The organism is Symmachiella dynata (assembly GCF_007747995.1).
Taxonomy (GTDB): Bacteria; Planctomycetota; Planctomycetia; order Planctomycetales; family Planctomycetaceae; genus Symmachiella; species Symmachiella dynata.
Genome location: NZ_CP036276.1, coordinates 5721372 through 5779042 on the forward strand (window position 1 = coordinate 5721372; position 57671 = coordinate 5779042).

The following is a 57671-nucleotide window of genomic DNA, read 5'->3' on the forward strand; positions in this document are numbered from 1 at the left end:
TACACGCACATTTATGCCGGCCGCAATGACCTGTATCGCGGAACCGAACCGGTCAAGGTCGAAGGATACAGCACCGATCTGTTCGCCGATGCGGCTTGCGATTTTATCGGGCGTCATGCGGAGTCTCCATTTTTCCTGTACCTCCCCTTCAACGCACCACACTTCCCCAGCGCGCGGAACAAAGGGCCGGGCGAGCCGAATATCTGGCAAGCTCCAGCAACCGCTTTGGCTGCGTATGGATATGCGGAGGACGAAACCGATCCGCAAAAGCGATATCACGCCGTCGTCACGGCGCTGGATACGGGGATTGATCGTGTCTTGAAGAAACTGGACGCACTACAACTCACCAACGACACGCTGGTGATTTTCTACTCCGACAACGGTGCGTTCATGTTGCCGGGCCGCGGATTGGAGGTCGCGTCGAATCGACCGCTCCGCGATGGAGGAATCACGTTGTGGGAAGGGGGGATTCGCGTCCCCTGCATCGTCCGTTGGCCGGGGCGACTCAAACCCGGTTCGCTCAGCGACCAACCCTGGATCAGTCTCGACATCCTGCCCTTCATTCTTGCCGTCGCCGGCGGTGAACGCCCCGAGACGCCGGTGCTGGACGGAGTCGACCCGCTGCCGGAGTTACGAGATGAAACACGACCGTCGCCACGGCGTTTCTATTGGGGATTTCGCGGCATGCAAGCTGTGCGAGAGGGGCGGTACAAATGGATTCTCCCCAAACGGGCCAAAGTTGCCCAACTGTTTGATCTGAGCAGCGATCTGTCGGAAACCGTTGACCTGGCCGCTACGCAGCCGAAAGTCGCCGACTCTTTGCGCCAGGCATTCGCCGAGTGGCGCTCGCAATTTCCTTGAAGCCAATTTGTAAACATTGCAATTTTTACAATCAAGACTCGGCAAGGCTGCACGGTGCTGGTTTCGAGATAAAAACCTTCTCAACCTGCAACTTCCAGCCATGTAAGCTTTTACCGCGCGGTGCGTGCGATGCTGCCGCTGTGAAAAGCGCCTTTTCACAGATTTGGCCTCAAGTTTGCTTCTTTGATCTGACCGCACGACGCGGCTGACATTTACAAACAGGTCCCCTGGTCAGCCGTCACTCAATTCAAACACCCCGGTCCTTGCAGGAAGCAAAGACCGCACTCCATTCTGGAGGATACAACGAGCATGGATGCTCTCCTGATTCGACTCGCGCTTGCCGCCGCTGCCATCACATCGATAGGCGCAAAATATCAATCACCCAACTTTACCGTCACCGCTCCCACTGAACAAATGGCACAACAAGTGGCCCAACATGCTGAGCATCATCGCCGCGAATTGGCGCTGGCTTGGTTAGGCCACGAATTGCCCAACTGGTATTCCCCCTGCCCCGTCAAAGTCAAAGTCGGCCAATTGGGAGCCGGCGGATATACGTCGTTTTCCTTCGATCGTGGCCGGTCGGGCGACATGGAAGTTTTTGGCTGGAACATGGTTGTCCAAGGCTCGCTGGAACGCGTGTTGGATTCGGTCATTCCCCACGAAGTCAGCCACACCATCTTCGCCTGTCACTTTCGCCGACCGTTGCCGCGTTGGGCCGATGAAGGAGCCGCCACATTGGCTGAACACGAATCAGAAAAAAGACGCCAACTGATGACCGTCAAACAAATCCTACATACCAGCCAGCGAATTCCATTGCGGACGTTATTGAGCATGAAAGAATATCCCAAGGACCCGCAAGCCGTTTTAAGCCTGTATGCCCAGGGATATACGTTGGCCGAGTTATTGGTGCAGACCGAAGGCAAGGCGTGCTACCTGAAATTTCTTGCTGAATCAGAAAAACTAGGCTGGGATCGTGCCATCAAAAAGCACTACGGTTACCACAGTTTGGAATCCTTGGAAAAACGTTGGGAGAATTGGATTGAAGAGGGATGCCCGCGTCTCGACAGACAGGAGGCACCGCTGTTAGCTGCTGGAAACTCGAACAATCGTAACAATGAAAATCTGGTCGTCCGCTCGCAAACGCCTGATGAGCCGGAAGCAGAAGTTCAATCCGGTGTGGCCGCCCAAAACGGGCCGCAGAGTCGCTTAGTTGCTCCGCGGCCCAAAGTTGCAGCCCGCCCCCGTCGCACAACACAGCCAACCGCCTTGGCGGCAGCGGCACGACAAACGCGTCCCAGCACGAACAACAATTCGCGTAGCGGCAACGAAGGTTGGATTGCCATTCGCACCTCCGGCCGCGCCCTACCAGCCATGGCCACCTCGCAAACGATCGCTGCTGCGAATCGCAGAGAACAATCAAACGCTCGCTCACGACGGCGGCCTAATTCCAATGCCTTAGACGCGCCGGAAACAAGCGAGACCCCCAGAAGCTGGCCCGGCAGCAAGACCTCAAAACAACAACAGATCTCCGCAGACCGTCGCACGAAGAAACGTTCGGAATTCCCCAACCGAACATCGCGACAATGACCCAGTGCCACCGGCAATAGCCGGTACGAATGAGCGTTCGGGATTCCCCAACCGAGCGTTGACCCACGCCCAGCGGATTGTTGATGACCACAGGTGAATGCCCCGCATTGTCCCCCACCCTGGTTCTCGCCTTCCCCCAATGGGCAAAACGAAACCGACAAGCCTTCCGCCCCCACGGAAGGCTTGTCGGCATTTCCAGGCAGCAGGCAGCAGGCGGCGGGCGGTGACGACCGCCGGCGGGTTCGAGCTTCCGCTCGGTGGGGCATGGTTCGCTCCCGTTGGTCGCTGGTGTGGGTGGTGGGTCGTGCTGTTGGGATCTTTGGGCAGGGGTAACGCTGAGGCGTGGACACGAATTCGCATGATTCGAGCGAATGATTTTGCAATTCACGCCTAGAGTACCGTTGCGGCTCAGAAGGAGCTTCGCCCCGGATTGTGAACGGCCGGCAAAATGCATCTTAACGGTTGCGCTGCCGACATCCCTGCGAGCGGGCCGCGATTTTGTGTTCCGGGGCGTTTTTCCGGAACTTTCGCCGCGCCGCTGCCGTCTCAAGCGGTGTAGTTGGGGCTAATACGGCGATGCGATATGCTATCGCTGTACGCTCGCATGCCCGTTTTTATTCAAAATTTATCTCCATCATATATCGGGTTGATTCATGTGCCAGAAATTCTACGTGAAGTCACTTTTAATCGTGCTGGTCGGCGCCGCTTGCGCGTATGCTGCTCAAGCCTCCGTCGTCCCCAAACAAGTCGAGGTCCAAAAATTGTTCAACGAAGGCAACTACAAAGAGGCCTACGACGATTTCCGCCGCCGCGCTTTGCTCAAAGATGCAAATCCTCGTGAGGTTGGAACCGATCTGTTGATGGCCTTGAATTGTTTGCAGCGATTAAATCGTGTCAATGAGATCGATGCATTTCGTGATGAAGTGATCGCTCAACATGCCGACAATTGGCGGTTGCTCAAAGCAGCGGCTCAGTCGCTGCAAAATGGTCCGCACTACGGTTTCATGATTGCCGGAGAATTCGAGCGGGGGCAACATCGCGGCGGCGGGCAACATGCCAGTTCTCAACAGCGCGACCGCGTGCGAGCGTTGCAATTGATGCAGCAAGCCATGCCGCTGCTGGATGAAGAAATATCAAAGCCCGAGGTCGCACAGTTTTACCGTGATTTCGCCAATATGATCTTGCAGAATCGCCGCGGCGGACAGGCGTGGCGGTTGCAGTACCTGACCGACTTGACGACGCTACCTGACTATGAAGTCGGCGGGAATCGGTATGGTTACGGCCATGGTGGCGGAAGCAGCACACAGGGGGCGGCGGTCGATGCTGAGGGCAAACCGGTCTTTTATCACGTGCCGGAAAGCTACGCGGCTTCGCAATCCGACGGCGAGCGCTGGCGGTGGTTGCTCTCCCAAGTCATCGAGCTCGCGCCGCAGCGACGAGCGGAAATCAATACGTTTTTCGCGCAGTTTCTACGTGAACAATTTGGAGTGACGACGTTGGCCCGTTATTCCGGATTCTTTGGGCAAACCGATGACGAGGGGGATGAAAGCGGTACGTATGCGCTGCACACGCTCAAAGAAACGGAAACGATCGCCCGGCTGGCTACCGGCATCAAACGCTTTTCGCTCCCCGATGAATTCAACTTCATCAAAATCTACCAATCGGTCGCTGCGATGCCGGAGGAGCATTACGCCGATCAGGCGCTCGTGACATTGGCCCAGTTGTTTTCCGACCGCCGTCAGTATGACCGGTCGGCGGAGTATTGGCAGGAAAGTTTGGAGCGTTTCCCCAACCGCAACGGCCTCAATAAAAAACAGAAGCTGGCGCAGATCGTCGACAACTGGGGGATGTTCGATACATCCGGCGTACAACCCGCGCGGACCGGTGCGACGATCGACTATCGTTTTCGCAACGGCAAACGCCTGCAGCTGACCGCGTATGAACTCCGCATCCCCGAATTGTTGGCCGATGTAAAAAAGTACATCACTGACAATCCGCAACGGCTCGATTACAACAAGATGAACATCGATAACATTGGGTATCGGATTGTTCAGCAAAACGAACGCAAATATCTCGGCAAGCAGGTCGCCAATTGGTCACTCGATTTAGAACCTCGCGAGAACCATTTCGACAAACGGATCACCATCACTACGCCGCTACAAAAAGCCGGCGCGTATTTGCTGACGGCAAAACTAGAAGACGGCAACGTCAGCCGCATCATCGTTTGGTTGGACGATACGGTGATTGCCAAAAAGCAGTTGAATGGCGAGGTGATGTATTACGTCGCCGACGCCGTCACCGGCAAGCCGATCCCTAAGGCCAATTTAGAGTTTTTCGGTTTTCGCCAGGAAGCGGTGAAGAATCGCCGCAACCAATTCCGCGTGCTCACCAAGAATTTCGCGGAGTTCACCAATGAAAACGGTATCGTTACGACCGACGCCAAACGTCAGCCGCGGGATTACACTTGGCTAGTCACTGCCCGCACTAAAGACGGCCGCTTCGCTTATTACGGCTTTAACTCCGTGTGGTACGGTCAATACTACGACCAGCAATACAACCAGACCAAGGTCTTTACGATCACAGACCGTCCGGTCTATCGCCCCGATCAAAAGGTCGAGTTTAAGTTCTGGGTGCGGCACGCGCAGTATGACCAAGCTGACCGTTCGGACTTCGCGAATCAAGAATTCACGGTTCAAATCACCGATGGCCGGGGGCAAAAAGTCTTCGAAGAAAAACTGAAAAGCGATGCTTACGGCGGAATCGTCGGGGAGTATTCACTGCCCAAAGATGCCACGCTCGGTGCGTATCAATTGCAGATCGTTGGACACGGAGGCGGCTCGTTCCGCGTCGAGGAATATAAAAAGCCCGAATTCGAAGTCACCGTCGAAGCGCCCGACGAACCGGTCATGCTGGGTGAAAAAATCACCGCCAAGATCGTCGCTAAATATTACTTCGGAGCACCGGTCACCAACGGAATGGTGAAATACAAGGTGCTGCGTTCGAAGTATTCACAACAATGGTACCCGCCCGGGATATGGGACTGGTTCTACGGTCCAGGCTACTGGTGGTTTGGGTATGACTACACGTGGTTCCCCGGTTGGAACGACTGGGGTTGCCGGCGCCCGGTTGGCTGGTGGTGGCCCGCGCGTCACGATCCGCCCGAGGTGGTGCTGGGGAACGAAGTCGAAATCGGCGAAGACGGCACCGTCTCCTTGGAAATCGATACGGCGCTGGCCAAAGAAATTCACGGTAACAGCGACCACCGTTACGAAATCACCGCTGAAGTCGTTGACGAGTCGCGGCGAACCATCGTCGGCAAAGGCAAAGTGCTCGTCGCCCGCAAACCGTTCAAGGTCTTCACCTGGCTCGACCGTGGTTATTACCGCGTGGGCGACGACATCAACGCCAGTTTCTCGGCCCACACGTTGGATAACAAACCGGTGCAAGGGACCGGAAAGCTAACGTTGTACCGTGTCACGTATGATGACAAGAATGAACCGGTCGAAACGGTTGAAGAGACTTGGGACGTCAATACAAATGACGAGGGCAAGGCGTCACAAAAAATCGCCGCCTCCCGCGCCGGGCAGTTCCGACTCTCCTATAAACTGACCGATGCCGCCGGACACGAGATCGAAGGCGCCTACGTCTTCATCGTCCGCGGCGATGGCTTTGACGGTCGGCAGTTCCGCTTTAATGACATTGAAATCATCACCGACAAACGGGAATACAAACCGGGCGAAACAGTGCGGATGGCGCTCAACACTAATCGCAGCGACGCCACCGTCTTGTTGTTCCTGCGTCCTACGAACGGCGTCTATTTGCCGCCGCAAGTGATCCGCATGGACGGAAAGAGCACGGTCGTTGATGTAACAGTCGTCCAAAAGGACATGCCCAACTTCTTCGTCGAAGCGATGACCATCTCTGATGCCAAGATTCATACCGGGATGCGCGAAGTCATCGTTCCGCCCGAAAAACGAGTGTTGAACGTCGACGTCACCCCCTCGGCCGAATCGTACAAACCGGGAGAACCGGCCAAGGTCAGCATCAAATTGACCGACACCGATGGCGAACCGTTCATGGGATCAACGGTCCTCTCGATCTACGACAAGAGCGTGGAATACATTTCCGGCGGATCAAACGTGCCGGAGATCAAAGCCTTCTTCTGGAAATGGCGGCGGCGGCATACGCCACAGACCGAATCGAATCTCACGCGGTATTTCGGCAATATGCTGAAACCCAAAGAGGTCGCCATGCAGTTTCTGGGCGCGTTCGGGGCGACAGTTGTTGATGAACTTGCCGACAGTGCCATGACAAAAAGAGGCGGTGACGTTAGAGCTAGGGTCGGCCTAAGGCAAGGCCGCTCAATGGCTAAATCCATGGCGGCACCGGCTGCCGCGCGGATGGAAGCGTCCGAAGGGCTAGCCATGGCCGACGCCATCCCCAACGAATCCGGCAGCGGTGAAACAGGCGACGTCGTCGAACCGACGGTCCGCAGCAACTTCGCCGATACCGCCCTGTGGGTGGGAACATTGGAAACGGACAAGAACGGCATGGCGGAAGTCACCTTGGATATGCCGGAAAATCTCACCGCATGGAAAATCCGTAGCTGGGCGATGGGACAGGGGACGAAAGTCGGACAAGGCGAATCGGAAGTCGTGACCGCCAAGAATCTGCTCGTCCGCTTGCAGGCTCCGCGGTTCTTCATGCAAAACGATGAAGTGGTCCTGTCAGCCAACGTGCATAATTATCTGGAGCAGGACAAATCAGTGCGCGTCGAACTCGAACTGGATGGTGACACGTTACGAGCACAATCCGGCACCACACAAACCATCACCGTGCCGGCCGGCGGCGACGTCCGCGTCGATTGGCGGGTGAGAGTTATCAATCCCGGCGAAGCGACTGTTCGCGTCAAAGCACTGACCGATGAAGAATCAGACGCGATGCAGATGAAGTTCCCGGTGTATGTCCATGGCATGCTCAAAATGGAATCGTTCTCCGGCGCGTTGCGGCCCGACGAAACGAGCGGAAAGTTCACGATCGACGTTCCCGAAGCGCGACGCATCAATGAGTCGATCTTAGAGATCCGCTATTCCCCCAGTTTGGCCGGCGCGATGGTCGATGCGCTGCCCTATCTCATCAACTACCCTTACAAGACGACCGAAAGCACGCTCAATCGGTTCTTGCCGGCGGTCATCACGCAAAACATCCTGTTGCGGATGAAACTGAACCTCAAAGACATCCGCGAAAAACGGACGAATCTCAATGCCCAGGAAATTGGCGACGATGCCCAACGGGCGGAGCAATGGAAACGGTTCGACGTGGATCCGGTCTTCGACGAAGACCTCCTGCGTGAGATCGTTGCCGAGAATCTGCAGGCTTTGACCGAGATGCAACTGTCCGACGGCGGTTGGGGTTGGTTCTCCGGTTGGGGCGAGCATTCCTATCCGCACACAACAGCCAGCGTCGTGCGCGGCCTGCAACTGGCGAAGGCCAACGACGTGGCCCTGGTGCCGGGAATGTACGAACGGGGCGTCGAGTGGCTGAAACGTTATCAAGATCAGCAAATCGAATTGCTCAAAAACGCAGCCGCTGAAAAGAAACCGTATAAAACGAGGGCCGATAATCTCGACGCACTGGTCTACATGGTGCTCGTCGATGCCGACATTGCCAGCGCCGACATGCGAGAGTTCTTGTATCGCGATCGTACCAAGTTGTCGGTGTACGGCATGGCGCTGTTTGGTTTGGCACTGGAAAAACAACAGCAAGCCGAACAGTTGGCGATGATCATGCGGAACATCGAGCAATACCTCGTCGAGGATGACGAAAACCAAACCGCATACCTCAACCTCCCCAACGGCGGGTATTGGTGGTCTTGGTACGGCAGCGAGTTCGAGGCACATGCGATGTACCTCAAACTGCTCGCTCGCACGGAACCGAAATCACGCAAGGCGTCGCGGCTGGTGAAATATCTGTTGAACAATCGAAAGCACGCCACCTACTGGAACAGCACGCGGGACACGGCGCTGTGTGTTGAAGCCCTTGCCGATTACATGGTCGCCAGCGGCGAAGACCGCCCGGACATGACGGTCGAGATTTACTACGACGGCGAAAAACAGAAGGAAGTCAAAATCGACGCCGAAAACCTCTTCAGCTTCGACAACAAAGTCGTTCTGGTGGGCGATGCGATCACCACCGGTCGGCATACAATTGAACTTCGCAAAAAGGGAACCGGCCCGCTCTATTTTAACGGCTACCTAACGACCTTCACGCTGGAGAAATTCATCGAACGCGCCGGTTTAGAGGTCAAAGTCAATCGTAAATACTACAAGTTGGTCGAGCGAGAAAAAACGGTCAAAGTCGCTGGTTCCCGCGGGCAAGCGGTCGATCAGAAAGTCGAGAAATATGATCGGCAAGAACTCGTCAATCTGGAACAAATCCAGAGCGGTGACCTGATCGAAATCGAATTAGAAATCGACAGCAAAAACGACTACGAATACCTCGTCTTCGAAGACATGAAAGCGGCCGGATTTGAACCGTTCGAAGTCCGTAGCGGCTACGGCGGCAAGGGAATGCGGGCTTATATGGAACTTCGCGATGATCGCGTGACGTTCTTCGTGCGGCATCTAGCCCGCGGCAAACACAGCATCGCTTATCGCATGCGGGCCGAAATCCCCGGCCTGTTCAATGCCCTGCCGACGCGCGGTTATGCGATGTATGCTCCGGAGCTAAAGGGCAACTCCGACGAGATGCAGGTGCGGATCGTGGACGAAACCAAGTAGTTAGCAGCCTAGAGGGTTATCGGCCCAGCGATTGAGGGCGGGGAGTTAATACTTTCCGCCCTCATCGTCTTCCGAAGACTCTTCTTCTTCGGCTTGCGCTTTGGCCTCGGCTTCAGCCGCTTCGGCTGCCTCGCGTTCTAGGCGGCGTTGGCGCTTTTCTTCGTCCTCTTTCGCCTCTTCGGAGTCGTCATCGGCGTCGCTAGACTCCGGAGTCGCTTCGCCGATTTCAGCCAGGATGATGTTGGCTTGGGTCTCAGCCGATCGGCCGTAGAACTGAATGATCAACAGCATCACAATGGCCCCCATCGGTAACAGAGCGACTAAAAACGAATAGCCAAAACCAATCGGAATATAACCAAACAGCAGTGAGACCCCGGCAACGGTCAGCGCGTACGGAACTTGCGTGCCGACGTGATCCAAGTGATCGCAATTTGTGGCGGCCGACGAGAGGACCGTTGTATCGGAAATCGGCGAACAATGGTCACCAAAAATAGCACCGGACAGGACCGCTCCAATCGAAGCGACCATCAAATGGTGGCTGGGATCTCCTTGGTTGAGCAGGGCCAGCTTACTGTGCGTGATGGTGATCGCCAGCGGCATCAATAGTCCCATGGTCGTGAATGAGCTTCCCGTGGCCAGGGAAATCACACCGGCCAGAATAAAGACCACGGCCGGCACCCATTGGACGGCAAGTGTTTGCTGCGTATGTTCGACAAGAAAACCGGCTGTATTCAATTGGCCTGCTTGGCAAATATCGGCCAAGGCCCATGCCAGAATCAAAATCACCACAGCCAAAAACATACTCTTGGCCCCGCTCAGCCAAGCTTCGACTGCTTGCTGCAACGTTAACGACTTGAAAAGCAATGCCGTTGCCATGGCAACCAGCGAGGCAGTGAACGATGCAAAAAACAACACGCGGTTCGATTCGGATAATGCGATCACCCGCCAGATCGTTTTTTCCAACACCGGCTGACCCGACGCGACAGCTTGAGCATTGGCAATATCCAGCAACCGGCTCCCACTGAACCACAGGCCCAGCAACACCAACGCAACCAGTCCGACCAAGGGAATGATTGCATTGAATGCGGTCGACCGATCGGGCAGGTCGCCCGCTTGTGAGTCATTAACCGCAACGGCCGATCCAGGCGCGGCTGGTTGATCATAAACCAACGTGCGGATTTCGGCTTTGAGCATCGGACCATAGTCGTGTCCCACGATTGCGATCAAAGCGACAAACACCAGCAGATAAACCGCATAAAACCGGAAGGGAATACTAAACAGAAAAACCTCGTACACGCTCTGCGAATCGAGCCCTAAGATCGTATATGTGTCCTGGATCTGGCCCAATTCAAATCCCACCCATGTGGAGATCAACGCCAAACCGGCGACCGGGGCCGCTGTGGAATCGACTAGAAACGACAGTTTCTCACGGGAGATTTTCAAACGATCGGTCACCGGCCGCATCGTCGTTCCGACCAGCATCGTATTGGCGTAATCATCAAAAAACACGACCATGCCTAAGCACCAGGTCATCAACTGTCCTCGCTGACGCGTCCGCGTAAATCGCGACATCGAGTCCACCAGCGCATGCGTGCCGCCGCTGGCTGACATCACACCGATCGTCGCACCGAGAAACATCGTGAACAGAATGATGAGCAAATGTGAGTGCGCCGGATCATTCGGCTGCGTCAGTTGATTCAGCAAATACGTATCGAGCGTGCGAACAAAGCCGGCATAAAAATTGCCGCGTGCTAAAATGATCGCACCCACCCAGACGCTGGCAAACAAAGCAACAATCACGTTTCGCAGCCAAACGGCAACGCCAATCGCCAGCAGCGGCGGCAACAGGCTGAGCAGTCCCGAAATCCGTACGACCGACAACACGACAGTCCGCTGAGGTTGCTTCAATCGGTGGACCGAAATTTTGTTGCTTTCCACGTAGACCTTCGTTTCGCGGGCGAAGTCGGTGGTCAGCGTAAGAATCCCGTTTTGAAACGGGGGGATCGCCTTGGGTTTGCCGGCAGTGCGAATGATGATGCCTTCGATCATCGCCCGGTCATTGAAATTAGTATCCAGTTGTCCGTCGGGATCAAGGGCTTCGATGACCACTTTAGAAACCGGGACACCGGAGATGACCACACCCGGATCGAGGATGCGAAATTGTGGGGGCAACGGGGGTGGGTTCCGCTCGGCGGCCGGGACTTGCCCACAGGCGGGATGCGCCAGCAACAGCAGCAGCAGACAACTCGCCGAGAACGTTTTCATCACTCAGCCACCATTCCTTTGGCATACTCTCGATGAGGCAACATAAGGCCGATCCCGCATACGACCGAATGGCGCACCATTGCGTTAAACGCAGCCGCGGCAACTCACTTACTTGTCGTCGTTGCCGTTGTCGACCGTGGGCCAAAACACCGTGCAGACCGTTTCATCCGACGGTGTACGCGAAACGTCAATCCGTCCGCGATGACCATCGACAATTCGCCAGCATTTGGACAGGCCAAAGCCCAATCCGCGACCGGCTTGTCGTCCGGAATAAAACGGGTCGAACAAATGCTCCCGGTCGATGTCGCTCAAGCCGGGGCCGTTGTCGATGACGCACAGCCTAACAAACCGTGCGGTGCCTTCCAAGACAGATGTCGCTGTCACCCGCACGCGGCCCTGTTCTCCGGTAGCTTCGGCGGCGTTTTGCAACAAGCTGCTGATGACGATTTTTAGTTGCAGCGGATCGGCGTACAGTGCTGGGCAGTCCTCCATTTGCAGTTCCACGGTCGTCTCCGTAGCATCGAAGACTTCGGCGAGCTTTTCTGCAACTTCGCTGACCGTAGCTGCCAAATCACACGCTTCGGGAACTGGTTCCGGAGGTCGCCCAAACAGCATTGTATCGCCGATCATATCACGAATGCGATATGCTTGGGCACCGATAGCAGCCAGTTCCCGTCGACGCCGCGGGTCGGACTCCTCTTCCAGAAGACGCTGCGCGCGGTTGATGATCACGGCCAACGGATTGTTGATTTCGTGACCCGCTCCGGCGGCGAATTCGGCCAATGCCTCCAACTTGGCTTGCCATAATTGTTGCTGCGCCAATTCAGAGTCCATGGTCGGGCCTGTATTGCCGGAATGAGTCGGCGGATCGTTGAAAAGCGGGCGCATGGAATATTGATTCCGGTGACAACATGAAATTGAACCGGTGGGACGTTCGCCGCGTCGATTTGTAACGACTTGTAGTAAAAAAAGCCCAGCCCGGGATTTGCCGGAACTGGGCCTCTTGTGGAATTCGCTGTCTATTTTCCGCTGGTCGGTTCGATGTCCAACTGACTGCACAATTCATCGACAAGCGCGTCGACTTCGAATGGTTTTTGCAGAAACACATTCGCGCCGGCTTCAATCAGTTCCCCTTTTTTGTCCTCTTCGACCATACCGCTGATGCAAATGATCCGCGTATCATCCAAATTCGAATCACTGCGTACGCGCTGGCAGACTTCTTTACCGTTGATGTCCGGAAGCATAACGTCCAGCACAATGACGTCGGGCCGGTACTCCTTGACCATCATTCCGGCATCGAAGCCGTTGTTGGCCGTACGAATTTCGAATCGGCCGTCAGCTTCCAAGGCGTCGCTGATCAATTCTACAAGTTCTTCGTCGTCGTCCACTACCAGCGCCTTGCGGCGTCCGCTTTCCAGCGCATCGGTAGGAATACCGTTTTCCTTCATGAACTTGTACAACAAGTCCCGAGGAATCCGGCGAAACCGGGATCCGGGAACCCGAAACCCTTTGAGTTGGCCTGAGTCGAAACAACGAATGATCGTTTGCTGACTGACTTTGCAGACCTTTGCCGCCTCACCGGTTGTAAAGACTGTTTTCATGGTGCTCGTCCACCTTCACCATCGGTCTGCGATCCCGCATCCGACGTAACAGAACCTCTCGTGAATCCCTCCGCGAAGAGAGGCCAAGCCCTCCCTGACCGCGACAACCGCTTTCCGGACCGACCGCTCAAGGCATCCGCACCACATCCACAAGCAAAGATCTCAAAACCTTGCCGGCAAAACGTGGGGAGACTGCGTGGATCAGGACAATCCGGGTGACTGGATGGCCCGACTGAGCCGCTCCAGCCCAAAACACTCATCGTCGTAGAACGTGACTTCCAATGCCATTTACGTTCAGTGCCAATTTCGTTTTTTAGCGTCAACAGCCAGTAAACCGAAAGCGAGTCAACGCCAAGCTGCTTGAACATGGCCAAATGGGCACATTCAGGCAAACGGGAAGGCTGCAAACTGCTTACCGATTTTACCGTTGGTCCACATTATATCCATTCTGCGGAATCGTGCAATACCCTTCGTATTCGCCGTGCGCCCCCAAATGGCGAGGCTTATGGTGCCCCTTGCAGAGTCACAATATTACTCGTCTTATGGTCTCTAAGATGCAACGCGACTTGGGTCTTCGAGATACAAAAGTACGATTGCCAAATCCGCAGGAGTGATTCCGCTGATCCGCTCCGCGTGAGCAATATCTCGCGGAGCAATCTTCGCCAGTTTTTCTTTCGCTTCCGTCCGCAATTGCGGAACCGCGTGGTAATCAAACTCCGCCGGAATGGGGACGGCAGCCAATCGCGCTTGCTTGGCGATTTGGGATGTTTGGCGACGAATGTATCCCGCGTATTTCGTTTCGATCGTGATTTGTGTTTGTGCTTGTGGCGACAATTTCAACGCAGCCGCTTCGGGCGCAATCTCGCATAATTGTGTCCAATCGACTTCGGGGCGTCGCAAGACTTGCTCCAACTTGTTCCCCTCGTGGAATTTCGTCGAGAGTAATGCAGCAGCGCGGGCGAGTTCTTCCTCCAACGTTTGCAGTCGTTGCATCCGCTCGTCATCGACAAGTCCTGCGGCATGGGCCAATCGCGTCAGTCGTCGATCCGCATTGTCGTGCCGCAATAGCAACCGGTACTCTGCCCGTGACGTGAACATGCGATACGGTTCATCGACTCCCTTGGTCACCAAGTCGTCGATCAACACGCCAAGATACGCTTGGTCGCGGTCCAGAATCAACGGCGGTTTGCCGGCGATTTTCAAAGCGGCGTTACCACCCGCCAGCAACCCTTGTCCGGCCGCCTCTTCATAGCCAGTGGTCCCGTTGATTTGTCCGGCAAAATACAATCCAGCAACGGTTTTGGTTTCCAGCGTCGCATGCAACTGCGTCGGCACGGCGAAGTCGTATTCCACCGCATAGCCGTAGCGCATGATTTCGGCCCGTTCCAAACCGGGAATCATCCGCATCATTTTGTCTTGCACATCCCGCGGCAGACTGGTGGAGATGCCGTTGCAATAATACTCGCGCGTATTGCGGCCTTCCGGTTCCAAAAATATCTGGTGCCCCGTTTGTTCGGCGAACCGCACGACTTTATCTTCAATGGAGGGGCAGTACCGCGGACCGGTGGTTTGGATTTGTCCGCTATACATCGGCGCGCGGTGCAGATTCTCACGAATCAATTCATGCACCTCGGGTGTGGTCGTCGTCAGATGGCAATCCATCTGCGGTTGCGTGATGCGATCGGTGAGAAACGAAAAGGGTTGCGGATCGTCATCGCCCGGTTGACGTTCGGTGGCGGCGAAATCGATTGTGCGCCCGTTCAATCGCGCCGGGGTACCGGTTTTGAAACGATCAAGTTCGAAATTCAATTCCCGCAAACTGTCGGATAGCGTCCCGGTGGTCCCTTCGCCCGCGCGGCCGCCGGCTGTCTTGGCTTCGCCGGTGTGCATCACTGCTTGCAGAAACGTGCCGGTCGTCAACACCACGGCTGGCGCGCGATAAACCGCATTGCCGCGGACGCGGACGCCCGTCGCGATTCCGTCTTCGACCAACAACTGCTCGATCAATTCTTGCCGCAACGTCAGATTCTCTTGATCCTCGACGACACATTTCATGTAGAACTGATACGCTTTTTTATCAGCCTGTGCGCGAGGACTGTGCATGGCGGGGCCTTTGCCCCGGTTCAGCATGCGGAACTGGATGCCGGTTTCGTCGATGGCCCGCCCCATCCAACCGCCGAGCGCGTCGATTTCGCGAACGATTTGCCCTTTAGCAATTCCGCCGATCGCCGGATTGCAACTCATGGCGGCGACCGTGTCGCAACTCATACTGAGCAGCGCGGTCTTGGCCCCCATCCGCGCGGCCGCCAGCGCAGCCTCAACACCGGCGTGCCCCGCCCCCACCACGACCACATCAAAATCATAAACCGAGTCCGTCATAACTCACGACAACTTCCACAACCAGATTCGAAATTCAAGGACCGAGAACAGGGCTGTGCCCCGGAATTAAATGACCTGCACGTCCACTTTCCGGTTCGCAATCACCCTCGGTCGCCGCCATTCTAAGCAACTTGGGCCGAAGAAGAAACTGCCCACCTGTAACGCTTGCAAGTCGAGTTTGAATCGCCATACTTCAACAATTGGTTTCAAAACCCTCTGACGCGTCGCGCACGCACTTCTATTCTAGATTCTCGAACAGGCGCAACCGGGTTTTGAAACTGGTTCAAGGCGTATTGGATTTTGCACTCAGTAGCGGCCGGTCGGCCGCGTCGGCGAACCACGTAGTGGAAACGCGCTGATCACCATTTTGGAAGATAAGATTCAAGGAGCACAACCATGGCTGATACTCGTAAAGGAGCGGTCACGCTCAAGGGCGGTCCGGTGGATTTGGTCGGACCGGAACTCAAAGTCGGCGACGATGCCCCCGATTTCACCCTGCAAGGCGCGGACCTGAGCGACGTGACGTTGGCCAGCTCGGCCGGTAAAACGCGGATCATTGCCACGGTGCCGTCGCTGGATACGCCGACCTGCCACAAAGAAACCAAACAATTCAACGAAGTCGCCGGCACCTTGGACAACGTCGAAGTCCTCTGCGTGAGCATGGATTTGCCGTTCGGTCAAAAACGTTGGTGCGGAGCCGAAGGCGTGGAAAACGTCTCCTGCCTGAGCGGTCACCGCTGCACGAAATTCGGTGATGATTACGGCGTGACCATTTCCGGTGGTCCGCTGGATCGCGTCTTGGCCCGAGCGATCTTCGTGATCAGCCCGGACAACAAATTGACACACGTCGAATACGTCAGCGAAATCGCCAACGAACCCAACTACGACGCCGCCTTGGCCGCCGCCAAAGGGTAACGTCTGTTGAGATGTTCAATATAAAACAGAACAGGGCATGGGGGCCGATTCTCCCATGCCCTGTTTCGTTAAACGGACCGAATCGTGCGGCACTCCAGGGAAATCATTGCCCGCCGCCACGGACTTTCCATCCCCGCATGGAGCGCAGGAACAGCCCCGTCGCGATCATGCCCCCGCCGACCAGCGTCGGACCGGGGATGCTTTCATTCCAAACCAGCCAGACCCACAACGGATTGCAAATCGGCTCGAACAATGGGATCAGAGCGGCTTCTTGGGTGGGAATGTAGCGCAAACCCCGCGAGAACAACACATAGGGAATTGCCATTTGCATGACCCCCAACAGGATGATCATGCTCCATTGCGTGCCGTCCGGGACCGCGCTGCCCGACAGGACCCATGGCAACAGCACGCCACAGCTGACCACGTGACAAAGGGCGATCAGCCAAGGGCCGTTTTCCTCACGCAACACGCGCAGGCTGACGACCACGCCGCCATAAGCGAACCCACTGCCCAACCCCATCAGCGTGCCCCAGAACCGTTCGTTATTCCAATCAGCGGCCACAATCCAAGAAATGCCGGCCAAGGCGAAACCGAGCGCCATGATATTACGGCGTTCCAGCGGCTCTTTTAAAAAGACCACGCCGAACAGCGACGCCCAAAATGTGCTGGTATATTGCAAAAAAATCGCCGCAGCTGCGGTGGTGTAGGTCATCGCCGAAATAAACAGCCAGTTCATAGCGGCGAACGAACAAACCAACGGAATGAGCGCGGCGCGAAATCGAATGCGGCCGTAACTGACGAACGGCAGCAAGCAAATTGCCGCCGCTGCTGCCCGATAACAGGCGATCGTCGGGCCGCGTTCCGATTGCGGCATCAACTGCTGCAGCGGAGGGCTTTTGACAATGACGCCGCTGGTACTCCAGAGCAGAGCCGCAGCGACAACCAGCAGTCGTCCGCGGGAAATCGATCGTGTTGTGGAATCGTCAAGCATATTGTCATAAAGTCGTCAGGGAGGTCCCTGGGCAGTAGACGTCATCGACAGCGGACCGGCAAGTCAAAACCAATTAGGTTGTGAAACTTTGCTGCGGACATTTCTGGCATTCCGAATCGCTGCCAACCCGAAATTGCAGCGCGTGCACGCCGATCTGGGTGAACTCGGGCGATCCGTCCGCCCCGTCGTGCCGGAGAACTGGCACGTGACGCTCAAATTTCTGGGCGATACCCAAGAGTCGATGCTTGCCCCCCTCACAGCAATCCTCGAAGAGGCAGCTGCTGGACGGGAGCCATTCCTCGTCGATCTCCACGGGTTGGGAGTATTTCCACATCTGCGCCGCCCGAATGTCGTGTGGGTTGGATTGCGTACAGATGCAGGATTGGGGGAATTGGTGGAGACGTTCAATGAACGCTTAGCACCATTAGGATTCCCCCGCGAAACTCGTCCCTTTGCTCCTCACCTCACGGTCGCTCGCATTAAAGGGACTGCACCGGTGGAACTCGCGACTTATGTCGCAAACAACGCTAACACCGATTACGGAAGTCACATCGTTGAATCCTTGGAACTGTATCAGTCTGAACTGACGTCCCGAGGAGCCCGATATACCGTAATGGCAACAGCAGAATTGAGATAACCGCCTTTGCTTCCCTGCAACTAGTGCCCCAGGCAACTGTTGCGCCTGGCCGGAGCTGCAAATATAGGCAAAATATTCTTGAGGCTGTCAACCAGAGACGCTAGGATAACTTAGGCTAAACAGGAAACCTGAGCAGGAAAGCACAGTTTATGCCACAACTCGACGGTCAAGTTTGTGTGATTACGGGTGCGAATCAAGGGATTGGCAAAGCCATTGCCGAAGCATTCGCCGCCGAAGGAGCCAAGTTGGCGCTCTGTGCGCGAAACATGGAGAAGCTTGGCAAAGTTGAAAAAGAATTGACGCAAGGGGGCGCCGACGTCTTAGCGGTTTCCACCGATGTCTCTGACGATGCGGCGGTTGAGCAGTTTTTCAATCTCATCCAGGAGCGGTTTGGTCGGGTGGATGTGCTGATCAACAACGCGGGCGCCTTCGATGGAGGCCGGTTGGATCAGGTGACGACCGAGGGTTGGAACAATGTGATCGGTGCTTGTTTGACCGGCGCGTTCCTTTGTAGCCGCAGTGCCTTTTCCATGATGAAAGAACAGGGAGGCGGTCGGATTATCAACATCGGTTCGATATCCGCCCAACGCACCCGCGAGGCCTGTGGTCCGTATACAGCGGCGAAATTCGGCGTTTGGGGATTGACGCAAGCGACCGCTCTGGACGGGCGGCCTTTTGGAATCATCTGCAGTTGCCTGCACCCCGGAAACGTGCGGGTCGAACGTCGTGTTGAATCCGGTTTGACTTCCGATGACGAACCCATGATGAGCATGGAAACGATTGCCAAAGTCGCGCTGACGATGGCCACCTTACCGCCTGAGGTGAATATGTTGGAGGCGATTGTGCTGCCCAATGAACAACTATACGTCGGCAGAGGCTGACACCAGGGGAACCCATATGAACTTATTTCAAGCTGCACAACCTTGGGAATACCGATGGCGCATCGCGATACTCTTTTTGAGCCAACCCGTGCTGGCTGCCATCTATTATTTTTGGAACGGATCCCAGGGCGTCTGGTACGCCCCTCCGATTGATCCGACCTATGGATTCATCGCCACATTGCTGGCCGGTTGCGGACTGGCAATTCGCATTTGGGGGACGAGCTTCTTAACCGCGGAAGTCGTCACCGGTTTGACGGCCCGCAACGACCGTTTGGTGGTCGGGGGCCCGTTTGCCGCCATACGTAATCCACTGTACGTCGGCACGCTGTTGATTTTTGCTGGCTTTGGAATGTTCTTTGGACCGGTGTTCGCCGCGATTTTTGTCGCCGTGCATTGGCTGCGTTACGGTCGCGTGATCCGCTACGAAGAAGGTTTTTTGAAACAGGAATGGGGCGCTCAGTTTGACGCCTATTGCAAAACCGTGCCGCGTTGGTGGCCCAACTCGACCAGCCGCCAACATTTTGCCGGACCGTTTGCCACGATTGATGGTATTCTGGGCAACGGCGTGTTTTTTGGCATGTTTTTGGGTTATTCCGCCTCCGTGTGGTACGGGACGCTGGAACCGCTCGTCCATTTTGAAGCTCTGGGGTGGATGGTTTCCGGCATTGCCTTGCTGCGGACGCGGTATCTGGGTGATCAGGCCGAGGCACAGCTCCCCGACCTTACCGCCGGTATGCAGTTGGCTGCTCAGGAAAGTCCTGCCGGACAATCGCGGCATGCGGGTTGATGCCGGCCAAAACCGAGTTGGCCTTCAGTCTGCGTCGGTTTTTGCGACGTTTTGAGACAATCCCGGCCGATGTAAAAGTAGGAACGAATCATTGGGAACGTCCCCGCTGATTCTGTTCCCATCAATCAACCACACGTGCTGGCTCCCATTGTTTTCCATGGGGGGCCGGCAACGTTCATCCATGAGCCCCGCCTTGAAGTTACGGGACTCAACTGCTCGCGACTTCTCTCGGCCAGCGAGATGGGGAACCGGGCGGCCACCATTTTTTCGCTGTCGGCTTAATGGCCGGGGTCGGAAGAAAACTGGCTAACGTGTATGTCCGGGGCTGATTGATTTTCTTATTAATATTTCCAACTCACCGAGGAGGCGCGATATGGCCGGGACCACGGACGTTGGCATGGATGTAGTAGACGAACTACGATTACGGAGATGGGCAAGGCAACACCATGTGGCAAGCGAAGAGCGGGATGCGACTTGGCATCCGATTGTGCTCGACGAGATGCGCCGCCGCGACAGTGAGCATGAGATGACGCTCAAGCCGCATGCCTTTTCCGGCGCACTGGTGCCCCTTGCGCCGCATCAAACGATGACGCCGCACCGGCAACCCGCTCTGACCAAATCAGAAGGGACCTTGCTGTTTCGCATCGACTCCGCCGCTGACTCGGCCAGCCCCAACAGCTGAATCGGCGAATCCGACTTACCGCAGCGCTGCGTCATTCTTCGGCATCGGCTGTCCCTACGAATTCTTGCGAGTAGGTGTCCAATACGAAGACGGTGACACGGGCGTGATCGACGGAATCTTCATCTCCGATGTCGTCGATCGGCTCGGTGTCGCCGGCGGCGCTGATCCGCAATCGGCGTTGTTCAACTCCATCGCGGACGAGTAAATCGGCAACGGCGCGCGCCCGTTGATAAGAGAGCTGCACCTTATCCAATTGGGGATCCTGGGGGACTTCGTCGTTTGACGAATGTCCCCGCACTTCAATCTTGTTCGGTTTGCCGGCAAGCTTTTCGGCAATCGTACGGACAATGGCAGCCACCTCCGGCGAGACCTTGCTGCTTCCCCTCTTAAAGGAAAGCTCGCCCCCAATCGTAATCGCCGTCCCTTCACGCCCGCGGAATACGCGGAGATGCGTCCCGTCGGGTGCCTTAATGCGCACGCCCCCGGTGCCCCGTTTTTTCTTGGGGACATCGTCGCGAAAGGCGCCCAGCGATTTCATTCTCTCCACCAGACTGTTCAACGGATAGTTCTTCCCCGCCGGAGCTGCGGGAGCCGTGCTGTATCCCAAATACCCATGCAGCGCCGCCATCACGGCGCGGTATTTCGAATCCGCGACGACTTCGCTGAGCGAAACGAGCATGATAAAAAAGGTCAACAACAGTGACATCATGTCACCGTAAGTCACGACCCATTCTGGGACGCCCGCAGGTTCGTCATCCATGGCAATTCTCTACCTACGTGATGCACGTACGTTCTATCGATGGGCTGCTGAGGAGCGAAATTCTCTTGCCCTGTACACTTGTGTCGGAATTCCGAGCGGACCGGCTAAAGTGTTATCGTCGTTACGGTCCGCCTGACTTCTCTCGATTCCCCTGCTCCGGCAGCGACCGCCACGACAGGAATGATGCCCATCTCAAACGCCCTCGGCCCGTTGAGCATGTACAACAGCGAATCGGCCACTTATCTTATAACCAGGAGACAACGCGACTTATTTCCAGAAATGGCATGCATGTTGAGACGATTTTGCAATAAACGACTGAGACTGACGGCGCGAATTTTGTGTTGCGCCGTCTGTGTCGCGTTCTGCTTAGCGCCGGAGACCGCCACCGCTTGTAAGTACTCGGTGCGGGATGTTGGTTTTGTGGATCTCAGTTCGCAGCCGTATCGCTTGTATTGTTTTCTGGATGGCGAGTCGCACGCGAGTTTTGCGGCGGAATTTCTCAAAACCGCCAAGTCGCGTTTTGCGGATAGCAATGTGATTGCCGAAGTCGTCGACGTCGTTGCGAATCCCGATCACCCCGCATTGAAATACCGCCCCGCAACAACCGCAATTGACTCACCGGAACTCGTGTTGGTCGCTCCGGAGTCCGACTTGCCTCCACTCCCGTTAGATGTCCCCGTAGCGACAATGGGCGATGAATTGACTCGTCTGGTCGCCTCCCCCCTCCGCGATCAGATTTGGAATTCCATCGTCGAGGCTTATGCGGTTGTGGTCGTGATTGAAGGGGGATCACCAGAAGAAAATCGCCGCGCCGCCGATGCCGGCAGTTTCGCGATTAAACAGTTGAACGGCATTATGTCCAAGATGGACAAACCGGTCGACACGCCTCCCAAGTTGTTAATCGTTTCCGCGGAGCAGGCGGCGCGCGAACCGGTGTTGCTTTGGAGTTGGGGACTCAGTGCGGAAGACCGTAAGGAACCGGCGGTGGTGACGCTCTTCGGACGGGGACGCCAACTCGGACCGGTCGTCGCCGGCAGTGATATCAGCGGCACGGAATTGTTTGAGACGTTGGCGCTCGTGGGCAAGTCGTGTGAGTGCGAATTGGACCGCAGTTGGATGCAAGGCCCGATGTTTCCGCACGCCTGGGACATCAATCGGCAAGCAGATGTGACTAGGGCCTTGGGGTTTGATGCGGAAAATCCGCTGATCAAAGTCGAGATCAGCCGCATCATCGCCCGCGGCGACCAAAACCGCTCGGCCAAAGATGCAGTCGATGCCATCGCCATCGACCCTTTGCTCGGTTACGGAGAATTCGATGTCGATACCGTGTCCATTGATGAATCTCCGCTTGAGGAAGCGCCGCTTGATGAGGATCAAACCGACAGCGTCTCACCTGTGGAAGAGACAGTCGAAAAACCATCCACAGCCGAAGTCTCCGCTGCGGCAGTAGACGCTAAACCAAACCCAATAACCGCCACCGAATCCCCCGTGGCGCAGCCGGAAGAAACATCAAGCTTAGCAACGAGAGATACGGCAGTGATTACGACCGTCCTGCTTTGCATCGTCGCAATAGGCGGCGGGTTGTTTTTGCTGTATCGCAGGCAGGGACAGGCATGATCGGGACAATGCGCTTAATATTTAACGAGATCCGCTATCGCAAATTCAACTTTCTGTTGAGTCTCGGCGCGGTGGCGGCGGCAACGGCGATCTTTGTTGCGTTTCACACAATCACGACAGCGCAGGAGCGTGAGACGCGCCGCGTGACCCGTGACCTGGGCTTCAATCTCCGCGTGATTCCTCGCGAAACCGATATGGATCGGTTTTATGCCACCGGCTACTCGGACCTCACCATGGACGAACAAGCCGTGCATCGCTTGGTCGAATATCCAGGCCTGTCTTACAACCATCTGGTCGCCACACTGCAGCGACATTTTGAATTGAGCGGAGTCCCGGTGTTGCTGACAGGGATTTCCAACGAATATGCGCCGCCGGGGCAAAAGAAAAAACCGATGATCTTCACCGTTCCCCCGGGCAAGGTCTATGTTGGTTACGAAGTCGCGCAGCGGTTGAAAATCAAAAACGGAGAAACGCTCGATATCGGAGGACAGTCCTTCGTCGTGGAACGCACTCTCTCTGAAACGGGAACCAGTGAGGACGTCCGCGTCTCGGCCAACCTCTCGGATGTGCAGGACATTTTAGGCGAGCCAGGCCGCATCAATGAAATTCAAGCCATTGATTGTCTCTGCATGACACCCGACGAAGACCCGCTGGGAATTCTCCGTAGCGAATTGGACGAGGCTTTTCCCGACGCCAAGGTGATCATGCTCAAGTCGATGGCCGAAGCACGGGCGCGGCAACGGCAATCGGCGGAAAAGTTTTTTGCCTATTTGACACCCGTCATTCTCATCGGCTGCGCGTTGTGCGTTGGGGCGCTGGCGATGATGAACGTCAACGATCGTCGCCAGGAAGTCGGCCTATATCGCGCGTTGGGACGTTCCTCGACACGGATTATGACGCTGTTTATCGGCAAGGCGATTGTGATCGGTTTGTGCGGCGCAGCGGCCGGTTTTTTTCTCGGTGGGGCATTGGCCTTAAACCTCGGACCGAAGATCTTCCCGGTGACCGCCGCAGCCATCAAGTGGCCTTGGCCGCTACTCAACGCATCGTTAGTGGCGGCTACGGGATTTACCGTGATAGCCAGTTTTCTGCCCGCCGCAGCAGCCGCATCGCAAGACCCGGCTGTGGCCTTACGTGACACCTAGCCCGCGCCACGGTAAAACCAGCCGCTCACTCAGAACAAGAAACCCCGTTGACGTCATGATTCGATTCGAACACATCACCAAAACGTACCGCAAAAAGTCAGCGGATGTCTCGGCGCTGGACGATGTCTCGCTGGAAATTGCAACGGGTGAGTTTGTCTCCGTCCGCGGTTCAAGCGGCAGCGGCAAGACGACGTTGCTGTTGACGACCGCCGGCATGTTGCGTCCCTCGAGCGGGCGCGTGCTGATGGGGGACAGAGAGTTATACGCGATCCCACAGCACGAGCGGGCGACGATCCGCAGCCATGAGATTGGTTTTGTGTTTCAAATGTTTCACCTCGTCCCCTATTTGAATGTGTTGGACAATGTGCTGCTGGCTGGAACGGGCAAGTCGTCCCGCGATGAGGCGATTCGTTTGTTGGACGGCTTAGGAATGGCCGGACGCGCGGGGCATCATCCAGCTGAGTTGAGTGCAGGGGAATGTCAACGGACGGCGTTGGCGCGTGCGTTTTTAAATTCTCCCAAGTTAATTCTGGCCGACGAACCGACCGGCAACCTCGATCCGGAAAATGCCACAGTTGTCATGGAGCAATTGAAGGCATATCAAAAACTGGGTGGCACGGTGATCGTGGCGACGCATAGCGAACGCATGGATGAGGTCGCCGACCGCGTAGTGCATTTAGACCATGGTCGATTGCAAACGATGAATGCGGGCGACTAAATCGAAGATCACGATCCGAAACGACCAACAACACGAAGCATTCAAGAACTGAGTTGACGCATGACGGAATTGGAAGAGAAGACAAACCATTCGGCAATGAGCCGCTTCAGCCTCCGTGACTTCGCGCCGCTGATCAGCCTGTTCGTCATTGTGATCTTCTTCACACTGACCAACGACGATTTCCTGACGTTCGGACGTTTGCGGCTTGTTCTGCAACAAGGAGCTGTACTGGCGATCGTGTCGACCGGATTGACGTTTGTGCTGTTGTGCGCTGAGATTGATTTGTCGGTCGGCATGTTGGCGCTGTGGACCGCCTGCGCTTGCGGCGTGTTGTACGAACAACCCTTCGCTGCCGGGGAAGGCGGTCAGGGGGATATTTCGGTGACGACCTTGGTGGTGGTCATCGTTGTTCCGCTGCTGAGCAGTCTGTTATTGGGATTGATCTCAGGCCTGCTAACGGTTTCGTCGCGGTTGCCCAGTTTTATCATCACGCTCGCTATGATGAACATCGCCGACGGGCTGTCGAAAACGCTGACGCAGAGCGAAAAATTTGCTGTGCCCGAGGCGCTCAAAGAGATCGGCAATGGAAGGTTGAAGGTGACGGACGCTTTCTATTTGCCGTTCAGCGCAATCTTAGCAGCTGCCGTGATGATTCTGGGCCACATCGTATTGCAACATACCCGCTTCGGCCGTTACGTCTATATGACCGGCGGCAATCGCGAAGCGGCGCGGTTGGCGGGGGTGCGAACGGGGTGGATTGTGATCGCCTGCCTAGCGATCTGTGCCGTCACTGCCGGATTGGGAGGCCTAGTGAATGCCGGACGGTTGGGGAGCGTGACGTTGGATCAAAACGGCGAATTGTTGCTCAGCGCCGTCGCCTGTGTGGTGTTGGGTGGAACGAGCCTGTTTGGCGGCGAAGGGGGCATCGGCCGGACGGTGATCGGCGTGCTCACCTTTAGTGTGTTGGGTGTCGGCTTGAGCGGACTGATCTCCGAAGTCGATTTCCTGGAAGACCGCATGCGACCGTTGTTGATGGGCGTGGTGCTGATGACGGCGCTGGTGATCAACGGATTCCTCTCCCGCAAATCCGATTAATTGCACTTGGCCTTGTGCTGTGAGATTTCTTCGTGGGGGAATCGCTCGTCCTGCGAAGAGAGGTGCGTTGCTTGGCAGACTACGTAAGAAAGGCCGCGCGCAGAGACGCAAAGAGTTATCTTGTGCAGAGCAGGTATTGCGAAACCTTGCATGGTCGTACGGCTTGGCTGGAGTCTGGCATTACTGAGTTTTCGTGAACGCGGGTTTTCAATAGTTTTCTTGATCTTCTTCTTTGCGACTCTGCGTCTCTGCGCGAGTCTTTTTTGCAGAGGCTCAACTCTCGTACGACATAGAAAGGTGCGTCGCGACGCACCCTACGGTCGGGGTTTCTTCCGTGGCGTTACGGTTGTTGGTAGCGGGGTTGGCCGGCCCAGCCTAGTTTTCTGTGCAGTGTGCGGTAGTAGCTGTGTCCGGGAAGCTTCAGCATGTGCATGGCGACCGATGCGCGGGTGACTTCGATACGGTCGGCCGCCGTCAGCGGTTCGTGGATCTGACCGTCGATGACCAGCGTGACCCCTTCGGCGCATTTGGGCACGGTCAACGCATAGACACAGTCGGCGCGATCGACCAGCGGGCGGACGGTCAACGTGTGCGGGCAGATGGGCGTGATCACAAAAGCCGGTAAGTCCTGTCGTAAAATCGGGCCACCTGCGGAAAGGTTGTGAGCTGTCGAGCCGACCGGCGTGCTAATAATCAACCCGTCGCCGCTGTAGGTCGTGACCGGATCTCCATCGATCTCCAGATGCACATCGATCATCGAGAACGATGCACCGGCCGAGATAGCGACTTCATTCAGTCCCAAGTGGACCCGCTCTTCGCCTCCCTGGCGAATCAAGCGGCATTGATACATCAGGTAATCGACAACGGTGTATTCCCGGGCCAGAAGTTTGGGCAAATCCTGGCTGAATTCCTTGGGGGAAACATCGGCCAGAAAACCGAGTCGGCCGAGATTGATGCCTAAGATGGGAATCTGATGCATCCCCATTTGCCGACAGGCGCGCAAGATCGATCCGTCTCCACCGAGCACTACGGCAATGTCCGCGGGACAGTTTTCAAAATCGGTCTCGCCATATTCCACGCCGACAATTTCAATGCCCGCTTGTGCCTCTAGCACCGGCCGTAACGCATCCCAAGCGGCCTGGACGTGCGGAGCTTGGTCACGAGCGATGATGATCAATTTCAACGGTGGCGGCGACATGGCGGAACTTGGCCCAGCAGGAGGGTCGGGATGGGAACGGCTGCAGCCTGAAGTATACGGGGAATCGGCCCCGGAAGGGAATGCGCCGCCTCAATCGGTCTACGCCGCCTTGGTCGCAACCGCGTGGCGACGATCCGCATAGAGCATTCTGGCCTGTGTCGCCGTCGTGGTCGGCATGTCGCGGTCGAGTTGGACTTGGAAACCCGCGGAGCGCAAATGGTCGATCAATTCCAACAGTCGCGACGGCGGATAGGTTTCCGAGATGTGCACCTCCATCACGATCCGTTCGATCTTTTGCAGCGTCTGCTCGTCGGTCGCCAAAAAGGCGTCGTATTCCGAACCTTCAATATCGCACTTCAACAAGTCGACCGTTTCGCAACGCGCCCAGGCGATGAGGTCCGCCAGAGAGATACTTTGGGTCGTTTCGTAATCCGTGTCGGTGGATTGTTGCTCGGACCAATTGCGATCCACGGAATGCCCGCCGGAATTACGGGAGTTGTGATACAACTTTAACGTTTCCCCGGAATGAGCTGAAACGGCGAGGTGCAAGACATCCTCGGCAACACCCTCGTTGAGCTGCAGATTCCGCAGTGTGTGCCGATAGTTCTCGCCCACCGCTTCGACCGAAATCACCCGTTCGGCTTTGTTCAGCAAGGCGGATGAAAACAGTCCCGCGTTGGCTCCCAGGTCGATCACCGTTCCCAACCGTTGATCATGGCCAGACAGATTGTAGTCGTCGTCGATGAAAATCTCGTGGAAAATGAAAAAGTCCTGCGTGCCGGGCCGTAGCAACACCGATTGTCCCCGCCACTCGATTTGTACCAAACCATCTTCGGTGAAATCGATCGGTGGGCGGTGCTCGAAGTACCAGTCCCACAGTTTGTGGTCGCGGCCTTGGCGGGAGAACTTCGCCGTGCGTCCTGAGCGGAGTGTGAGCGAAAATGCGGATTTCCCCATGAACGACAAATTGCACAATGCGCGAAACGGCGATTGAAACAATTCGCGGCAATAGCCATAGCGCACGGGCGAAAATAACGAGGAAAGCCGTCTGATTTGCATGCGTAGCGCCTTTACCTATCGCTCAACCGGTTGGGAAATCGGTCGCAGCTATAAGGAATTGCCGCAGACGTGTCAATCCGAAGCGGGGAGCCAGCACATCGGGCACGGTTATCTCAAAAGCAACAAACCTCTACAAATGCTGTGGGCTTCGCAGCGTCCAGCGCAAGGCGGCTGGCATTGGAGGCGAGGGCGACAGACGGCTTGCCTGCCTGTGGTCCTTAATTACTTGTGGGCTATTTGGACTTGATCCCGAACAATTTCGCGGACAGGCCGGCATAGCCTTCCTTCTCAGGGGATGGGGCTTTTTGGCAGCGTGCCAAAATTTTCGGATCCACAAAGATCACCGCCGGCTCGAGTGGCTGGTACAATTTGGCTGCTCTGAGTAACAACGACCGCTCTTTGCGCGACAGTCCATGCGTGCGACATAGTTCGAGAAACAACGATTTGGCGCTGCCGACAAGGCCACTGCGGTTCTTTCGCCATTTGTCGAAATAATACAATCCGACCCAAAAGGCGACAATCAATCCCATCCACGAGATGAGAAACAAATTGTCACTCATCGTGGTCGAGTGGTATGACGAACGGGAGATTTCATCCAGGCCTCTGGTGCGGGCAAAAATGAGATTCAACATGGCAAGCCTCGGTGGGGCAGACACTCATCTAAGTCGAAACAGGTGAAGAGCAGCGAGGGCAGACGGGAGCCTGCCCGGTATCATTCGCCGGCGAGCGCATCGGGTGCGGGGGCCGATTGAAGTCGTTCGATTCCTTGCTGGGCAATTTCTCGGATTCTGGGATTGGAATCGTCCAGCATGCCTTGTAATGCGGTCAATGATTCTGCACCGGGGATTTGGCCCACGACCTCGGTGGCGGTCCGTCGCACCAACACGTCATCGTCTTCCAACAATTGGATAAAGGTATCTGATAACGTCTCTTGCAACCCCATGGCAATCGCCGCTTGAGTGGCCCGCATCCGTTTGCTCCGCATGGGACCAGTCATTTCCTGGCTCAATTTCTGCAGCGCATCGGGATCGATTTTTTGAATCAAGATCCCCGCCAGACGACAGGTCTGTGTGTCCAACAGATCGTATAACGTCAGGATGCGCCGAAGATTGAAATCTTCCAATTCTTCGCGGGCCGCCTGCTGGACCTGCGCCATCGGGCTGTCCAAGCGCTCGATCAATTTTGTGAACGCTTCGGGAACACGTTTGGCGCGGAGCTGTGAGGTGGCCCATGCTTGGACCTCCTCGTCATCGGAGTCCAAACCTTCTTCGATCAACGTATGCATCCGTCCGCCATCCAACTCGTCGAGCATGTCGGTCGCCGCGCGCCGCGCTTCTTCGCAGCCATGACTGACAACCCATTCGGCGACGCGGAGCTTAAACTCCCGCTTGATCGACGTGGCATTAACGAATTGCAGCAGCTTGGCATGCAGCGCCGTGGGAATGAGATCCAACTCCAACGGCTGCGTTTCCAACCAACAGACCGACTCGATTTGTTTGAAGTTTTTTCGCTGCGAGATCGTCAAACTCCGCGGCCATGTCCGCAGCAAATGGCAGATAAACTGCGGGTCGTCGCGCTCCGCTAAACAGCGAAAGGAGAGATAACTGGGATGGCTGAGCGCCATGAAATCGACAACCAACTGCATGATGCCGGGATGGTCGCTGTTGCGGAGTAAATCTTCGGCATGTTTTCGACGCGGGTGTCCATCTTGCCGCAACATCTTGCGAATTTCACCCACTTCCAGATCGCCTAGAATAAACAGGCTCTCCAACAGTCGCTCGTAACCCGGGATGTGCGGTTGTCCGCAGATTTTTTCCAAGGCCGAAACAATCCGCAACTGAATCAATCGTGCATCGCGCAGATACTTACTGTCCTTCGTCGTCTGGTTGACGTGTTCGTAGAGCGTATTGGCGAGTTCCTCGACGGTCTCCAAGCAATACCGATGATGCTCCTGCTGCGACGACTCGGCTAAAAATTCCAACAAGATCGGCACTTGGTCGTAGATTTCGAACTCGCGGATGAATTGCAGCGCGTTGGACTCGAGTTGTTGCTCACCGGAATTCGCGCATTGCCGCAAGGCTTTGCCCATCGTGCCCGCGTAAGGTTCCAGCATATTGCGGATCGCGTCAGGTAGCTTGTGGAACCGCCGCAATAATTCGACATGCCCGCGCGGATGGCGACGTTTCAATATCGCTTTGACCGCTTGGTTACGAACTTCCTCATTTGGGACGTCGAGCGCAACGATCAACACGTCCAATGCGTGAGAATTGGTGGTGCGAGCGAGGCAGTCAAACGTTTTCGAAAAGCCGTTCGGCATGGATTGATCACTGATTCGTATCCGCCTCGCTCACAGGAACGTGAGGAGCCGGCTTGGACTGTGGGAAGGAGTGCAGGCAAGGTTTCCCAGGGCAGTTGTTGCCTCACACACCGATATTGGACACAGGAACGCCAACAGCGCGCGACATCACCGCACGACGTGTCTCAAAACAAAATCGTCCCTTTTGCAATTCGGCAATTGCCCCCAAACTCCTCAAATCGGACTTGAAATGCAGGACTTTCGGCTACAACCGTCAACACCGCTTGATTTCCACCCCCGTGCAACGGAAACTACAAGTGTGACAATCTTGTGACACAAATGTGAATCGCTTGCAGCGCCCCAATCGGGTGGGCAGTCTCCATGACCCTCCCTGCGATGCGTGCTCGCCAGAGATCGCTGGACAGTCCCGTAATGGGGGTCAGTGCAGAGTGCTACTGTTCTGTCCAACCTAAAATTTTGGGGTGCCACTGGCTCCGCCAGTGCTTTGTAAGTACTTTCGAGATTTCGTTTTGCACTGGCAAAGCCAGTGGCACCCACCCAAGAATTCAACCGTGACCTAACACGAATCATCTGCCGACTTAGCACCACAGGGCGCAGGCACAATTCCTGCATCCGAAAAGATTGCCCCAACAGACGACGTACGAGAAAGAATTGAATAGAGGAGTAGACTCGATGTCCGCCACGCAGACAGCCGATGAAATCTTGGATCGCACATTTTTAGAAATACGGGCCCGCGTTTTAGAAGTGGCCGCGGCGCTGGATCGTATCGAACGTGCCGATGATGACAATCATGCGGCTGCCGATCCGCGTGTCCAAAACCTACGCCGCGCGATCGAAGTGCTCAATACCGAGGGCTTCGACCGCGCCGAACGCGTTCAAATGATTTTCAGCGACGAATACCAACCGGGTTGGAACAGCAAGTAGCCGCCCCGTGAGAACATGCCGCCCGACAAGCGGCAACAGTGAGAGTTGAGAAAGCAGCGAGACTATGTATTACATTGATCCCCACGTGCACATGATTTCTCGTGTGACGGACGACTATGAGCGGATGGCGCGGATGGGTTGCGTGGCTGTCAGCGAACCCGCCTTTTGGGCCGGCTTTGATCGCGGTAGCGTCGACGGCTTTCGCGACTATTTCCGACAGCTCACCGAATTCGAACCGACCCGGGCCAGCTGGTCGGGAATTCAACACTTCTCTTGGCTGTGCATTAACGCCAAGGAAGCGGAGAACGTTTCATTGTCGCGGGAAGTGATCGCCATGATTCCTGAATTCATGGACAAGCCCGGCGTGCTGGGCATCGGCGAAATCGGGCTGAATAAAAACACGAAAAACGAAGCGACGATCTTTCGCGAACATGTCGACTTGGCGATGAAAACCCGCGAGTTGATTTTGATCCACACCCCGCACTTGCAAGACAAGTACAAAGGGACGCGGATGATCGTCGATATGCTGCTCGAAGATGATCGCATCGAACCAGAGCGGGTGTTGATTGACCACGTTGAAGAACACACTGTGCGGCTGGCCAAGGAAGAAGGTTTCTGGTGTGCGATGACACTCTACCCGGTCACAAAATGCACGCCGTCGCGCGCCGCCGACATCATCGAAATGTACGGCGACGACCGCATCATGGTGAACTCCGCCGGCGACTGGGGCCCCTCACAACCACTGGCCGTCCCCGATTTCATCCAAGAACTCCGCAAACGCGGCATGCCGGATTCGAAGATCAAAAAAATCGTCTACGACAACCCGCTAGAGTTCTTCCGCCAGTCACGAAATTTCAAGTTTACGGCGCCGGATACGTGTGTGGAGGAGCGTGAAGAGGTGCTGGAGTAGGAGATTCAATGGGTGGCCTCGAAAGATTCTTTCGAGGCGGCGCAGCCGCAGGAGTTCGTTATAGTAGGAGTGCCGATTCGACGGTCCTGCAGCTGGCTTTGTCGGCCTATAAAGAATCTTTGTGGGCCACTTTGTGTGCAGCGGTTTTCTGCATCTACTAGTCACCGTCGCTGGTTCAAAACTAAAACATGACGCAGAAAAAGTACATTGGCTCAGCAATTCGCCATCTCGCGTCTCCCTGGCAAGGCAATATCGTCGCCGCGGCACTACATGAACACACTGTATCGCTATGGGACATTTCGACAGGTGAGCAGTTATCGGAATTCGATACAATTATGGATTTTGGTGGGAAAAGACTTGCACTGTCTCACGCAGAATCCGCCTGCTTGACGGCCGCCTATCATATTCACGGACTCGCCTGTTACAACACGCCTATCGGCGACTTGCGATGGCAGCGTAAAGACCTGAAGAAGATCCAACGGTTGACGTTGACTCCAGACGAAAAATTCGCCTGCTGCTGCTTTTCTAGTGGACCGGGCCACGTCATCGACATTTCGACGGGAGAGACAATTCTCAGCATAAGGGCACTCAACAACGTCTGGTTCCACGCTCAAAACACTTTTCGTCTTTATCAGTATCGATCGTACAAAATCTCGGTTGTCCACCAGAATGACAAGCAGGCTTTTCCGATAGAACCGATCAGTTTCAGTATCCTGGATGTGGCCTTTAATGAGCACTATGTGGCAATTACTGAAGCGGGGGCCGATGTTCGAGTATTCGATTTGGCAACCGGACAAATGACGATGCGCCATAAACAGCCCGAGGGCCACCACGTTCTTCGAATAAGTGCGATGCCGGGTACTGTTTTTTTTCATGGCGTTCAGTGGTGTTTCCGAAAAGGGGGGCCAAAACGTCTCATTCGCCTGAGCCCAGATGCCGCAACACAAGAAGTCATCTACGACTTGGGAGGCCCTACTTTTGAAACGGAGTTTTGTAACGGCGGCCGTTGTCTTCTAACTTCAGATGGAGATTTGATTGACTGCCGAACGGCGAAACTGAAAAGGAAGATTAAATTTCCACAACCTACGGAGTAACGCGCCTACTTCCGTTGGACAGTCGGCTGCCGCATCTGAATAGTGATCGCAGGGTGGCCCCGAAAGATTCTTTCGGGGCGGCGCAGCCGCAGGAGTTCGTTATAGTGGGAGTAACAATTCGACGGACCGGCAGCTGGCTTTGCCGGCCCGCAAAGTTTTTAGCGAGCCACCCTGCAAAGCATCCATTCAAAGTGGCCTGCGCTCTAGCTTTCATGGGAGATGTCTCTGATGCTCCGCGAGACTGTTTGTGCTGACTTCAAATTCAAAACGGTCATGATCCTCTGCCTCGCAGGGATTGCATTGAGTGGGCAGGCGCGTGTCTCGACCGCACAAGAGGCGCAGCAAGGTTCTCCGGGAAGTGATCCCTTTGATTACCAATATTCGCCCGAGTTGGCCAACGTCATGTCAGCCCTGTCGGTCGACAGGTATGACGAAGCGCTCGCATTGCTATCGAAACTCCGCTCCCGCACGAGAAGCAGCAACGACCCAGCCTTTCGAGCAGAACTTGAGGAAGCCCAGAAAAGAATCATACGTCTCAAGCGGGCTTTCAAACGGGTTGAGGATGCTGCATTCCATCTGAGACGCAATCCAGATGATCCCGTTGCCAACGAAGAACTTGGACTTTTTTACTGTGTCGAAAAACAAGACTGGACCAACGGCCTCCCCCTGCTCCTGAAGGCAGACAACCGACGGATACGGGACGCTGCAGATCTGGATCGAAAACGGCCTACCGATCCGATAGAAAAAGCAAAGCTTGCCGTCGCTTGGCTGAGGGCCACCGCACAAGAACGAGATCGTGGAGTCCGCCAAAGTTTTCAGCTGCGTGGTCGCCATTGGTACTTGGAGGCACGGCCGAATCTGACACGCGACATGCAAATCTCTCTGGATGAAGAGTTCGACACAATCCCGCTGTACGCCGACCGAATTGTGATTTGGAATCAACACAATGGTCAAGCTGCGGACCGGGGTACGGTTCAGGTCGTCGTGACGCTCCTACACGCCGGAAGACCGGTATTGCGAAAAACAGTTGCCTTGCCATGGAAACCCGATGCGCCCTCCTCAGCAGTGGTGCGTCTCCCTCGGAAAAAGGTAGATGCGGTTCGCGTCGACGTCACAAGATATCGCGGGGCATCAGGCGGGTTGGGGGAGATCGAGGTTTTCGATGGAAGCGTCAATCTCGCCAAGAATTGTTCCGTACAAGCCAGCGGTTATTGGCAACAAAACGGTCAGTACCATCCAAAGCATCTGACCAATGGGAACACGAGTGGCGAGACGGGCTATTGGTTGTTGGAGGATCGCCAGACAGGATGGGCGACGGTCGATCTTCTCAAATAACACCCGCACGTACGCAAAGACCGAACAAAGTCCCGTAGGTCAAGAAAATCCAAATGTCACGAATCGCTACCATCTCGAAATACTTTCAAATTGCGTTTCGTCTATTGGCGCTGCTGGCGATCGCGGCTGTGATTTTTCATTGGATTGATGAACATGACCACGGCAGAGCAAAGGGCGCACCGATTCCATTTCCGAACGTGCTGTTGTGCCTACTCAGTGCAACTGTCGCCGGGCTGATTTGTAAGAGGTATTGGATCGAATATGCCGTGCCGTTTGTAGCCGGCGTCGCTGGAGCGCTCGGTATCTTTGAGCCGTTAAGCGGGCCTTACGGCGGCGTGTTGGGATTTCTGGTTGGCTTTTTCATCTTGGTGTTGCCCTTTGATCGAAAACAGCCAGCGCCCCCGAACGGTGATATCGGCCCCGCGCAGCAAGAAGCGAAATAGGTTTGGGGGGGAAGCCCGAATCTACAGCCCTGCAGCCGATCTGAGAATCACAATTGATTTTTTGCGCATTCTACCGACGAAGGTGACCACCAACATGCAGCCTTTGAATTGGAACGACATTTATCGAGTCTCTGAAAAACGGCGTGTTGCGACGCAAGCTGAGATGGAACGGTTGCGTGAGGCCTGCGGCGTGCTTCCCGTAGGATATCAAGAATTCATTAGCGAATTCGGTTTTGGGGAATTTGACTCGATTCTCGTCATGCATCCCGAAGATGTGTTCGGCCAAATAAATCTGCTTCGAGAAAGTCTCGCCGAATGGCGATGCATGTGCCAGGATTTTGACCAACCGGTCATGATACCTGAGCAGTCGGTTGAAGACGCCGTTCCACTGGCGAGAACAGACTGGGGTGACTATTACTTTTGTACTCCATCTGATCCGGGCGTGCTTCGATATATTTGGCGTGGGCACGATTCAGATTCCAACCCCTCCGTACTCCCCTTAGGGTTTCTAAACCCATTCATACATCGGGAAGAAAATCAAGCACCGGAAGAATTGGGGCAGGAAAACCTAGTCTTCGACGCTTTTCGAGACGTGTTTAAATATCACGTCCATTTAAGCGGTTCAAAAATAAGCCCCGACGCTCCGGACACACTGGCGATCTTGACCCGCGATGTGCTTGATTGTCTTAGACCAAACAAGGTCGTCGAGGATAAGGAAATTCGGATTACGACCGCCTATGTGAAGAGGTTTGGGGCAGAGGTCGACATTGGGTTTCGAGCAAGAGAGTCTCAGTTTTACATTTTTGCCCATTGTGATTTTGAAGAGGAGAGCAATTTCATTGAGTGCTTGGCGAAACTTAAAAACGACGGATACGCAATTGACGTCGTTTCCTAACTGGTAGCATCTCAGCGAGTTCTACACGGGCATGGAAGCCCGAATCCGTAGCCCTCCTGCCGGCTGCGTCGGCCCACAAAGAATCTTTGTGGGCCACCCTGCCCTTCCCTGCTTTAAAAATCACCCGTACCAATGCAATTGGCCTCTAACGATCTGCTAGAGGCCAAGTGCAATTTCAATTTGAAAATTACCGTATTACTTCGCCAGCGAATTTGACCGGTAATACAAATACCCGTCCTCGGCTCCGATCAGGAAATCGCGAGCACCCTGGCCGTCTAGGTCGATGGTTGTGGGGCTGCTGGAGTGGCCGGAGATTTTTCGTTTGTCGATTTCGCCGGTGTTTTTCAGCACGGTCTTGCCGTCGCGCGTGCCCATGTTTTTATAAAAATCAGCATTGGTGCTATTCATCAACATGTCGCGCCGACCATCGCCATCGACGTCAACCAGATGGATTTTACGACGGCCGCTGCCACCGGCGCTCCGCTCGTTGAGTCGCAGCAAGTCTCCCTTCTCATCCGTGAACACACGGGCGCCGGGCAACAATTGCAATTGCTCCCCATTTTTTTTGCGCTCGAAAAAGGCGAGGTAGCCTTCGTGGTCGAGCATCACCAGATCCATCAAGCCGTCGTCGTTCCAATCGACCATTTCCGGAGTGGTCCGCCACTGAGTGACGAGTTGTTTGCCGCGCGGATTCCACCACGTCCAAGCCGGTTTGGGGGTCTCTCCCGGCCACTGCACTTCGACCGGTTGAGCAGCCGCTAATTGGGGAGCGGTGCGGGTGCCGATGTTGCGGTACCAGAGGATTTCGCCCCAGATGGAATTGATCATGATGTCCGGCAATTCATCGCCATCCCAATCAGCCACGCTGAGGGTCGTGTAACCCCATTTGGATTCGCAGGGGCCTTGGATTGAACCGTTGGGTCCGGCTTGAATGCGGATGGTTTCGCCGTCGGCTTGCATGCGAACCGGTGCCGCCCATTTTGTGGCGGTTCCGTCGCCACCCAGATTTTCAATGAAACCAATGTAGCCGGCGGTGTTGCCGCAAATCACGTCTTCGTCACCGTCGCCGTCCCAGTCGACACCATAGGGGGTCGACAGCGCACCGAATTTCACGTTCTGCGCCTGTTGTTGGAAGTACCGAGGCGGCAGAAATTCCGGCACGCCGTCGATGAGCTTACCGGTGTTTTCTAGAAAGGCGACACGGCCATCTTCGTCGCCGCAGATCAAATCGGCATCGCCATCCTTATCCCAATCAAAGGCTGTCGGCGTGATCATTTCCAAGTCCATGGTCAGTTTTTTTCCGCCATGCATCAATGTCTTGCCGGCGGAATATTTCGACTCGGTGCGCGTCCCGACATTTTCGAAGTAGGTAAAGCTGTCACGGAATTCGCCGCACAACAGATCGAGATCGCCGTCTTTATCGAAGTCGACGAAATTCGGCGAGGGCCAGCCGAAGACCTCCAACGGCGCGCCGTCGATTTCGATGCGTTTAGGTTCCGCGTAAACCGGTTCTTCCGTCGTTGCGGTGTTGGCGATTACGAACACAAAGCCGCGCAAGGGTCCGCGGGTCCACTCCCCTTTTTCGTTGTAGGCATCGTCCCAACCGTAGTCGGTCCAATCGCCAATTCCCACGATGATATCCAGCGCCCCGTCGCCGTTGTAATCCAGGTACTTCCACTGATTGGCGCGGGTTTTTCCTTTGGGTTGATAAAACTTCGCCGACGGTTGCAGTTGTTTTTCGTCGGAAAGCTGTGATTGGCGAAAGTTTTGATATTCCTTAGCGGGCCGCAACACACGTGGTTCGCCATCGACATAAGAGACCTGCATATGGTGGTACCCCGGTCCCAAGCGAACCCCCGGTTTGAAAACCGGCATGGCAACGTCGCCGGAGGTGTTCTCAAAGAAGTACGTGCCGTTGTACGGCTTGTCCGGACAGGAGACGACCAGATCATGGTCGCCGTCACCGTCGTAATCCATGGGCAACGGAAACGCCCACAGTCCGACTCCTAAATCGACCACCAAGTCGGGATCGTTGTACGACAGTCGCTGCAATTCCTCAGCACTGGCGGTGGCAGCGGCGGTATTCAGAGCGGCGAAACAAATGGCCAGACTGAGAATCAAACGACAACATGTCATGTGAGAATCCTTTGCCTCCGAGATGAGCTCAGAGGAAAATATGAGTGTGAATCAATCAAACAAGTAGGGTAAAACAGAAAGCTGTAGCGCTTGGACCGTAAAGTAGCCGAAGAATGCGCATGACCAGATGATCGCCACGAATCGCAGCGGCGTCATTGCGAGACTGCGCGAAAGAATTTTGTTGTTCAAATACAACAACAACACCGAATAAATCATCATCACGCCGCCATTCATCGCCGCCGATGTTTTGAGCAAGAACAACGGTTCCTTGAATGAGGGGTCGATCGTGCCGTACAGCAAGATGCACGAGCCGAGAATGATTTCGCCCCACAGAAACAGAAAATACAAACGGCTGGCGGACCAGTTTTCATTGTCGCGGAGTAGGTTCACTTTGACGATGTCGGTAGAGATCCGGGCCGTGGCGTCTAGGACGCCTAATTCGGTTGTCAGCAATATGGCGATGCCCATCAGCAAGAACGCGTATTTCACGCCCCCGCCGAGTTGCGTTCCGATCAGCTCCGCCTGCCCCCAAACAAAGCCCAGCCCTTTGCCGTAGCTTTCGGTGCCGGGAACCGGATTGCCTTTGGAATCGTAAAAGAGCGAATACGAAATCAACGTCAGCAGCATCAGACAGACCAGACAGGTAAGAAAGAAACTGAAGAAGTGCTCAATCCCTGCCGCCCGCCACCAATGCCGCCAACGGGCCATGTTTTCGTCGGTATGCTTGAAGTGATAACCGACGTCGCTGATCGCTTCTTCCTGGCCGGTGAGCGGGCTGGTGATGCGGCCGATGTATTGCCCCATGCCGTAACCTTTGTCTTTGATGAAATTACTCTGCCCAAGATTCATCGTCCCCCCTGCCCCGGCAAAGGCCAACGCGCCGAGCAAAGCCATCGTCCCCAAGTCGGCCGATTTAGCAGGCATTTGCCCGAAACTGATCGCGCCGGTCAGCATCTGCTCAATCGCATAGGGCTTGATGATCATGATGCCCAAGCCGATGGCGGTCACGAAGATCAAGCCGACGAGAATGGTTTGAATGCGTTCGACCGTGTTGTAGACCACAGGCCCGGCGGTCAGAATTGCGCCCACGATGAATAGTCCAGCGATGCCTAGGTAGGGGACATACCGCGCATCGTACTCCACTCCCTGTTTGTTACTGATTTTAGAAAACACCTCATCGACGGCTTTTTGAAACTGCGGCGCATTGCTGGCTGCGGCCAGTTGCTCCTGTTGTTCGACAGTCATCGGCCCGGTCCAGGTGAGAAATCCGTTGCCCGTTTCGCCATACGATATCGCCGCATGCTGGGTCAGGCCCGAGGGGACTTCGGCATTGGCAACATCTGCGAATTCCGCTTCGGCCCGAATCACCGGTCCGTAAATCGACCAACTCAGCATGGTCCCCGCACCGGTGGCCCAACCGGGCCAGGCCCAGGGGAGGATGTTCATGAGCAGCATCACCGGCACCCAGATGCGGCTTAGGCGACAGAACCCGGTGATCGCGCTTTCGCCCGTAACGAGCGTCCAGCGTTCAATCTCCATGTTGAGGAAATACTGCGTGACCACTCCCAACACGCAGGCCCAAAAGAAAATGAAGCCCGCTTTGTAGACGATGTAGGGCCACATCACAAATTCCCCGGACCCGAGCGACAACCCGGCCAGCATAATGCTCGGGCCGATCATCTTCTTCCAGGAAATCGGTTGGGGCATATCGCGGTAGCGCAGCGGCGGCAACGTCCGGTGTGGGATGACTTCGTCCGGGACGAGTTCATCGGACGGCGGATTCGTCGCGTCACTCATATCGATACGATTCACTTTTTGTCAGGGAGGCCGATGTTCTTGTTTGTTAAGAGAACGTGTCATCTTAACCGCGGCGCAGGGGAAACGTCCAGCGAAGCGGCCGGAAACTAAGACTAAACCCCACCCTGTTTGCACTTGTTTGCATTCGGACAATTCAGACGAACCCTGGGAAATTCTCGAACGATGAAGACCAGCCCAGGAATGCCCAGAAGCCGACGCGATTTTACTTGCATTTAGTTGCATCGTGTTAAAGGCAGCTCGACCGCGATTGAACAGCAATTCGCATCCTGTTGCTGAAGACACACGACTCGGCGTGGGGATGAGCTCATAAACTCTTCTCTTGTTGCACTTTGCGGGATCTGGGATAGTCCGAAAATCGCATGCGCACGCGAGCAATCCAAGCAGCCACCCACAAGGCATGACCGCAATGGCGATTGAACAACCCTGCCGCATTGTGGCGATCGGCGACATACACGGATGCGCGCACGCGCTCGACGCGGTTTTGGCCGCGGTTGATCCCCAGCCCAATGACACGATTGTTTGCCTGGGCGATTTCATCGATCAAGGGCGCGAAACGAGAGAAGCCATCGACACGCTGATCGCCCTGAGTCAGCGCTGCCAGGTGGTCATGCTCAAGGGGAATCACGAAGAGATGCTACTTGCTTCGCTCGGCAGTGAATCAGCCAAGAACTCCTGGCTGATGTACGGCGGCGTGCAAACGCTCAACTCGTATCGATTCTGTGGCGACATCGATGTGATCCCCGCAGCGCATCTCGACTTCATCCGCAACTGCCGCGACTATTACGAAACGGACGAGCACATCTTCGTGCATGCCAACTATCTGGAGGATGCGCCACCGGAAGAGTGGCCCGAATACGTGCTCCGTTGGTCGCTACTCGACGCCCCCCTGCCCGGCCCGCACATGTCGGGCAAGACGGTCATCGTCGGCCACACTGAACAGCGCGACGGCGAAGTCCTTGACCTGGGTTACGTCAAGTGCATCGACACCGCCTGCTACAACTATGGCTGGCTGACAGCGCTGGATGTGACCAGCGGCCAAACCTGGCAAGCCAGCCGCTGGGGCGTACTGCGCGAATCACCAAAAGAACCCAAACCACAGCGCTGGCCGTTGGCAATGGGTGCGGACTGAGTCTCGCCATTGCATAGTCGATGCCAAGCACCACGAAAAAAACGAACGACACGAAAAAGAACTGAACCCATTCACTCCGACTGGTTCTATAGCTCACCCCAAGGGCAACAGATTTTCACCGGCGCCCTTTATTTTTCGTGTCTTTCGCGTCTTTCGTGGTTCGTCTTTCTTCAAGGAAGCTAAACGTCAAACTTCCACCGCGATAGGTTATTTCGCCGCTGCTTCATAACGGCCGCAGCTGTTGATGCGGGCGTAGCAATCGTTCAGGACCCAGTGGAAGGCGATCAGGTGTACGCATTCGACCATGCCCATGTCGTCCAGCGGCACGTGCAGGTTCTTTTGTCCTAGCCCCTGCAATTTGCCGCCGTCGTAGCCGGTGATGCCCCAGGTCGTCAGGTCGTGTTTGTTGGCCCATTCGACGGCATTGAGAATGTTCGGGCTATTGCCGCTGCCGCTGATGGAGATCAATACGTCGCCGGCCGAGGCGAAGTTTTTGAGTTGCTCGACAAACACGCGGTCGAACCCTTCGTCGTTGCCCCAGGCGAGGATGTAGGGGGTGTTATCGGTCAACGAAAGTACCTTCAGCCGCTTTTTGTCGTCGTTAAGAAAGTCCTCGCGATTGAGCGTGCTTTTGCCCAGATCTTCGCAAAAGTGCGACGAGTTCGACCCGCTGCCGCCGTTGCCGATGATGAACACAAAGCGATCGTTTTCGTAGGCTTCGTAAATGTCATTGCTCAGCCCTTCGATTTGGCTCAGGTCGAGCGTATCGAAGACTTCGCTACAACGGTCCAGGTAATCTTTCGGATTCAGTGTCGCACCCAACATGGTCGTGGTCTTTCTGCTTTTCTGCTTGCGAAATATGTTTTACCCCCCGGCAGAGCCGGGGGCTGAGAGATCGTTAATTTGCCGAAACGCCCACCCCGTAGCCCCCGGCTCTGCCGGGGGGTGATTCGCCCATAGGGTCCGCACAGCGGACGCAACGACTGCAAGGGGGGATTTCACCGGCGAACGCATAATTTAGCAGGTTCGCCACCGGCGGACCAGTTCGCAGGCATCTCACTCCAGTGCGACCCAATATTGCCGTCCGCCTCTGTCGCCGATATATTAGTATTCGTTGAAATGTCCAGCCATTGACGGCCGACTCACGGGAAAGTGGTGACCTTTATGTTCTCCATCCACGATACGCCCCATGCCTTGTGTGACGGGATTTCCCGTCGCGAAGTGCTGCGTATTGGGGGGCTGAGTACATTTGGCCTGACGCTGCCCGGTTTGTTGCAAGCGAAAGAACAGTCCTCGCTCGTCACCGACGATCCGATGTTTGGGCGGGCGAAGAATGTGATTTATGTCTGGCTGCAGGGCGGACCGCCGCAGCATGAGACGTTTGATCCCAAGCCGCACGCTCCGCTGGAAATCCGCGGCCCGTTTCAACCGATTCAAACCAGAATCCCCGGTGAGAACTTCTGCGAGTTGCTCCCCCGCACGGCGCGGATCGCGCATAAGTTGGCCATCGTGCGTTCGTTGGCGACGGATAACAACATCCACTCGTCCAGCGCCTACGAAGTGCTGACCGGTTATCCGTATCGCGGGCCGAACGCGCGCACGATTACGCCGACCGACTGGCCTTACTTTGGCTCGCTGGTCAAAAAACTGAAACCGAGCGAGCGGTTGCCGGCGCTGTCGACGGTCTGGCTGCCGGACATTATGCGGCTGAATGAAAACGTGACCCCCGCCGGGCAGACGGGCGGATTTCTCGGACGGCAATGGGATCCCGACCGCTTTAAAGGAGACCCCAACGATCCGAACTTCGAAATCGAAGGCATGAACCTCACCGGCATTGAACCGCTACGGCTGAACCAGCGGATTTCATTGCTCAAACAATTCGAACAACGCTTCGACACCATCGAACGCGATCGCGCCGCCGATGTGTATGACACGTTCCAAGGCCAAGCACTCGACCTGCTGACCAGCGCGCGGGTCCGCGAGGCATTTCGTATTCAAAACGAACCGGACAAAGTCCGCGATCGCTACGGCCGCACCAAGTGGGGGCAATGCTTGCTGCTGGCGCGTCGCATGGTGGAAGTCGGCGTGCGGTTGGTGCATGTGAATTGGACTCGCGAACCGGGAGACTCGGCTGTCGACAATCCCATGTGGGACACACACGCTCAAAACGCTGACCGTGTCGAAGACGTGTTGTGCCCGATGTTCGATGTCGGCTTTACCGCTTTGATCGACGATCTCGATCAACGGGGCTTGCTGGATGAAACATTGGTGGTCGCCATCGGCGAATTCGGTCGCACTCCGAAGATCAATCGCTCCGGCGGCCGCGATCATTGGGGGCCGGTGTTCAGTTTTGCCATGGCCGGAGCGGGGATCTCCGAAGGACAGGTCTACGGCGCCAGCGATAAAACCGGCGGGTACCCGGCGCGCGATCGGGTGAGTGGCGGCGACGTGACGGCCACGATCTTCCATCTGCTGGGGATCGACCACACCACGCGATTCAAAGACACCGAAGGCCGCGAACATTCGCTCACCGGCGGCCAACCGATTTACGGTTTGATGGGCAACGAACCGGCACTTAAAAAGCCAGCCATTCCGGGCGGCAACATCGCCCGGGTCCCGATGTACTCCACCGACCTGTTGCTCGATAAGGATTTGGCAGGCGAGATGCCGTTGATGCCGGTGACGACCGGTTCGCGCCCCAAGGGTTGGCGAGCTGCTCCCCTGCCGGAGGGGAAACCGGAAAGCGCCTTCGCTGTCCGTCACATTGTCAGCGACGATGCACACCATGTTGCCCTCGGTTTTGGTGGCGAAACCGCTGTGACAATTCCCGCCGACGCGACGGCACTGTTGGCCCAAGAGATGCGTAACCCGCGTGCGGGATCGTTCCAAATGACGGTCCGCGCCTGTGTGACAGCTGCCAACGAGCAAGCCTATCAAGAGTTGTTCGCGAATCATTTCCGCTGCCGAATGGTGATGTTTCGCTTTGCCGATGGGGACAAGAATCCCACGAAGCGTCAAGAACTCGGCACGCTCGAATTCCAGCCGCCATTTTCCCCAAGTGGCGCTCCGCGCTACGGCAGCTTCGAACTCACCCACCGCCTCGACAGCCCCGCCCCCGGCGCAAATTTCAGCATCGGCCGCGGCTTGGCGATCGCCGTCCTGCTGGAAAAGACTTCCCCCGGCGAACTAAATGTCCCCGCCGGCACACCCCCGGTGTCACTGTGCATCGACCACATTGATTTGCGGTTTGATAGCCGTGTGATCAACGGTGATGTGCAGGTTTGAGAGTTGCTGAATGCGGTGTTGCAATTACGTGGCAACGCCTAGGAGCATGTCATGAGGCAAGAAATGCTCGACCACAACTACGAATTGGCGGATGGATATCGTCGTGAAGAGGGACGGCCTGATAACTACCGGCACGCGATCGCGTTGTGTCGTGAGGGTGACGCCGCCGACGATCCCAGGTTCACGAATATGCTCGGCTATTTCTCCGAACACGGCTTTGGGGTGAAGCAAGATGAATCGAAGGCGCTGAAGTATTATGAGCGGGCTGCCGGGTTAGGACTGGCGATTGCGAAATACAACTGTGGCGTGATGTATGCGGAGCGGGGGGCGCAGGAACGCGCGGTCGCATCGTGGCGCGAGGCGGCAGAAATGGACGAAACCTATTCAATGCTCAAATTGGGCTGGGCCTACGAACATGGTCTTGGCGTACCGCAGAATTGCGCCGAAAGCGTGCAGTATTACGAAACGGCCGCGGAACACAAAAACGCCTTGGGCGCGCTGGAACTCATCAGGCTCATGCGCGAGGAAAAAGGAATCGAAAAAAACATCAGCCGAATGGTGGAACTTCTTGATTTGGCCCGCGAACAAGACCATCCCGATGCTTGGCTCGAAACCGGGCTGATGTATGACAATGGTGATCTGCCAGCAGAAAATCAGCGCAATGAAGCAATGTCATACTTCGAAAAAGCAGCAGAACTTGGCTCGACCGTTGCGCAGGAATGGTGCGGCGAACGCTATGCCATGGGCATCAGAGATGTTAAGCGTGACATCACTAAGGGAATTGGTTTCCTCAAACAAGCGGCAGCAGCAGGTCGTCCTCGCGCAAAATACGTATTGGCCTGCTTGCACGCCTCGGGTGAGGGCGTAACGCAAGACTACGAAATCGCGTTTCAACTTTGCCAAGAAGCTGCGGAAACTGGCGAGCCGGCTGCTCAGAAAATGCTGGCGATGATGCACAACGACGGTTTGGGCCTCTGATTCGCTCAATCCAGTTCGCCCCCCACCCCGCTATCAACGCGATACAATCTCTCCTATAATGTGCTGCGTAACGTCTTTTCGCCCATATCTCCGCGGCTGGTCCGCGTTATCACATCAGGACTGATGATTCATGTCACATTGCCTTGTTACCGGCGGCGCCGGGTTTATTGGGAGTCATCTCACGGAACTGTTGCTTGCCGATGGGCATGAGGTGACCGTGCTGGATAACCTGTCCACCGGAGAGCAGGGGAATCTGCGCGGCGTGAGTGATCATCCACGGTTTCGTTTTTTGGCTGGGTCGATTACCGATCCGGTGATGATGAGCGAAGCGGTGAGCGGTGTGGACGTGATTTATCACTTGGCCGCTGCCGTCGGTGTGCGGCTGGTTGCTGAAGATCCCGTCCGCACGATCGAAACCAACATCTATCCCACCGAAGTGCTGTTGCGATTAGCGGTACAAGGGGGGCAAAAGTTTTTTCTCGCCTCGACCAGCGAAGTCTACGGCAAGAATTTCAAGGAATCGTGGGCCGAAGAGGACGACCTGCATTTCGGCGCCACGACGCGGCCCCGTTGGGCGTATGGTTGCAGCAAAGCGATCGATGAATTTTTGGCGCTGGCGTATTCAAAAAAGTACAACCTGAATGTGGTGATCGGCCGATTCTTTAATGTCGTCGGGCCGCGGCAGGTCGGGAATTACGGGATGGTGATCCCTCGTTTCGTCGATCAAGCCTTAGCGGGTGGACCGGTGATTGTTTACGACGATGGCGGACAAGAACGATGCTTTGGGCATGTCGGCGAAGTGGCTGGCATCGTCAAGGATCTGATGGACGAACCTTCGGCCGCGGGTAATGTGTTCAACATTGGCAGCGATCAATCGGTTTCGATTCGTGAGTTAGCTGAAGCGGTCGTTGCCAAGGTCGATCCCAAAATTGCGATCGAGTACATCCCCTACAGCGAAGCCTATGGCGACGATTTCGAAGACATCCGCCGCCGCGTCCCCGATGTGGCCAAGTTAGAAAAAACACTCGGCCGCAAACCGGTCATGCCGCTGGATCAAATCTTGGATGACATCATTGCCGCGAAACGCGCCGACAATTAGTGCGGGAGCGGTGTGGCTAGCAGGTCTACGAACGATGTCGTGTTTTGCAGGTCAAACCTCGCGGCGCTGTACCTGCACGCGATAGGGCGGTTGGGCTTTGATGACTTCATAGGGAGGACTTGCGGCGAAGTCGTTGAAGAGCGATTGCGCGCGCTCGTTGTTGACGTCTCCCGCGTGGGCGTGGAGTGCGAAGCGCAACTGGAGCGGTTGGTCCTTGGTGATTTCGATGCCGTTGTGCATGCAGACCGACGCAGCCATCCAGCCGTCCTTGCGGACGTGCCAACTGTTGGGCGTGTGGGGGTTCGTGGGGTGGCTGAAGTAGGTGATGCCTTCGGTGATCTCATTCGTGATCGGGCCACTGTAGTCCATCCATTCGGCCGGTTTGCCAAAGATGTCCGCTTCGCCTTTTACTCCGCTGCTGTTGGTTAATTGCCCGCCGCCATAGGCGTGGCTGATCGACTTGGCCATCCGCACCGCCAAAAACGCGAAGTTGGTCTTTTCCAACAGCAACGAATTGCCGGCCGGCGTAAAGCGGGTTTGCAATTCGAGCCAGGTTTCGCCATCAGGGAGAGGACGCAAAGCGGCGATCAGTCGTTGTTGCATCAACTTCGCCGCATGTCCGTCGTACCAACCGATGTCGGTGACCATCACCGCTTCGTCTTCGCCATCCTGGTAATGCACCCAATCGTCCTGCCGCGCGCGATTGTTGTTCTTGTCCCCCCAGAAATCGAGACCGGCGACTTTGTGGTGCGCAAACCAGATCGATTTATGATGATCGTGATCCGGTGCCGCAGGATGTCCCATACGGGTGAGTGGTTTTCCGCTGGGGCCGAGCAGCGGATAAAAATGCGGCCGGGTATAGCGCGTCGCCGCATGCCACCGTAGGCGTTCAGTCCCTTCGACCTGAAAGGAGACCTGGGAATCAGCAATCGGAACGGCTTGCACGCGGGGGATTTTGTAGGTCATGGGAGATACCGAACTCACAGAAATAGTTTGACGAAAGGGGGCTACTAAGCAGGCGTTTCAATGGGCGCAGCATGATCGCCCCACTTGAGCGGATGACGGTGAACGGGGCCGGGCGGCGATGCGGCTAACATCGCCGGGATGAACGCGGCGACTGTTAAAACAACGTATAGATAAACGGCGCCGCCCCAGTGGAACCCAGTAGCACCAACAGACCAACCAGTCCCAAGACAGTGACGATGGGAATCATCCACCACGCTTTGTTTTCGATGATGAACATGCCGAATTCTTGCACAAGCGAAAGCGGCTTTTCCTCGCCCGCTTGTTCGAATTCGGTTTTCGCTTCGGTGTTTGATTCATTCGGTTCAGGTTCGGCCTGCGGCGACATGCTCAATTTTCCCTTACCTGAGATGTGGATGCCCAGCGGCATCGCCACATTTGTTTGTTATGTTTGGCGGTAATACCTGGTGGCGTCGCGTGGTTGCGATTTTGGTTGCCAATAACTGGTGGAGCTACGCGCGGTTTTCAACTGCAGGGCATCGCGGCGCATCAATCGGAAAATGATTCCGATGGGCAGAAAAACACCGAAATAGACACACAGCATGCCCAGTTCCCCGAGCACCAATCCCACGGGAATGGCCACGATCATCATTGCCAAGAACACGGGGCGAATGCCGCGTGGCCAAACCAAACCGAGGATTGCTAGCGCCACCCCCACCACAGCCAGTCCCCCGATGACTGAGTTGCTGCCGCCCCAAAGCCAACCGAGGCTGGGTAAGGCGAACGCACAGATTCCGCCGAACTGCTGCAATTTTCGGCTCGTGGGATTCCAGTCGATCTCGACAAGTTTCATCGGGCTGCCTGCTGTCAGTCCAGTTGGAATTGACCAAGGTGTTCGTTGCGTTCCGCTTCGCTCATCTGCTGAGGCTGTTGTGCTTTCAACAACACGTGCCGCCCAAGGACCAGCACATCCATATCGGTCGCCATAAAACAGCGGTACGCATCATCCGGCGTACAGACGATCGGTTCGCTGCGCACATTAAAGCTGGTGTTAATCAGCACCGGACACTCAGTCTTTTGATAGTAACACGTCAGTAGTTGATGAACCAGGGGATTGCGGTCACGGTCAACCGTCTGCACGCGTGCGGAGTAGTCGACATGCGTGACCGCTGGAATTTCTGACCGGCAAAAATTGAGTTTGTCGATTCCAAAGGCCTGTTCTTGTTCCGGACTGGGTGGAGTGCGGATGTCTGGGTGCACGGGGGCCACCAGCAGCATATAAGGGCTGTCTTCCTGGGGCCGCATTTCGAAATAGCGATCGACATACTCCCGCAGCACGATCGGGGCAAACGGGCGAAACGACTCGCGGAATTTGATTTTCAGGTTCATGAGGGACTGCATCTCCTGGCTACGAGCATCCCCTAAAATGCTGCGCCCCCCCAGCGCGCGGGGTCCGAATTCCATGCGTCCTTGAAACCAGCCGATCACGTTTTGCTGCGCGATCAATTCCGCGACTTCTTCGCAAAGCTGTTCATCGGAGTCACAGACTTCGTAAACTGCGTTGTGCTGGGACAACGTCTGCTGAATCTCGGCGTCGGAAAATTGCGGACCGAGAAACGAACCGTGCTGCTGATCGGGTGTGCTTGGTGTACGCGGCTTTTCCAGTAGTTGATGCCAGATGAACAGGGCTGTGCCCAAGGCGCCCCCGGCATCGCCGGCTGCGGGTTGAATCCAGAGGTTCTCAAACGGCCCTTCACGGAGAATCCGACCATTGGCCACGCAGTTTAAGGCGACTCCCCCGGCCAGAACCAAGTTCTTCAGTCCGGTCGTCTCATGAACGTGCTGCGCCATGCGGAGCATGACCTCTTCGGTGACCGCCTGCACCGATGCCGCCAAGTCCATCTCGCGCTGCGTGACCTCCGATTCCGCTTCACGCGGCGGGCCGCCGAAAAGCTTATGGAATTTTTCCGACGTCATCGTCAGGCCTTGGCAATAGTTGAAATAGCTCATGTCCATGCGAAACGAGCCATCCGCCTTTAAGTCCAAGACATGCCCCAAAATCCGATCCTTGTAGATCGGTTGTCCATAAGGAGCCAGCCCCATGACTTTGTATTCGCCGCTGTTGACGCGAAATCCGGTGTAGTAAGTGAAAGCGGAATACAGCAGGCCCAACGAATGTGGAAAGCGGATTTCGTTTGTTAGTTGGATATTATTGCCACGACCGACGCCGAAGCAGGTCGTCGACCATTCGCCCACGCCATCGATCGTCAAGATGGCTGCTTCTTCAAACGGTGATGGAAAAAACGCGCTAGCGGCGTGCGACTCGTGATGATCGGTGAACACAAACCGGCCCGCATAACGTCCCCCTAGACCGCGGTTCAGTTCGCGCGGTAGGTGTAGTTTCTGCTTGAGCCACAACGGCATGGCTTGTCGAAACGAGCGATATCCTGCGGGAACAAAGGCGAGATAGGTCTCCAACAGTCGTTCGAATTTGGTGACCGGTTTGTCATAGAAACCGACGTAATCCAGTTGTTCCGGCGTGATGCCCGCTTCGGCCAGGCAATAATCGACTGCGTTTTGAGGAAAGGCGAAGTCATGTTTGATGCGGGTGAAACGCTCTTCTTGCGCAGCGGCGACGATTTCTCCGTCGATGATCAGCGCAGCGGCCGAATCGTGATAAAACGCCGAAAGGCCCAGAATGGCGGTCATGCAAATCTCAATTCTGCCTGTGCTAGCCGGGATCAGGATTGCGGCGGAACCGCGCGAACGTCGGCACGACGGCAATTCATTTAGACTGAGGAAGCAGTTTAGCAAATGGAAGGTTAGTGAGTAATGCCGGTCATGTCACAAGAAGCCGGTCTTGGCAAAAACGTCTTACTTCATAGTGCCGACAATAGGCCATTGCGTTTTTTCGGTGGGTTGCGACAGCCAATATCGATCATTACAATTATTGATCAAATACCAGTAAAAATCGTTTGAATTGACAACTGGATTCGCGACCTGTTGAAAAGCCCCTCAGACAAAGGAACGCGACCCTCTCCTTTGTCCATTGAAGGCCTGGCCTGTTCCATCATGCGCAAGAACTTTGTGATCCGCCTGACAACCTTGTCCATCACATTGATGTTGGTACTGGGTTTGACTCAATCTGCTTTCAGTCAGGCCGCTCCCGCAGCAGATGACTCACCGGAAGTCAGGTTGACGCTGGAGGCCAACTCAAGGCTTGGCAGTTTCTCTTATGTGCCTGAGCAATGGGGTGAGTTTTTCCTGCGTCTGGAAAATGATGGAGACACGCCCAAGGAACTGCTTTGCACCAGCTATTTCGATGATGCCTCGACTCTGCAGTATGGCAGGAAAATCTGGCTACCTGCTCATTCCAAGTTAGTCCTTTCTCACCCGGCCTTGTTCCCCGCAGCGGCCACATTCTCCGGCAAGCGCGCGAATGTCACTTCTTTGCTGTTTGATCAGTCGCAGGGCAAAGAGGTTCTGCTCAAAAATCGTGCCGGTCTGCTTGAACACAAACAGGCATTGTCGATCACACCAGACGGGCGGAATACCGGAATTATCGCCGGATGGGATTCGGCCGGCGACGTGCCCAAAGAAGTCGTGGATTTGGTCATCGCAAACCGGGTCTACCAAGGACTCAACAATCGGGTCACTTTTCTGGCAGGTCAATTTCTGCCCGCTGAGGAAAATGGCCTGGATCACCTGGACCATCTGGTGATCGCCAACGATCGCCTTGTGGATGATTTGGCCGCTCTCACTGCTGTGCGGCGCTGGCTGCATTCCGGGGGACGGTTATGGATCATGCTCGATCGGACCGGTCCAGAGCTACTGGAACGGTTATTTGGTGATGAATTCCAAGGCTCGGTTGTGGATCAGGTCGGACTGACGTCGGTGCGGGTCGATGACCCGCCGTCGCTGCAAGTTCCCGAAGGAATCGTGGGGCAAAGCTTTGAATATGACGAGCCGGTTCAAATGGCGCGTGTCGACATTCCGGGCATGACCGTCTGGAACACCGTCAACGAATGGCCGGCCGCGCTGACTGGGACCTATGGTGAAGGACGCGTACTGATCACGACGCTCGGGCCACGGGGCTGGATGAAAGTGGCTCCTCCGCCGCCGCCCTTCAAACCAACAAAAACAATGAAAACGCCACCTCCCGATTTGGCCGAAAAGGTGGCGGAATATGCCCCGCACGGGCCGATGGAAGACATTGCTCCTTTTATCTTTGCCAAGCGCGATAACGAACCGCTTCCTCCAGAAGAGTTGGAAGTGTTCGCAAAAGAGTTCGTCTCCTACAAAGTCCCCTCGGCGACGCTGATTATTGGATCAATGTGCGGCTTCTTAATTCTTCTGGCTGCCGCCGGAGGTGGATTATGGAAAATGGGCCGCCTGGAACATTTCGGTTGGTGCGGTTCCCTACTAGCAATTATTTTTGCGATGCTGTTCTTCGGCGTGGGAATGTCGAATCGCCACGGAACCTCTGAGACAATTGCAGATGTCCAACTCGTACAGGCGATTGCCGGGACGGACGATGTTCTGTCGCATGGAGCCATCGTCGTCTATCGGCCTGAAGGGGGAGACGACCAGATCCAGACTTCCCAAGGGGGCGAGTTGATACCGAACCTGACCGGGGAAAGCGGAGAAACCTCGCGGATGGTGACGACCGATCTTGGGACGTATTACTGGGACGGACTGACTCAGCCGACCGGTTTAGCGACCTATCAATTCGTTGCGTCCAGCGAAGATGCCGATCGTCTCGAAGCACAAGCCACACTGGACGGGCAAGGGATTGTGGGCAAGTCTTCCGGCAAAATGTCCTCAGGCTCGGATGTAATGGTGGCGACGCGTCGCGGACGAATCAGCGCACAAATGACCGAAGGCGGCAACTTCACAGCGCGTGCAGACGACGTCTTGGAGCCGGACCAGTTCCTCAATGCCACTTTGCTGAATGACGTTCAGGATCGCAGACGGCGAATATTGCAACAACTCTTCAGCGATCAGCGCTGGCAATCCTCTCTGGATCAACCCCATCTCTTGGTCTGGGTCAATGACTGGGAGCATGGTTTTGAATTTGGAGAGAATTTGCAGCAGCAAGGAGACACGTTGGTCATAGCACCGCTGCAGTTCAGCCGCCCTCCTGCGGGGACTGACGTTGTCATTCCGTCACCGTTACTGGATTACGTCTCAACTCGCCCACCGGACGGTTCATCGCCCGCAGGTTTTTGGGACGATGGCCGACAAGAATGGCAGGAGCGTTCCAGCCTGAGTACAACATGGCTTAGCGTCCAGGTCCCCCCCGCCTTCCTGCCACTGGCGGCAAAAAAAGCACAGATCGAGATCGGTGTCTCGGGGCTCATGGGCCAGATTGAGATCCTGGGGGTCAAAGGCGAAGAAGTGGTTAGCCTACAAACCGTTACGGATCCCGTCGGTACGGTGGTGATTGATATTGACGACCCCGAGGCTTTGACGATTTCGGAAAATGGCGAACTCATCTTGGGGTTGAGCGCCGGTGTCCCTGAGGATGCCGCTGCTGCCGATGCCAATTTTAATGCGGACACACCTGCCAATTCCTGGAAAGTCCATTCGCTTTCATTGCGACTCTGGGGCACTACATTAGACTCAACAAATGAAGAAGACTGACGCATGAATGCGAAAGCATCGCCTAAAAAATCCGGCGAAAAGCCCGTTCTCGACATTAAAAACTTGACGAAACGGTATGGTTCCTTCACGGCACTCAATGATTTGACCCTCTCCTTGAATGCGGGCCAGATCCTAGGTGTCATTGGTCCCAACGGCGCGGGCAAAACGACCACAATCAAAATCCTGGTGGGGCTCAGTCGCCCGACGTCGGGAACCGCCACGATTGATGGCGTGGATTGTGTCGAGGATGCCCGAGAGATGAAGCGACTAGTCGGATATATGCCCGACAAATTCGGTTCCTATGACAACATGCGCGTCAGCGAGTACCTTGACTTTTTCGGTGCCGCCTTCGGGATGTCCACCGCGCAGCGTTCCTCGCGGATCAAAGACGTCATGCAAATGACGAATACCGAATACATGAAAGATCGGTTCGTCGAAAGCCTCAGTCACGGTATGCAGCAACGTGTGGGTCTGGCCCGAACGCTACTGCACGATCCCAAAGTCTTAATCCTGGACGAGCCCGTCAATGGTCTCGACCCACAGTCACGCATCGAAATGCGTGACCTGCTCATCGAATTGGCTGGGCAGGGAAAGACTTTGATGGTCACGAGCCATATTCTGCCGGAGCTGGCGCGTATTTGTCAGCAGGTCGCGATTATTACCAACGGAACCTTGCGGGCATTTGGGTCGGTCGATGACATCGGCAGTCTCGTCAGCCAGCAACGTACGGTCGAAGCGCACCTTCTGAAGGCAGGGGACGTGAAGTCGGCTGCTAAAGTCATCCGGGCATCCATCGAAGAGGGAGCCGAAGTGGTTGAGTCCGCCGCCGAGTCGATCGTTCGCTTTCGGACGGCGGCGACCGAAGAAAAACTCGCCAAACTGTTAGTCAAACTATTCAAGGCTGGTGTCTACGTGAGCCAGTTTCGTGAAGTTCAAACGGACCTGGAAGAAGCGTTTATGTCGTTCACATCGACTCCGCCCAGTTCTGCGACAAAGAGCCCTGCTGGAGTAACGTCAGATGTTTAGTGCGGTGTTGAGGCGAGAGTTGGTCACGCCGCTGCGTCGCCGACGGATGATTGTTTTTCAGATTGCGGTAGCGACGCTATTTGCCCTGTTGATTGCCGCCCGCTGGCCAACCGACGGACAAGTCGCTCTGCTAGGAGCGCGCTCACAGCAGATTTTCCGCTTGTTCGGATATGGGCTGATGGCCACGCTGCTGTTATTGCTGCCGGTGTTTCCTGCAGCAAGCATCGTGAGTGAAAAGATCAGCGGCACACTCGGTCTGCTGTTCAATACTCCGTTGGGCCCCATTCGGATCTTCGTTGCCAAACTGCTGGCGTCGTTGTCATTGGCGGGCATGATTCTCGCGATGAGCCTCCCAGCTGCAGGAGCCTGTTATTCGATGGGCGGCCTGTCGCTGTACGAAGAGATCGGAAAGGTTTACCTGTTGCTCCTGCTTGTGGCGCTGCAGTACACGGCCATCGGCTTGCTCGTGAGTAGTTACGCGCAATCGGTCGACTCTGCGATTCGCATCACCTATGGCATTGTGCTTGTGACATGCGTTTTGACATTAGGCCCCCACTATTTCTTCCAAGGCACCGAAGGCAGCTTGGCCAGCTTTGGCGAAATGTTACGAAGCATGTCCCCCTTGGCTGCACTGACGTCGCTCACAGGTGCGGCGGATATCGGCGGCAAAGGCTTGATGACAAAGACAAACGTCATGGGACAATTCACAGTCTGGTCGCTGCTTTGCACAGCGGTGACGTCGGCCTGGACGATCAGTCGTCTGAATCACAAAATCTTCGACAAATCGCGGGCCTCCGGAACGATGAGCGATGACCTCTCCAAGTCCGGCCAGCTCGTACGGAGAATATTTTTTCTGGTGGATCCTCAGAAACGGTCCCGGCCCATCCCCTTGTTTCTCAATCCCGTGATGGTCAAAGAATTTCGCTGTCGAAAATTCGGGCGACTGAACTGGCTCCTGCGACTGGTGGCCGTCTGTGCGATGCTCTCCTTGGGACTCACATACGCGACGACCGCCGGCACGACTGACTGGGGCGTCGAAACAATTGGCGGCATCATGGTTGTGATGCAAGTCGCATTGATCGTCCTGATCGCGCCTAGCCTCTCTGCCGGGCTGCTCAGTACGGAACGCGAATTCGGCAGCTGGCAATTGCTACAGACGACTCCCCTGTCCATGACCCGCATTATTTGGGGCAAACTGCTCAGCGCCATTTTGCCATTGATGCTCCTGCTTTGCGCCACCATGCCGGGATATATGGTGATTGCCTACATCGAACCGGGAATGAGCCTGCAGGTCCAGCGCGTCATTGTTTGCTTGGTGCTCACCGCATTTTTTGCAATGTCCTGCAGCGCAGCTGTCGGCTGTTTTTTCCGCCGCTCTGCCGTTGCAATCGCCAGTGCCTACGGAGTTTTGCTCTCCATCTGTTGCTTGCCCTTATTGGTCTGGATGGGCAAAGACGCCCCGTTTGGGCATCGTGTTGTAGAAACGGCTTTATCTTTCAGTTCGATCGCTGCTGCCTTTTCAGCGATCAGAATGCCAGGCTTTGATAACTACGATCTCATTCCCGCAAACTGGTGGTTTATGGGAATTGGATCGCTAATATCTTTGATTGTGTTGCCTGCCTGGGCCTATCATATTTCAAAACCCCAGTGAGCGACCTTGCATGTGTCATTACCGCCGGCTGAAATTGCTTTGTACAACGGCTTGGCTTTTTGCCTCTCTTTGTTGTGCCGGGCAAGTTGCCTTTGCTGAAATCCAAACCGATTTCCTGATGGATTCCGATCCGGGGCTTCAAATCCCCGAGCCTGTCAAAGATATCCATCCCAATCTGACGACACTATGGTTGGAGGCCCTGAATCGCCCCGAGACCGACATGCAGCGCATGGCAGCTGAGTCGATTGCTCGCGCGACTCAACGGGACATTCCGGGTCTAGACAAAGCAGTGCCCCGGCTAGAGGAAATCCTCGTGGCTGAGGAATCGCACCCTGCCGCGCGCTATGCGGCGGCTCGCGCATTGATCGCGCTGGACTCACGTGCTTCGAGTGACAAGTTGCTTGAAACATCTCAGTCCCACGGCGCCGACCTGCGGCAACTCATTGAACCTGCCCTGGCCGCCTGGGAGAATCCCGCAGCGAAAACGGTCTGGATGGAGCGTCTTGCCGCGAAGGAAACAGGCCCACGCAACCTGATTCTAGCGATGCGTGGGTTGGCTGAACTCCAAGACCAATCCGCGTTGCCTGATTTGGTCGCGATTGCCAACGACCTGACACGCACTTCGGCCGTACGCCTGGAGGCAGCAACAGCAGCAGGAAAGATCGCAGAATCCGGTCTCGAACAAGATGCGGAGCGTCTTGCCGGCAATACCAGTGGCCCACGGTTCATCAATCAATTGTGCGCCATTCGCCTGCTCGCTGGTCATTCGAGTGCAGGGGCCAAGACACTCATCACTGAATTGGCCGGACATGACGAGCCAGCGGTTGCTGCAGCTGCACTGCAACGGTTGAACGAAATCGATCATGCCCTGGTGCTCCCCTTGGCAGAAAAAGCGATGCAGAGCCCCGATCCGGAAGTCCGCCGGCAGGGAGCGCTCTGCATGCTGCAGCTTCCGTCGGTCGATCACATTGTACCGCTCAGCAAATTATTGGCGGACCCGCATCCCGGAGTTCGCAGCGAAGTCAGTGAGGGCCTTTATAAGCTTTCTGAAAAACCGGACCTGAACGAACCGATTCGCGCAGCTGCGATGCAGGTCCTCGCCGGAGACCGCTGGCAAGGACAGGAGCAAGCTTCATTATTGCTGGGAGCCCTCGAACACAAACCGGCAGCTGATCGGTTCATTGAATTGATGGAATCTCCACGCGTGGAAGTCCGGCTTCCCGCCACCTGGGCACTCCGCAAAATAGCGGTCCCAGAAACCATTCCCGCCCTGATTGCCCAAGGCTCAGAACTAACCCAACGCCGCAGAATCACCAATCAACCGGGCATGGATGAGCAGGTGGCCCATCTGTTTGAAGCGCTGGGCGTGCTCAAGGCAGAGGACGCCACGCCGCTGCTGCTTCAGTATGTCCCCAAACGCGTCCGGATGAATAATCTTTCGCGAGGCTCTGCGATCTGGGCCCTGGGTCAGATCAACGAAGGGAGCCCCAATGAACAGCTCGAAGAGGCGCTGATCGAGCGAATTTATGACTTTGCCCCCCAACCGAGTGAAGTCAAACTCGTCAAGGAAATGTCCGCCATTGCACTAGGCCGTATGCAGGCGGTCGACCAGGCCCAGATGCTACGGCGTTTTGCTCTGGATGATTCACAATTTGCCTCATCAGGCAGTGACGATTCGAACATGCGATTTCGGATGGCTCTCATCTGGGCGGTCAAGGAGTTGACCGGTGATGAACTCCCTACCCCCAAACCCAATACCATTGGACAGGGAAATTGGTTCTTAGAACCGCTTCCCTAAATACATGCGGATTGAATTTGGCCAGCCTACTATTTGAGAATCTCACTTCAGATTCCATGTGGAATGGATTAGGCCGTACACAAAAAAACGACCGAACGTCAAGTAGGCCTTCAAGAAGCTGCATTCGACTTTGAGCCGACTAATTCACCTGCTTGATATTGCATGAATTTTGAATGTAATGACCCGTATGATTTTGAAAGGGATGCAGATTTATTGCGGGGAGCTTTTTTTTGATTTTGACGACAATTCCAGGAAATCACTTGACTTTCA

43 protein-coding genes (1 of these 43 only partly in view) are annotated in these 57671 nt (G+C 55.6%); 26 read left to right on the top strand and 17 right to left on the bottom strand.

From position 1 onward, the window contains the following. From Mal52_RS21605 to Mal52_RS21615, 3 genes are all read left to right on the top strand, one after another. Positions 1 to 861: the 3' portion of a sulfatase-like hydrolase/transferase gene (locus tag Mal52_RS21605; RefSeq protein ID WP_145378592.1), read on the top strand. Its footprint begins 498 nt before the window's first position; only the last 861 of its 1359 coding nucleotides appear in the window; its start codon lies off the left edge, out of view; it ends in the stop codon at positions 859 to 861. A gap of 309 nt (positions 862 to 1170) precedes the next feature. Next, positions 1171 to 2448 carry a peptidase MA family metallohydrolase gene (locus Mal52_RS21610; RefSeq protein ID WP_145378593.1) on the top strand — a complete coding sequence of 426 codons (1278 nt, stop codon included), beginning with the start codon at positions 1171 to 1173 and terminating at the stop codon, positions 2446 to 2448. 671 nt (positions 2449 to 3119) lie between these two features. Next, a complete protein-coding gene (locus Mal52_RS21615; protein WP_197534380.1) occupies positions 3120 to 9227 on the top strand; it encodes an alpha-2-macroglobulin family protein in 6108 nt (2035 codons plus the stop codon). 45 nt (positions 9228 to 9272) lie between these two features. Here the strand turns inward: Mal52_RS21615 and Mal52_RS21620 are convergent, their stop codons facing one another. The 4 genes from Mal52_RS21620 to mnmG form a co-directional block, all read right to left on the bottom strand. Next, a complete protein-coding gene (locus Mal52_RS21620; RefSeq protein WP_145378595.1) occupies positions 9273 to 11492 on the bottom strand; it encodes a Na+/H+ antiporter NhaC family protein in 2220 nt (739 codons plus the stop codon). A 108-nt stretch (positions 11493 to 11600) separates the two neighbouring features. After that, positions 11601 to 12380: a two-component system sensor histidine kinase NtrB gene (locus Mal52_RS21625; protein ID WP_145378596.1), complete on the bottom strand. Its 780-nt coding sequence runs from the start codon at positions 12378 to 12380 to the stop codon at positions 11601 to 11603. Positions 12381 to 12511: 131 nt separating this feature from the next. Then, entirely contained in the window at positions 12512 to 13093 is a 582-nt protein-coding gene (locus Mal52_RS21630; protein ID WP_145378597.1) for a response regulator, read from the bottom strand. A gap of 549 nt (positions 13094 to 13642) precedes the next feature. Then, complete coding sequence (gene mnmG / locus Mal52_RS21635) at positions 13643 to 15472, bottom strand: tRNA uridine-5-carboxymethylaminomethyl(34) synthesis enzyme MnmG (protein WP_145378598.1); 1830 nt, start codon at positions 15470 to 15472, stop codon at positions 13643 to 13645. Between the two features lie 396 nt (positions 15473 to 15868). Here mnmG and tpx point away from each other — a divergent pair, with 396 nt between their 5' ends. Then, positions 15869 to 16387, top strand: a complete 519-nt coding sequence (gene tpx, locus Mal52_RS21640) for a thiol peroxidase (protein ID WP_145378599.1) — start codon at positions 15869 to 15871, stop codon at positions 16385 to 16387. Between the two features lie 103 nt (positions 16388 to 16490). On the opposite strand, the gene Mal52_RS21645 is transcribed toward tpx, so the two are convergent. Continuing rightward, positions 16491 to 17378, bottom strand: a complete 888-nt coding sequence (locus Mal52_RS21645) for a DMT family transporter (RefSeq protein ID WP_145378600.1) — start codon at positions 17376 to 17378, stop codon at positions 16491 to 16493. An 88-nt stretch (positions 17379 to 17466) separates the two neighbouring features. On the opposite strand from Mal52_RS21645, the gene thpR reads away from it, so the two are divergent. From thpR to Mal52_RS21665, 4 genes are all read left to right on the top strand, one after another. Next, positions 17467 to 18015, top strand: a complete 549-nt coding sequence (gene thpR, locus Mal52_RS21650) for an RNA 2',3'-cyclic phosphodiesterase (RefSeq protein WP_197534381.1) — start codon at positions 17467 to 17469, stop codon at positions 18013 to 18015. Between the two features lie 149 nt (positions 18016 to 18164). Next, positions 18165 to 18896: an SDR family oxidoreductase gene (locus Mal52_RS21655; protein WP_145378602.1), complete on the top strand. Its 732-nt coding sequence runs from the start codon at positions 18165 to 18167 to the stop codon at positions 18894 to 18896. Positions 18897 to 18912: 16 nt separating this feature from the next. Beyond that, positions 18913 to 19683: a methyltransferase family protein gene (locus tag Mal52_RS21660; protein ID WP_197534382.1), complete on the top strand. Its 771-nt coding sequence runs from the start codon at positions 18913 to 18915 to the stop codon at positions 19681 to 19683. Between the two features lie 373 nt (positions 19684 to 20056). Further along, entirely contained in the window at positions 20057 to 20365 is a 309-nt protein-coding gene (locus Mal52_RS21665; protein ID WP_145378604.1) for a hypothetical protein, read from the top strand. Positions 20366 to 20396: 31 nt separating this feature from the next. On the opposite strand, the gene Mal52_RS21670 is transcribed toward Mal52_RS21665, so the two are convergent. Next, complete coding sequence (locus tag Mal52_RS21670; RefSeq protein ID WP_145378605.1) at positions 20397 to 21125, bottom strand: OmpA/MotB family protein; 729 nt, start codon at positions 21123 to 21125, stop codon at positions 20397 to 20399. 288 nt (positions 21126 to 21413) lie between these two features. On the opposite strand from Mal52_RS21670, the gene Mal52_RS21675 reads away from it, so the two are divergent. Genes Mal52_RS21675 through Mal52_RS21690 form a run of 4 tightly spaced genes read left to right on the top strand, consistent with a single transcriptional unit; the run spans position 21414 to position 25700 of the window. Further along, complete coding sequence (locus tag Mal52_RS21675; protein ID WP_145378606.1) at positions 21414 to 22742, top strand: hypothetical protein; 1329 nt, start codon at positions 21414 to 21416, stop codon at positions 22740 to 22742. After that, a complete protein-coding gene (locus Mal52_RS21680) occupies positions 22739 to 23887 on the top strand; it encodes an ABC transporter permease (RefSeq protein ID WP_145378607.1) in 1149 nt (382 codons plus the stop codon). The genes Mal52_RS21675 and Mal52_RS21680 overlap by 4 nt, the downstream gene beginning before the upstream one ends. Before the next feature lie 55 nt (positions 23888 to 23942). After that, entirely contained in the window at positions 23943 to 24605 is a 663-nt protein-coding gene (locus Mal52_RS21685; RefSeq protein ID WP_145378608.1) for an ABC transporter ATP-binding protein, read from the top strand. 60 nt (positions 24606 to 24665) lie between these two features. Further along, positions 24666 to 25700 carry an ABC transporter permease gene (locus tag Mal52_RS21690; RefSeq protein WP_145378609.1) on the top strand — a complete coding sequence of 345 codons (1035 nt, stop codon included), beginning with the start codon at positions 24666 to 24668 and terminating at the stop codon, positions 25698 to 25700. 340 nt (positions 25701 to 26040) lie between these two features. Here the strand turns inward: Mal52_RS21690 and Mal52_RS21695 are convergent, their stop codons facing one another. From Mal52_RS21695 to Mal52_RS21710, 4 genes are all read right to left on the bottom strand, one after another. Then, complete coding sequence (locus tag Mal52_RS21695; protein ID WP_145378610.1) at positions 26041 to 26898, bottom strand: NAD(+)/NADH kinase; 858 nt, start codon at positions 26896 to 26898, stop codon at positions 26041 to 26043. A gap of 99 nt (positions 26899 to 26997) precedes the next feature. Continuing rightward, a complete protein-coding gene (locus Mal52_RS21700) occupies positions 26998 to 27957 on the bottom strand; it encodes an FkbM family methyltransferase (protein WP_145378611.1) in 960 nt (319 codons plus the stop codon). A gap of 233 nt (positions 27958 to 28190) precedes the next feature. Next, positions 28191 to 28589: a hypothetical protein gene (locus Mal52_RS21705; protein WP_145378612.1), complete on the bottom strand. Its 399-nt coding sequence runs from the start codon at positions 28587 to 28589 to the stop codon at positions 28191 to 28193. Between the two features lie 80 nt (positions 28590 to 28669). Continuing rightward, the gene (locus Mal52_RS21710; RefSeq protein ID WP_145378613.1) at positions 28670 to 30274 is read right to left on the bottom strand and encodes a HEAT repeat domain-containing protein; all 1605 of its coding nucleotides are present in this window, start codon (positions 30272 to 30274) and stop codon (positions 28670 to 28672) included. Positions 30275 to 30946: 672 nt separating this feature from the next. Here Mal52_RS21710 and Mal52_RS21715 point away from each other — a divergent pair. The 6 genes from Mal52_RS21715 to Mal52_RS21740 all read left to right on the top strand — a co-directional run bounded on the left by Mal52_RS21715 (position 30947) and on the right by Mal52_RS21740 (position 35875). After that, the gene (locus tag Mal52_RS21715; protein WP_145378614.1) at positions 30947 to 31198 is read left to right on the top strand and encodes a hypothetical protein; all 252 of its coding nucleotides are present in this window, start codon (positions 30947 to 30949) and stop codon (positions 31196 to 31198) included. 64 nt (positions 31199 to 31262) lie between these two features. Beyond that, on the top strand, positions 31263 to 32108 hold the full coding sequence (locus Mal52_RS21720) for a TatD family hydrolase (protein WP_145378615.1): 846 nt from the start codon (positions 31263 to 31265) through the stop codon (positions 32106 to 32108). Between the two features lie 188 nt (positions 32109 to 32296). Further along, on the top strand, positions 32297 to 33202 hold the full coding sequence (locus Mal52_RS21725) for a WD40 repeat domain-containing protein (RefSeq protein WP_145378616.1): 906 nt from the start codon (positions 32297 to 32299) through the stop codon (positions 33200 to 33202). A gap of 228 nt (positions 33203 to 33430) precedes the next feature. After that, positions 33431 to 34537 carry a hypothetical protein gene (locus Mal52_RS21730; protein WP_145378617.1) on the top strand — a complete coding sequence of 369 codons (1107 nt, stop codon included), beginning with the start codon at positions 33431 to 33433 and terminating at the stop codon, positions 34535 to 34537. Between the two features lie 53 nt (positions 34538 to 34590). Then, positions 34591 to 34980 (top strand): hypothetical protein, encoded by a 390-nt coding sequence (locus Mal52_RS21735; RefSeq protein WP_145378618.1) that lies wholly within the window; start codon positions 34591 to 34593, stop codon positions 34978 to 34980. 94 nt (positions 34981 to 35074) lie between these two features. After that, positions 35075 to 35875 (top strand): hypothetical protein, encoded by an 801-nt coding sequence (locus Mal52_RS21740; RefSeq protein ID WP_145378619.1) that lies wholly within the window; start codon positions 35075 to 35077, stop codon positions 35873 to 35875. Between the two features lie 195 nt (positions 35876 to 36070). Here Mal52_RS21740 and Mal52_RS21745 read toward each other — a convergent pair whose 3' ends face one another. Next, positions 36071 to 38011, bottom strand: a complete 1941-nt coding sequence (locus Mal52_RS21745; RefSeq protein ID WP_145378620.1) for an FG-GAP repeat domain-containing protein — start codon at positions 38009 to 38011, stop codon at positions 36071 to 36073. A 51-nt stretch (positions 38012 to 38062) separates the two neighbouring features. Next, a complete protein-coding gene (locus Mal52_RS21750; RefSeq protein ID WP_145378621.1) occupies positions 38063 to 39808 on the bottom strand; it encodes an Nramp family divalent metal transporter in 1746 nt (581 codons plus the stop codon). Between the two features lie 427 nt (positions 39809 to 40235). On the opposite strand from Mal52_RS21750, the gene Mal52_RS21755 reads away from it, so the two are divergent. Beyond that, positions 40236 to 40958, top strand: coding sequence for a metallophosphoesterase family protein (locus tag Mal52_RS21755; protein WP_197534383.1), 723 nt, complete (start codon positions 40236 to 40238; stop codon positions 40956 to 40958). A 207-nt stretch (positions 40959 to 41165) separates the two neighbouring features. Here Mal52_RS21755 and Mal52_RS21760 read toward each other — a convergent pair whose 3' ends face one another. Then, a complete protein-coding gene (locus Mal52_RS21760; RefSeq protein ID WP_145378623.1) occupies positions 41166 to 41783 on the bottom strand; it encodes a D-sedoheptulose-7-phosphate isomerase in 618 nt (205 codons plus the stop codon). 339 nt (positions 41784 to 42122) lie between these two features. On the opposite strand from Mal52_RS21760, the gene Mal52_RS21765 reads away from it, so the two are divergent. The 3 genes from Mal52_RS21765 (at position 42123) to Mal52_RS21775 (ending at position 46320) form a co-directional block, all read left to right on the top strand. Then, positions 42123 to 44243 carry a DUF1501 domain-containing protein gene (locus tag Mal52_RS21765; RefSeq protein ID WP_145378624.1) on the top strand — a complete coding sequence of 707 codons (2121 nt, stop codon included), beginning with the start codon at positions 42123 to 42125 and terminating at the stop codon, positions 44241 to 44243. Positions 44244 to 44294: 51 nt separating this feature from the next. Further along, positions 44295 to 45221 carry an SEL1-like repeat protein gene (locus Mal52_RS21770; protein ID WP_145378625.1) on the top strand — a complete coding sequence of 309 codons (927 nt, stop codon included), beginning with the start codon at positions 44295 to 44297 and terminating at the stop codon, positions 45219 to 45221. Between the two features lie 130 nt (positions 45222 to 45351). Then, on the top strand, positions 45352 to 46320 hold the full coding sequence (locus Mal52_RS21775) for an NAD-dependent epimerase/dehydratase family protein (RefSeq protein ID WP_145378626.1): 969 nt from the start codon (positions 45352 to 45354) through the stop codon (positions 46318 to 46320). Between the two features lie 51 nt (positions 46321 to 46371). Here the strand turns inward: Mal52_RS21775 and Mal52_RS21780 are convergent, their stop codons facing one another. The 4 genes from Mal52_RS21780 to Mal52_RS21795 form a co-directional block, all read right to left on the bottom strand. After that, the gene (locus Mal52_RS21780) at positions 46372 to 47286 is read right to left on the bottom strand and encodes a DUF6807 domain-containing protein (protein WP_145378627.1); all 915 of its coding nucleotides are present in this window, start codon (positions 47284 to 47286) and stop codon (positions 46372 to 46374) included. A 154-nt stretch (positions 47287 to 47440) separates the two neighbouring features. Continuing rightward, on the bottom strand, positions 47441 to 47671 hold the full coding sequence (locus tag Mal52_RS21785; protein WP_145378628.1) for a DUF5989 family protein: 231 nt from the start codon (positions 47669 to 47671) through the stop codon (positions 47441 to 47443). A gap of 57 nt (positions 47672 to 47728) precedes the next feature. Beyond that, positions 47729 to 48136, bottom strand: coding sequence for a hypothetical protein (locus tag Mal52_RS21790; RefSeq protein WP_145378629.1), 408 nt, complete (start codon positions 48134 to 48136; stop codon positions 47729 to 47731). A 14-nt stretch (positions 48137 to 48150) separates the two neighbouring features. Continuing rightward, entirely contained in the window at positions 48151 to 49992 is a 1842-nt protein-coding gene (locus tag Mal52_RS21795; protein ID WP_145378630.1) for a carbamoyltransferase family protein, read from the bottom strand. Between the two features lie 363 nt (positions 49993 to 50355). Here Mal52_RS21795 and Mal52_RS21800 point away from each other — a divergent pair, with 363 nt between their 5' ends. The 4 genes from Mal52_RS21800 to Mal52_RS21815 all read left to right on the top strand — a co-directional run bounded on the left by Mal52_RS21800 (position 50356) and on the right by Mal52_RS21815 (position 57401). Further along, entirely contained in the window at positions 50356 to 52926 is a 2571-nt protein-coding gene (locus Mal52_RS21800; RefSeq protein WP_145378631.1) for a hypothetical protein, read from the top strand. 3 nt (positions 52927 to 52929) lie between these two features. Continuing rightward, positions 52930 to 53952: an ABC transporter ATP-binding protein gene (locus tag Mal52_RS21805; RefSeq protein ID WP_145378632.1), complete on the top strand. Its 1023-nt coding sequence runs from the start codon at positions 52930 to 52932 to the stop codon at positions 53950 to 53952. Continuing rightward, positions 53945 to 55603 carry an ABC transporter permease gene (locus tag Mal52_RS21810; RefSeq protein ID WP_197534384.1) on the top strand — a complete coding sequence of 553 codons (1659 nt, stop codon included), beginning with the start codon at positions 53945 to 53947 and terminating at the stop codon, positions 55601 to 55603. The genes Mal52_RS21805 and Mal52_RS21810 overlap by 8 nt, the downstream gene beginning before the upstream one ends. Positions 55604 to 55721: 118 nt before the next feature. Next, positions 55722 to 57401 carry a HEAT repeat domain-containing protein gene (locus Mal52_RS21815; RefSeq protein WP_197534385.1) on the top strand — a complete coding sequence of 560 codons (1680 nt, stop codon included), beginning with the start codon at positions 55722 to 55724 and terminating at the stop codon, positions 57399 to 57401. Positions 57402 to 57671 lie beyond the last annotated feature (270 nt).

Excerpts from the sequence above, each read along its gene's own strand:
- mnmG (WP_145378598.1), bottom strand. The coding sequence starts at position 15,472 with ATGACGGACTCGGTTTATGATTTTGATGTGGTCGTGGTGGGGGCGGGG.
- Mal52_RS21630 (WP_145378597.1), bottom strand. The coding sequence starts at position 13,093 with ATGAAAACAGTCTTTACAACCGGTGAGGCGGCAAAGGTCTGCAAAGTC.
- Mal52_RS21800 (WP_145378631.1), top strand. The coding sequence starts at position 50,356 with ATGCGCAAGAACTTTGTGATCCGCCTGACAACCTTGTCCATCACATTG.
- Mal52_RS21715 (WP_145378614.1), top strand. The coding sequence starts at position 30,947 with ATGTCCGCCACGCAGACAGCCGATGAAATCTTGGATCGCACATTTTTA.
- Mal52_RS21680 (WP_145378607.1), top strand. The coding sequence starts at position 22,739 with ATGATCGGGACAATGCGCTTAATATTTAACGAGATCCGCTATCGCAAA.
- Mal52_RS21765 (WP_145378624.1), top strand. The coding sequence starts at position 42,123 with ATGTTCTCCATCCACGATACGCCCCATGCCTTGTGTGACGGGATTTCC.
- Mal52_RS21735 (WP_145378618.1), top strand. The coding sequence starts at position 34,591 with ATGTCACGAATCGCTACCATCTCGAAATACTTTCAAATTGCGTTTCGT.
- Mal52_RS21725 (WP_145378616.1), top strand. The coding sequence starts at position 32,297 with ATGACGCAGAAAAAGTACATTGGCTCAGCAATTCGCCATCTCGCGTCT.
- Mal52_RS21660 (WP_197534382.1), top strand. The coding sequence starts at position 18,913 with ATGAACTTATTTCAAGCTGCACAACCTTGGGAATACCGATGGCGCATC.
- Mal52_RS21710 (WP_145378613.1), bottom strand. The coding sequence starts at position 30,274 with ATGCCGAACGGCTTTTCGAAAACGTTTGACTGCCTCGCTCGCACCACC.
- Mal52_RS21785 (WP_145378628.1), bottom strand. The coding sequence starts at position 47,671 with ATGTCGCCGCAGGCCGAACCTGAACCGAATGAATCAAACACCGAAGCG.
- Mal52_RS21610 (WP_145378593.1), top strand. The coding sequence starts at position 1,171 with ATGGATGCTCTCCTGATTCGACTCGCGCTTGCCGCCGCTGCCATCACA.
- Mal52_RS21645 (WP_145378600.1), bottom strand. The coding sequence starts at position 17,378 with ATGCTTGACGATTCCACAACACGATCGATTTCCCGCGGACGACTGCTG.
- Mal52_RS21675 (WP_145378606.1), top strand. The coding sequence starts at position 21,414 with ATGTTGAGACGATTTTGCAATAAACGACTGAGACTGACGGCGCGAATT.
- Mal52_RS21770 (WP_145378625.1), top strand. The coding sequence starts at position 44,295 with ATGAGGCAAGAAATGCTCGACCACAACTACGAATTGGCGGATGGATAT.
- Mal52_RS21665 (WP_145378604.1), top strand. The coding sequence starts at position 20,057 with ATGGCCGGGACCACGGACGTTGGCATGGATGTAGTAGACGAACTACGA.
- Mal52_RS21740 (WP_145378619.1), top strand. The coding sequence starts at position 35,075 with ATGCAGCCTTTGAATTGGAACGACATTTATCGAGTCTCTGAAAAACGG.
- Mal52_RS21810 (WP_197534384.1), top strand. The coding sequence starts at position 53,945 with ATGTTTAGTGCGGTGTTGAGGCGAGAGTTGGTCACGCCGCTGCGTCGC.
- Mal52_RS21790 (WP_145378629.1), bottom strand. The coding sequence starts at position 48,136 with ATGAAACTTGTCGAGATCGACTGGAATCCCACGAGCCGAAAATTGCAG.
- Mal52_RS21695 (WP_145378610.1), bottom strand. The coding sequence starts at position 26,898 with ATGTCGCCGCCACCGTTGAAATTGATCATCATCGCTCGTGACCAAGCT.
- Mal52_RS21620 (WP_145378595.1), bottom strand. The coding sequence starts at position 11,492 with ATGAAAACGTTCTCGGCGAGTTGTCTGCTGCTGCTGTTGCTGGCGCAT.
- Mal52_RS21815 (WP_197534385.1), top strand. The coding sequence starts at position 55,722 with ATGGATTCCGATCCGGGGCTTCAAATCCCCGAGCCTGTCAAAGATATC.
- Mal52_RS21670 (WP_145378605.1), bottom strand. The coding sequence starts at position 21,125 with ATGGATGACGAACCTGCGGGCGTCCCAGAATGGGTCGTGACTTACGGT.
- Mal52_RS21700 (WP_145378611.1), bottom strand. The coding sequence starts at position 27,957 with ATGCAAATCAGACGGCTTTCCTCGTTATTTTCGCCCGTGCGCTATGGC.
- Mal52_RS21745 (WP_145378620.1), bottom strand. The coding sequence starts at position 38,011 with ATGACATGTTGTCGTTTGATTCTCAGTCTGGCCATTTGTTTCGCCGCT.
- Mal52_RS21750 (WP_145378621.1), bottom strand. The coding sequence starts at position 39,808 with ATGAGTGACGCGACGAATCCGCCGTCCGATGAACTCGTCCCGGACGAA.
- Mal52_RS21805 (WP_145378632.1), top strand. The coding sequence starts at position 52,930 with ATGAATGCGAAAGCATCGCCTAAAAAATCCGGCGAAAAGCCCGTTCTC.
- Mal52_RS21775 (WP_145378626.1), top strand. The coding sequence starts at position 45,352 with ATGTCACATTGCCTTGTTACCGGCGGCGCCGGGTTTATTGGGAGTCAT.
- Mal52_RS21685 (WP_145378608.1), top strand. The coding sequence starts at position 23,943 with ATGATTCGATTCGAACACATCACCAAAACGTACCGCAAAAAGTCAGCG.
- Mal52_RS21755 (WP_197534383.1), top strand. The coding sequence starts at position 40,236 with ATGGCGATTGAACAACCCTGCCGCATTGTGGCGATCGGCGACATACAC.
- Mal52_RS21625 (WP_145378596.1), bottom strand. The coding sequence starts at position 12,380 with ATGCGCCCGCTTTTCAACGATCCGCCGACTCATTCCGGCAATACAGGC.
- Mal52_RS21730 (WP_145378617.1), top strand. The coding sequence starts at position 33,431 with ATGCTCCGCGAGACTGTTTGTGCTGACTTCAAATTCAAAACGGTCATG.
- Mal52_RS21720 (WP_145378615.1), top strand. The coding sequence starts at position 31,263 with ATGTATTACATTGATCCCCACGTGCACATGATTTCTCGTGTGACGGAC.
- Mal52_RS21760 (WP_145378623.1), bottom strand. The coding sequence starts at position 41,783 with ATGTTGGGTGCGACACTGAATCCGAAAGATTACCTGGACCGTTGTAGC.
- Mal52_RS21780 (WP_145378627.1), bottom strand. The coding sequence starts at position 47,286 with ATGACCTACAAAATCCCCCGCGTGCAAGCCGTTCCGATTGCTGATTCC.
- Mal52_RS21690 (WP_145378609.1), top strand. The coding sequence starts at position 24,666 with ATGACGGAATTGGAAGAGAAGACAAACCATTCGGCAATGAGCCGCTTC.
- Mal52_RS21705 (WP_145378612.1), bottom strand. The coding sequence starts at position 28,589 with ATGTTGAATCTCATTTTTGCCCGCACCAGAGGCCTGGATGAAATCTCC.
- tpx (WP_145378599.1), top strand. The coding sequence starts at position 15,869 with ATGGCTGATACTCGTAAAGGAGCGGTCACGCTCAAGGGCGGTCCGGTG.
- Mal52_RS21795 (WP_145378630.1), bottom strand. The coding sequence starts at position 49,992 with ATGACCGCCATTCTGGGCCTTTCGGCGTTTTATCACGATTCGGCCGCT.
- Mal52_RS21655 (WP_145378602.1), top strand. The coding sequence starts at position 18,165 with ATGCCACAACTCGACGGTCAAGTTTGTGTGATTACGGGTGCGAATCAA.